Source organism: Paenibacillus prosopidis, assembly GCF_003337375.1.
GTDB lineage: Bacteria > Bacillota > Bacilli > Paenibacillales > Paenibacillaceae > Pristimantibacillus > Pristimantibacillus prosopidis.
The window spans coordinates 57,672-115,342 of the sequence record NZ_QPJD01000016.1 but is presented as its reverse complement, the minus strand read 5'-3'; the positions used below and the strand labels follow the sequence as shown (position 1 = coordinate 115,342).

Here is a 57,671-nt window from a genome sequence, read left to right as displayed (position 1 = left end):
ATTTTTTACTTCCACATGAAGTTCTGTCGAAGAGCGAATAATCTCTACTCCTATGGAATTTTTTTTCTTTTTACAATCAAGTTCAACAATAGTGGATTTCATTTTATTGAGAATCCATGTCGTTCCACGCGCTTCGCCATTATCAAGCCAGCCTTTCAATTTTCCATTTTTGAAAATTGCCATACCTTGAATAATGACCTCGGCTGCCGAACGAGTCTTTTCCACATTTGATTTTTCCATTCCTTTGTCCGGATCGCCGGTAAGTTTAACGCCGTTGATGATCGGTTCGCCTTCGTTTACCAAGCCTCTAAGCACATCATAAATCTCGATTCCAAAATTTTCAGATAAAAGGGTGGAAGACATTTTTATTTTACCGGAAACGGAATTTGCCGGGATTTTCTCCAATGAGGTAAGCGTGCTGATAATCGGTTTGGCTTCGCTTCCTCTAGCGACCAATACCAAGGTGGTAAGACGTGGTTCCTTAGACCGTTCAAAAAAATCAAATAGGTCTTGAATGCCTTGTTTCGCTAATTCCTCTCCGATCACCACCAGCTGTAAATGCGCAAAAAATAGCTGCCTCGAAACCCTCTTGGATGCATTTCGAATAGCACTAAACAACGTATTTCCTTTTCCTGTATATATTACTACAGGCGTAGTTGTCCCCCCGCCTCCGGTAATGCCTGTTGCAACAGATCCTGGAATAACGACTTGAAAGGAAACCTTATATTCATTTGTTTTGGGAGACCTATCGATACCCATTGCTAAAACAAAGGCTAATTTTGTTAATTCCCGACCATTCCAGCAACCGGTTAGCGATATCATTATTCCTAAAATCAAAAGGTATAACATTACCCGCTTAGCTTTCATATAGAATCACCTCACTTACTTTTCTTCTGGTCCAGGTGTGGGTGCCAAATGATTTTTCATTCGTTTGTTATTTTTTTTGCCAGTTAAATGGGGGCGTGTCAAACGCGCCCACAAGGGGAAATGGAGAATAGCATCGTCTTGGTCCGGTAGATTAAACGGTGCAAAGGGAGCCATATAGGGAACCCCAAAAGAACGTAAGCTGCACAAGTGACCGATGATCATAATCATGATGATCGCAATTCCATAGAAACCTGTCGAGGCAGCAAAGACCATGATTAGAAACCGGAGCAAACGAACGGAAATCGCCAAATTGAAAACCGGGACAGCAAAACTGGCGATACCTGTAATTGCGACTACGATAACCATCGCAGCAGATATGATCCCTGCTTGCACGGCGGCTTGTCCGAGAACTAACGCACCGACAATGGAAACCGCTTGACCAATCGCACGCGGCATTCGAACGCCGGCTTCGCGTAATATTTCAAACGTAATTTCCATCATAACCGCCTCCACGAAGGCGGGAAAAGGAACTCCATCCCTTTGCGCCGCCAAGCTGATCAGAAGGGCCGTCGGGATCATTTCCTGGTGAAAGGTAATGGCCGCTATATAGATAGAGGGGCCTAGCAGCGATATGAAAAAAGCTAAGTACCTTAATAATCGAATTGCAAAACCTATATCAAAGCGCTGATAATAATCCTCAACCGATTGGAAATATGAGAAAAAGGTTGTTGGTGCTACGAGAACAAACGGAGTACCGTCAATAAAAATAGCAACCCGGCCTTCTAATAAGTTACCCGCCACGGAATCCGGACGCTCCGTATTCAACATGGTGGGAAACGGGGTGAAGGTTTCATCCTGTATCAAATCCTCGATATATCCTGACTCCAAAATCGCATCAATTTCTATAGCTTGGAGCCGATCCTTCACTTCCTTCACTAGCTTATCGTTAACGATTCCTTTGATATACATGATCCCGATATCGGTTTGGGTTACATCGCCGATTTTCATGTGCTCCAACCATAAATTCGGGCTTTTAATCCGGCGACGAACGAGAGATATATTCGTGCTGATGGATTCCGTAAAACCATCCTTAGGTCCGCGGATAACCACTTGTGAGGATGACTCTGTGATGGACCGGAATTCTCCACCTCTCGTGCTGCCACTAATTCCTTGGGCCCAGCCGTCAATAAGGATAACGGTGTCCCCAGAAAAAACGGACATGATGAGTTCATTCCAGCTCGTCACAACTTGTACTTCTCGAATAGTTCTCGCATTGTCTTTAATAAAATCAAAGACCGATTTATCCGCTTCTATATTATTGTGTGATTCTTGGGCGGTATTGATCATTAACGATCCCAAAATAAACTCGTCGACTAGCTTATTGTCGATCAAAGTGTCAACAAAAACAGCAGCCGCCTGAGCTTGGAAGCTTCCAAGCTCAAAGTGGCGAATGATCAGATCGGAGCTATTCCCGAGTTCGCTCTTGATTTTATCCAGATTGGCATTCAAATCAGAGTAAAGGGGGATGTTTCCTGATTTTCTCAAGTCGGTGTTTTCATTTTGGTCATGCGATTGCTTTTTATTTTTCTTTGATTCGTTCCGAAAGAAGCTCATAGGATAACCCCCAAAAGGTATACCCATACTTTTCCTCATTTGCTTTTTTTTATTCATGGAATAAAGAACATGACTTATGCAATTCATGAGGCTAACTGGTAATTGTGAGAATCTATGATTGAATATACAGGCCGCCAAGTCATGCCTATGCGGATGCAGACATAAGATTCGCTATTTGTGTGAAATAGACCAAATAGATAAACTGTGCGGACATAATAGCAGCTGCTATAAAAACAAGAAGATCGCTTTCCCTTCTGCCGTATCGGCAGAAGAGAGCGATCTTCTTGGCATTTGCTCCTATATAGTCGTTTTCGCTTACAAAGCCAAGCGGCAAAGGGCTTCGTTTAACGCTTCAATTAGGGTAACGCGGCAGCAATATGCGGAAAGTAGTGCCTTCCCCCGGTCTGCTTTCCACTTCGATCGTACCCATATGAGCATCAACGATCGATTTGGTAATGGCTAGACCGAGACCAGCACCGCCGTTCTTACGAGTTCTCGACGATTCACTGCGGTAAAAGCGTTCGAACAAATGGGGCAGATGCTCCGCCGAAATACCTGCACCGTTATCGGCAACCGTTAGCTCGGCCTGATCACCCTTAACACCAAGAGTTACCTTAATGACGCCCGTTTCGGGATCGGTATGCTGCACAGCATTAAGAAACAGGTTCAAAATAACTTGCTTTAATTTATCGGCGTGATAGCGTCCGCTGACACTGCGGGAAAGATCCAGCTGCACGGTACGCTTGCCGGCCAGCATATGAAGCTGCGGCTCCATCTCATGCAGCACATCATTAAGACGAGTATCAGAGAGCTGCAGCTGCGGATCTTGGTCCAGCTTTGCAAGCGCGAGCAGATCCTCTACCAGCTTATTGATGCGCTTTGATTCCAGCTGCATGCTGTTCAATGCCCGGTAAAGCTGATCGGGATTGGTTGCTGCACCGCGCAGCAGTACCTCGAGAAAGCCGTGAATTGACGTGAGCGGCGTACGAAGCTCATGGGATGCGTCAGCGACAAAACGGCGCATTTTTTCCGTCGTCTTCCTTTCCGCTTCAAACGATGTATCCAGCCGCCCCAGCATTCCGTTAAAAGCGTCGGAAAGCCTGTCAATTTCCTCTTGACCCAGGGTGGCCGGCAGCCGTTCTGTCAGGTTTCCCGCATCCGTTTGCTGTGCCGCCTTCACGACCCGGGACAACGGCTTTAGCGTTCGGCGCAGCAGCGGTAAATAGAGCGCTAATCCTGCTGCCAGCGCGGCGATGGAGAGCCCGGTAAATATAGCCAGCTGAGTCATCAACAGCTGCTTCAGCGAATCGGTTTCTGTACTGGCCTGGATTATGCATTCTTTGTCGGGCGGACCGATAATCCGGTAAATGACAAGCTGCTCCGTTCCTTCGGCATTTTTAACGATTTTGTATTCGACCTGATTGTGATGGGCGTGCTCGTTTCTAATTTGCTCATATTGCTCCGCTGACAGAATGGGAGGGCTTGATTCGATATCTTTAGACACGACTTTTACAGCGCCGTTCAATTCAATAGCAACCAGCGACAAGCCCGGCTGATAAAGGATCGGCGATTTGGGATGTTTATCCTGCGGGCCAATATACGGTGCCGGTTCGTTAACTTCGCTATTCGGTCCAGAAGGTTTATAGGGACCATTGTCATCATGCTTTTCAGTAAACCAATCTTTCGGCATCGACATGACTTGCGCGTTTAACGCTTCGGCTTTATTTTTGTAAATAAAATCTTTCATCAATACATATTGAAGAACGCCGATCAACAGGAACAAGGCTGCTAAAATGAGCAGGGAGCGATTTAGCAGCTGGTAACGAAGAGAACGGGGGACAAAGAACCGTTTTACGGCTTCTAGTCGCGAAGACTTCTTCATAGGAGGTCCATCCGGTACCCGGCTCCCCGCAGCGTTCGGATCAGCCGATGCTCCTTGTCGTTCAATTTATCCCGCAGAGACCGGATGTACACCTCCACAATGTTCTCTTCCCCGCCAAAATGATAGCCCCATACCTTATCCAAAATATGCGATTTGCTAAGAACGATACCGTTGTTCATAATGATGAACCGAAGCAGATCGTATTCCGTTGGCGACAGCTCCATCACCTGCTCCATATAGACGATCTCTTTTCTCCGGTCATCCAAACGGAACGGTCCATAGACGACTTCTCCGAGCAGGTTCGGAAATTGGTTGCGAAGTCTGGCCACAATGCGGGCAAGCAGCTCGCTGAAGCTGAACGGCTTCACCACATAGTCGTCCGCACCCAGCGTCAAGCCTTTGACGCGATCCTCGACCTCGTCCTTAGCGGTTAGCATAATAATTGCGATGTTATCCCCCGTTGCCCTAAGCGCATGGCATACTTCAAAACCATTCATGCCCGGCATCATGATGTCCAAAATAACGATGTGAGGCTGGAAGGAAGCCGTTTCCAGCAGGGCAGAATCCCCATCATAAGCCACTTTAATTTCAAACCCTTCGTTTAAAAGCCCGAGTTCCAAAAATTGCACAATGTTCGGTTCGTCGTCTACCAGCAATATTTTAACTCCTTTAAAGGATGTCATCTCAAATTCCCCCTAATGATCAGTACCCTACTATTATCGGCGTTTTCACGGAAAGATGCACGCTGTTTCAGTAACTATTCAGCAAACTTTCAGCAGCGGTCGATGATTTCATAAATAGATTAAAAAAATGCACATCGTTCTAAAGAAACACGCATATGTCAAAGTGACAATCGTGCTACGATTGTTGATAATAAAGAAATCGTAAAAATTTCAACAATATAAATGAATAAATTGACAAAAATCTTATATTTCTACACTTTCGGTCCGAGATGAAATGGTTCATGATGAAAGCAGCGTTCTTTTTTTCGCATACGACGGGGATTAAGAAGCGATCAGAAAGCAAAGCAATTCAAACTTAAAGGAGAGACAGTATGCCAAACGTAAAATTTGAAGCGATTAATCGGGCTCAATTGTTTAATCAGCCTCCGGTGTGGGATCGGGCGGAGGTCGAAAAGGCGATTCAATTCGTTCTTAAGCAGATAGATCGGAATTTAGATACCTTTACAGAGAAGTTTCCTGATGCGTCAAGCGTAGGCAACATTTACCCGGCAATCGGCAACATCGAGTGGACCTCCGGTTTTTGGACGGGCATGCTGTGGCTAGCTTATGAAGTGACAGGCGACGAGAAATATCGGCGGACGGCCGAAATTCAGCTGGAAAGCTACCGGGAACGCGCGGAGCTGCGTCTATATACAGATACGCATGATCTTGGTTTCCTATATTCGCTCTCATGCGTAGCTGCTTATAAATTGACGGGAAACGAGGAAGCGAAGCGTATCGGCTTGCTTGCAGCGGACCTGCTCATGGAGCGGTATTTCGCGAAGGCGGGCATCGTGCAGGCATGGGGAGCGCTTGACGATCCCGAGCAGCAGGGCCGGATGATCATCGACTGCAATTTGAATTTGCCGCTGCTGTACTGGGCAACTGAGGTTACCGGCGAACCAAAATATGCGGATGCTGCCAAGCAGCATATTAAGCAGGCTGCCAAGTATATCGTACGCGAGGATGCTTCCACCTACCATACGTACTATATGGATGTGAATACCGGTGAACCGAGGCGCGGCAGCACGCATCAGGGCTATGCCGACGATTCCTGCTGGGCGCGCGGACAAGCCTGGGGCATTTACGGCTTTCCGCTCAGCTATATTTACACAGGAGACGAGGCGCTGCTCGAGCTGACAAAGAAGCTGTCGAACTACTACTTAAACCGGCTGCCGGATGATCTGGTTGCTTATTGGGATTTAATTTTCTTAAGCGGTACTGAGCAAGAAAGGGATACGTCGACTGGAGCGGTCGCGGCCTGCGGCTTGCTGGAGCTGGCGAAGCATCTTCCGGTGCTTGATCCGGATAGACGTCTATACGAAAATGCGGCTCTTCATACGTTAAAATCGCTTAGCGATCATTATACGACTGCTTCAGCACCTGAATCCAACGGCATTCTACTGCACGGCGTTTATAATAAGCCGCGCGGAATGGGCATCGATGAATGCAATATTTGGGGCGACTATTATTACTTTGAAGCGCTTGTTCGCATCACTAGAGACTGGAAGCTTTATTGGTAGTTTCACGAGAGAGGGAGGTTCATTCTAAATATGATAAGCAATCCGATTTTAACCGGCTTTAATCCCGATGCGTCGTTTCTGCGCGTAGGTGAAGACTACTATATTGCAACCTCTACCTTTGAATGGTTTCCAGGCGTTCAGCTGTACCATTCCAAGGATTTGGCGAATTGGGAGTTAATTCCGCATGCCCTGCAGCGTACCTCGCAGCTCGATTTGCGGGGAAATCCAAGCTCGGGCGGCGTATGGGCGCCTGCGTTATCCTATGATAACGGAACATTCTATTTGCTCTACACGGATGTGAAGGCGCGCAAAGGCGTATTTAAGGATTTGCACAACTATCTCGTTACAGCGGAAAATATAAACGGTCCATGGTCTGAGCCGGTCTATTTGAACGGCAGCGGTTTCGATCCTTATTTGTTCCATGATGAAGACGGAACTAAGTGGCTGCTCAATATGCAGTGGGATTTCCGCGATAACCATAAACGGTTCGGCGGTATTGTTATGCAGCAGTATGACCCGCAGGAGCAGCGGCTTACAGGACCGATTAAGAAAATCTATGAGGGCACGGATATCGGCGTAACGGAAGGACCGCAGGTATTCAAGCGCGGCGGCTATTATTATTTGCTTGTAGCGGAAGGCGGAACCGGGATCAATCATGCGGCTACGTTAGCTCGTTCCAGACACCTTGCGGGCCCCTATGAAACGGATCCTTCCTATCCGATTATGACGACGCGCGGCGCTTCTGATTACCCGCTGCAAAACGCAGGCCATGGCATGGTCGTCGAGACGCAAACAGGCGAATGGTATATGACGCATATTTGCAGCCGTCCTTTTGCGGGTACGAAGCTTAATCCGCTTGGCCGTGAAACCTCGCTGCAGCGCTGCACCTGGACGGAGGATGGCTGGCTCCGGCTCGCTCATGAAGGAAGGCTGCCGGCACTTACGGCGCCTGCGCCGGACCTTGCGCCGCATCCATTCCCTGAACAGCCGGCGAAGGATGATTTTGATGCTCCAGCTTTAGGTCTTCAATATCAAACGCTTCGCGTTCCGGCGGAGGAGTCTTGGCTTAGCCTTAGCGAGCGTCCGGGTTACCTGCGCCTTCGCGGCCGGGAATCGCTCCATTCCTGGCATAACCAAAGCATGGTTGTACGCAGGCTTCAGCATTTTAACTGTACCGTTGAGACGCGTATGGATTATGAGCCTGAGCATTTTATGCAAATGGCTGGAGTTGTATTCTACTATGACGAGCTGGATTATTTTTATTTAAGAGTCACCTGCGATGACGAGAATGGCCGCAAGCTGGGCGTCGTGTTCTCGAAGAGTGGGAAGTATCAGGAAGACAGAGCCGGCGAGCTTGACGTCGAAGGCTGGCCGACCTATTATTTGCGGGCAATTGTGAAGGATCGTGCGCTTCAGTTTTATGCATCACCGGATGGTGAGCAATGGCAATCAGTTGGAGAAGAGCTGGATATGGGCGTGCTGTCGGATGAATATGGCGGCAAGCTTGGCTTCACCGGCACGATGGTCGGATTGTGCGCGCAGGATATTAACGGTACGAAGAAGCATGCGGATTTTGATTATTTTTCGTATGAAATAGGTTAAGTCATTCGCAAAAAATTTGGATAACGGTGTGTAACAACTTGTGGTAAATTAGTATTTACCACAAGTGACTGCACATCGTTTTCTTTTATGGCAGTTATTTATTAATTTGCACATAAGGGGGACAGGCTTTGATATCCGGATGGCAGCAAAAGTGGCGAAGCATGTTCGTCAAATTTTCGGCGGCGTTCATTCTAGTCGGACTTATTCCATTGCTTGCACTAAGCTTCTTTTCGGTCCAGACATTTACCGGTCACGTGGAGCGGTATACTTCTAACAATTTGCAGCAAATGATTCTGTACATGAGCTACAATTTAAATTCGGTCTTCAAGGAATACGATGAAATTTCGAAGCTTATGTATACGGGGCGATACGATGAACTTTATGGAAGCGGGAATAATCAGACACACTATGTCAATGATCTTGAACAGATTAATTCTGTTCCGATTAACGGCTTTTTGAAAACGATCCTGTACAGTGATTCCTTTATTAGAAGCACTTATTTTGTGAGGGCGCTTGATAATAAGCTCTATTATCAAGCAAAGGAAAACCTGACCTTTATGTCCGATGATCTGCCAGTGGAGCAGTGGCTGGAGCAGCTTCGCAAGCAGCCTAACCGCGTCGTCTCATTTCCGATGCACCCTGAAATTTATTATTTCGGTTCAGATAAAAAGGTATTTACCATTGGACGGAATTTAATCGATATTTCCGGTACGCTGACGAGCGAGCCTAAAGTGATCGGGACGCTGTTTTTCGACGTCGACGTTGCTGTATTTGACCAGTTCTTTAAGGAGCTGAGCTTGAGTGAAAACGATGAGTTGTATGTGCTCGATCATGCGGATAATATTTATTTCAGCAATATAAATATTTTAGGCTCAAAGCATGACGTTTTAATGGATTCCAATGAGCAGACGCTTGTGCTTAAGGAGCCGCTCCCGTTCTTGGATGGGCAGGTCGTTGCTTTATTCGAGAAAAAAAATCTTTATGAGCAGCTTGGTACGACCAGGTTTGCCGTTTATTGGGCTATTGCCATATGTGCAATTGTGTTAATTGTAATGGGCGGGTGGTTCTCGCGCAAATTGGCGGAGCCCATCAGCCGCTTAATTAAACAGATGATGAAAGTGGAATCGGGAAATCTTGAAGCGCAGGTCGAAATTAAAGGCAATGATGAAATGGGACGGCTCGGTCATGGCTTCAATCGAATGGTTGAGAAGCTTCAGGTATTTATTAATGAAGCCTATGTGGCGGAAATCAAGCGGAAGCAAGTGGAACTGAATGCATTGAAGAGCCAAATACGCCCGCACTATTTGTATAATACGCTCGAAGTCATTCGGATGAACGCTGTTCATAGCGATGCGGATGAGGTGGCCGACATGATTTTGTCCTTGTCCAACCAATTGAAATACGTGATTGATTACGGGGAGGACTGGGTAACGCTTGAGCGGGAGCTGGATCATCTCAAAGATTATTTTTACATTATTCAAGTGCGCTTCGAGAACCGGTTCGAGCTTCGTTACGATATATCCGAGCAAGTCGATTTGAGCTGGCGTGTGTTGAAGCTATCCTTACAGCCAATCGTGGAGAACGCGATTCAGCATGGCGTTAGGATGAAGGGTAAAGGAACGATCGGCATTTCGATCGAGAGGCTGGATGATAAGCTGGCTATCACCGTATATGACGATGGAGTCGGCATGGAGAAGGAGCAGTTGGAACGGCTGAACGAAACGCTTTCCGATCAGCGTGCTCCCTCCAAAAATGTCGGTATTAAAAATGTACAAGATCGTATCAAATCGGTATGCGGGGATGAATTCGGTTTAACGATTAGCAGCCGCAAGCATGTCGGGACATCTGTCCTGATGATATTGCCGATCAAGGAGGATGACTAGCATGATCCGTATATTATTGGCCGATGATGAACCAATCATCATTAAGGGACTTCGTAAATTAATCGATTGGGCAGCATTCGGTATGGAAATTGTCGGACAGGCCTATGATGGCAATGAGCTAATGGCATTAATTGAAACGAATCCGCCTGATATCGTCATTAGCGACATTAGTATGCCTCATCGTACGGGAATCGATATCATTAGGGAAATCAAACAAAAGGGGATACCAACCAAAGTCATCTTCATAAGCGCCTATCAGGAGTTCTCCTATGCCCGGGACGCGGTGGCGTATGGGGCGGTTGATTATTTGGTCAAGCCGGTCGTCAAGCAGCAGCTCGAGGATGTACTCTCTAAGGCTGTCTCCTTAATATCGGAGCAAAATGAGCAAACGATCCGGAAGAGCAAGCTCCAGCTGCTTGAGCGGAAAAGTCAGAATGATCAGCTGCAGGAATCACTGATTCGGCTTACAGACGGTACGCTGCCGCTGCACTCGGAAGAGTTTCGGCTTTTAAACGAGGAGCTGCAGGGGCCGCTGTATTCGATCGCGATTGTAGAGACGGATCATCTTGTTGAAGCTTCAGATCGATGGTCGGAGAAGGAACGAAGGCTGATCGATTTTGCAATTGGAAATATATTACAGGAAATAATCGTAACATCCGGTAATGGCCATGTGTTTATGCGAAACGGCATGCATGTCATCGTCATCAGTCATGATGAGCAGGCGGGGGCAACCGTCCTTGCCCAAGAGATTCGGGAAAAAATAAAGGCGTTTCTAAAGCTGAGCGTTTCCGTTGGTGTCGGTGGAGCCGTGCAGGAAACGGCATTTCTTGCTGAGAGCTACAGGCAAGCTGAGCAAGCGCTTCAAACGAAATATTTTGTCGGACTCGGCAAGGTTCACGTCTATGAGCCTATTGGGACGAAGCCATCGTTTGACAAGGAGCTTTACGTGCTTCAAATGGAAGTCGTTCGGGAATTGATGGCAAACTCTTGGCAAGAAGCGGCTTCAGCTATCCGAAAGCTGCTTGAAACCGTTAAAACGGCCGTGTATGGCAATCGGACCCTCGCCGTATCGACTTGTTTCTCATCCGTCTTGTTCATCATTCAAGAGCTGACCAAATCTGGCGTACGTCTGCCGGTTGAAAGCATCGATATGCATGACTTGCAAAATCGGCTGGGGGCTTACGAAACGTTTGAGGCGATGCAGGACGAGATCGTGTGCATCATTGAGCAGCTGTTTTCCCAAATGGACATTGATTCCGGCAACAAGGATAAAATAATGATGGCCAAGGTGAAGCAATATATCGAAGAGCATTATGCGGAGGAAATTACGCTGGAATCGGTCGCCAGCTTGGTTTTTATGAATCCTTATTACTTCAGCAGCTTCTTTAAGAAGCATACGAAACAAAACTTCAAGCAATATGTAACCGAGGTGCGGATGCTGCAGGCTGTCCGGCTGCTCGTTCATACCGATCAGATGGTATATGAAATAGCAGAGAAAGTAGGTTATAACAACGCGCGCCATTTCAGCGATATGTTCAAGAAACAGTTCGGGAAGCTGCCGAACGATTACCGCCAGGACAGGAAAAAAAGCGATTGACCGGGCATCCGGTCTTTTTGTTTGCCCGTTTGTTTTGAACATGCAACCTTCTTAAATTACCCGCATACGGCGCTTAAAAAAGTTCATTCTATCAAATCGGGAACGATGTTACTCTATTTACAGGGAAAGCGTTATTACTCGATGCTGCGCACATCGACACTCGAATCCCGATTTTGAATATAAAAGGGGAGGCTTTTAGACACATGTTAAAAAAATCAATGACTCAATTGTTTGTTCTTGTATTGGCTTTCACGCTTGTATTGACAGCTTGCGGCGCCAACAACGTCGGAAACGGCAATACAGGCAATAAAAACGAGGGAACAACGCCAGAGAGCACAACTCCTGCCAAAGAAGAGGCCAAGCAAGTTGAATTTACGATAGGGTACGCTACAGGCGACCCGGCGACCAAGAAAGCAGTGGCAGATTCGATCAAAGCTTTTACGGATGCGAACCCTAACATTAAAATCGTGGACGTCAGCGAAGGCACATCGTCTTCCTATCTCGATTGGTTGAAAACGAAGGATGCGGTCGGCGAATTCCCGGATCTCGTGGAAATGCGCGATACAGAAATTTTTGCCAAAGCCGGCAAAATCGCAGAACTGCCTTCGGATTTGACAGATCTGTTCAGTAAAACTCCGGAGGTAAATGGCAAAGTATATAACGCACCGATTACTTTTAATGCTCCGCAAGGAATCATATACAGCAAGAAGGCTTATGCAAATGCGGGCATTACAGAGCTTCCTAAAACATATGGCGAGTTCTTAGAAGCACAAGAGAAGTTGAAAGCAACAGGGATCACTCCAATTGTTGTCGGCGGTAAAGATATTTTCCATATGGGCTTCTGGCTCAATAAGTTTCTAATCGACGAGGTTTATGTGAAAGATGGCGATTGGAACTCCAAACGTACGGCGAAAACAGTAAGCTTTACCGATGCAGGTCCTGTTCAAGCGATGACGGATTATAAAGAGCTGTTCACGAAATACGTGGATAAAGGCTGGCTCAGCACGGCTGATAACCAAACGGCATCGATTCTTGTATCCGGCAAAGCTGCTCAGCTGTTCTCCGGCCCTTGGATGTTTACGCAAATCAAAGAAGCGGATCCAAGCTTTGAATTCGGCTACTATGCGCTGCCTGACAGAGCAGGCGGCATTAATGTAATCGGATTGCCTTCCCCTGCGGGTTGGACATTATCCGCTGAAGCAGCAAAAGACGCAGATAAAACAGAAGCAATGAAATCGTTTATCCGCTTCTTCTTCAGCAAAGAGCAATATTCGCAATACCTTAAAGCAGCTAACGGCATTCCATCCACTAAAGAAGAAGTCATTTATGAAGCAACAGAGCAAATGCAGGAAGTGCTTAAAATTATGGCGGATCCAAATGTGAAGAAGTCACTGGCCATCAATAACTGGTGGGGCGAGAACCAGATTCCACCGCAATTCCGCAACTGGTTCTATAAACTGATGCAGGATCTCGTATTGAAAGACGGAAATGTTGCCGAGTACATGGGCAAAGCGGACGTTGAATACGATACGCAGGTTAAGGCTAATAAACAATAGATAAAACCGATGGATGGGAGAAGCCTCCGCTTCGGCGGAGGCTTTCTTATATCCAGGCGCACATTTGGAGGAGGGAGAGCACCATGGCATTGCCGCTTACAGACAATAAGAAAAAGAAAAAGAAAAAATGGCAAACCTACGCGGTTTTGTTCATCTTGCCGTCTTTCTTGTTATATTTATTATTCGTTATCGTACCAACCTTCAGCAGTCTTTATCTCAGCTTTACGTCCTGGGATGGCGTGAGCAGCGATATCCGGTTTATCGGCTTCAACAATTTTGTTGAGATCTGGAACAGTGAAAGGGTTCATAACGCGCTCAAAAATACGCTCTTTATGGCAGTCGTACTCGTTTTACTCGAAAATATCGTGGCACTCGCTCTCGCCATGCTCGTCGATCAAGTTCGCTGGTTCCGCAATCTGTTCCGCAGCGTATTTTATTTCCCTGTACTACTTAGCGGTATCGTAATGGGTTTTGTTTGGACGATTATTTTGAATTACAACTTCGGCGTTATTAATCAGTTGCTCGATATGATCGGTCTAAGCTCGCTTAAGGCCGATTGGCTTGGAAATCCTGATTTCGCCATGCTCTCGATTATATTGTCTACGGTTTGGAAATCTGCAGGGTACTATATGATTATCTATCTGGCAGGCCTTCAAGGCATTCCACAGGAGCTTGCGGAAGCGGCGAATATCGACGGAGCGAACCGCTGGCAGCAGTTTCTCCATATCACATTTCCGCTCCTTGCCGGCGCAATGACGGTATGTATCGTGCTGTCCATGATCGGTTCACTTAAAATTTTCGATCAAATCGCTGTTATGACCGATGGTGGACCAGGCTTTGAGACCGAGACATTAACCTATATTATTTATAAAGTCGGATTTGGGGAATTGAGGCAAGGGTTCGGTACCGCGCTTGCGCAAGTATTGTTCCTGCTCATTCTAATCGTGACCATCATCCAAGTGAAATTCCTGCGGAAACGGGAGGTGCAGCTGTAATATGCAAACACGGAAGCGTCTTAATGACTTTATCATCTTTGTATCTACGCTGCTGCTCGCCGTTGTCTTTTTCTTCCCGATCTTCTTTAACTTAATGTCCGCCTTCAAGAGCAATGCGGAGATTATGAAGGACGCGATCGCGTTTCCAAAATCAGTATACTTGGAGAGCTTCAAATATTTGTTGACGGAAACGGAATACCCTAGAGCGATATTAAACAGCTTAATATTGACGGCCGTCTCGATTGCATTCATGATTCTCGTCATCCCGATGGCCGGTTACGCCATTGAACGGCACAATAAGAGATGGACAAGATTCGTATTCGTCTTTTACTTGGCAGGGATGATGATTCCGTTCCAGGCGTATATGATCCCGCTCTTCAAGGAACTGAAGATCCTGGGCTTATACGGTAATCTGGCAGGCCCTGTAATGATCTATATTTCAGGTTCTGTAGGCTTTGGCTGCTTATTATATACAAGCTTTTTGAAAGGCATTCCGAGAGAAATCGAGGAATCGGCTGAAATTGACGGATGCTCGAAGTACGGTATTTTCTGGCGCATCGTATTCCCGCTGCTTGGTCCATGTACGGCAACGCTCGTCGTACTTAACGGGCTTGGCATTTGGAACGATTTTCTCATGCCGATGCTCGTCCTGCCGTCCGGCCACACCAAGACGATGATCGTTGAAATTTTCTACTACGTTGGCGAATTTTCGTCCCGCTGGGATATGATTTTTGCCGGAACGACGATGTCGATCATCCCTATCCTCATCATCTTTTTATCGCTGCAAAAATACTTCGTCAAAGGAATCGCGACGGGGGCTATTAAAGGGTAATACTCGTAATCGCTAGTATATATAGGACGAAAAAACAGGTGCTGATTGTCATGGAGACAGACCGCACCTGTTTTTTTGTACGTAAATGATGACTTTATTTGAAGGTAATATTTTGAGCAAATTCGTTAATATCCAAGGATGGATGCTGGGAATCAGCTACCGTTTCTCCGTTTACACGTAAATTGCTGATGGTAACGCCAACTACCGCCCGCTCTGCGTTATAGCCGTGAATGCGCGATGGATTGGCATTCTGGCCGCTATACTCGATATTTTGGAATACGATATTTTCGATCCTGTTGCCGGGAACGGGGTTGTAATCCTTATTCCAGACGACCCGGATATCAAAAAGCCGGCCGAGCTCGAAATGCTCCACGCGGATGTTGTCATAGGTGACGTCCCGTACCGTGTTGAGATCGCCGGCATTGATGGTCATAGCGCCCTGGTAATTCGGCTGCGGCTCGTGGTGCTCTAAAATGTCGATATTTTCGAAGCGGATGTCTTCAATCGTATCTCCGCCGTTATGATGGTCCCCGTGCGTGCCGATCATGAGCGGATGCGCGACATCTGCCCAGAAGGTCGAGTTGCGTACGGTCACTGAACGGGTATCGCCATAGTAATCCCAGCGGCTGCCGTAAATGGCGATGCAGTCGTCTGAGGTTCTTAAGAAAATATCATCGATATCGATGCGGCTGCTCGACATCATATCGATTCCGTCTGTCCAGCCCTTGCAGCTGAACGATTTGAAGTTGCTAATCCGAATATTCTCCGATTTGCCGATGTAAATGCTGTAATGCGGCGGATTTACAGTCGTGATGCCTTCAACTTCTATGTTATTGGAAAACAAGATTCGAACGCCGCGGAAAGCGGAAAACCGGTGGAAGTCAGCTAAATACAGCATGCCGCGCCCGCGGATAACCACATTCTCGACGCGATCACATACCATAGAGCCCGCAACTGCGGCACCTCCTGCAATATAGACCGTTTTGCCGGACGGAATGCGAAGGAGCGTTTCTTCAATAAAGTGTACGCCTGGCAAGAAGTACAATACCTCGGGCTCAGGTCCGCCTTCGGCTCGAGCAGTTGTTAACGGACGCAATAGGTGCTCGGTGCGGTGGATGCCAGGCTTCACGACAAGGACGTTAGCGTCTTCAGGACGAGGCGCGTTATGCTCTAACGGGTTGGCGAACAAATGCAAATTGTTAAACCGTTCGCCATTGATTTCGATTGACAGCTTGCGTGGGCGGTTTAGCTGGAAGCGAAGCGAGCTGCCAGATTTTTCGAATGGAATGTTGTAAGATAGCGGCCTAATAACGGCCGACTCGATGCTGCCGCCGTGATAGTCGATCTCCACATCAACGATGCCCTCCATATCGAAGGAAGCCATTGACGCTTCACGTACCTGATGCATGTCCACATTCACTTCAAATACCTGCAAGGAATGCCATTCCCCTCCGGCATTTCGCACGCGAACCGAGAAATCACTGCGAAGGGGAATGCCTTTTAGTTCCGGGTAAGTCACGATTGTCATAATAAACCTCCGAGATTCAATGATAGATAATGGATTGTTCTGTTTCCACTGTATAACAATTGCTCCGTTCTCTCGATGCCAAAATCGAAACTCCTTAATAAACCACTATAACATCTTAAAAAAATACCATTCGTACGAGTAGCACGATCCGTCAGTTACATTAATTTTTTGCACATTTATCTTAGTTTCTTCCATCGCTATGTGATGAATGCGCTTTTATAATCGGAGTTGTGGGAGGAAGCTGCTGTACTAAGAATAGGCCATACGGTATTCGGTAGGCGAGAGACTCGTTTCTTTACGAAAAAATTTAGTGAAATGATTCGTTTCTTTAAAGCCGGTTTGATCCGCGATTTCTTTAATGCTTAGCGGGGTTGCCATTAACAGCTGCTTAGCGCGGTCAGTCCGTTTGCGATTGACGTATTTTAACGGCGGAATGCCAAAATGCTTTTTGAAATAGGAAATAAAGTAGTTCGGGTGCAGATGGACGGCTTCCGCCATCTGATCGATGGTGATGCCCGTATGAAGATGATTGTCTACATACTGCTGGATAATGTTCAAACGGTTCATCTCCTCGCTGCGGTGCTGAAGCACCCGGATCGGGACCGTTTCGAGGAAACCGCTTATAATTTCAAGAAGCAGCGCTTTCTCGCGGAGCCGGGCAACGATAGAATCTTGCCGGTGCCAATCGATCATTTCCTGAAATAATTGCGTCATCTTATCGGTATCGCTGACATCTATGCATAACGGAACGCCAATCCACTGGAATAAATCGAACGGTCCTGCCGTTATGTTGTAATGGCACCAGTATTTTAAGTAGGGCCGGCCGTTAAGAGCGGAAAATGACTTTTTCACATGCGCAGGCGTAAGGAACAATTGACCGGGCTTCGGATAATAATCGTTAGTGCCGATCCGGATCCAGCCTTCCCCTTCACAAATGAAATAAAGCTTATTGTAACCGGGAACGGAATCCGTCTCTCCCCAATCATTGGAAACTTGCGTTTTATGAGCAGCCAGCAATTGAACCTGCAGCGATTGCAGCAAATCGGATAAAGCATTTTGTTCGTTATTATTAATCACTTGCGGCCACCTGCATCCGATTGATTTTGAGTGTCAGTAATATAGTAAAGGATTGTCTGGTCAAATAAAAGTTTAATCATGAAATGGAGAATGCAAAATGAACTTACAGAGTGATAATCGATTATGGTTCAAGCAGCCTGCTTCGGTGTGGGAGGAAGCGCTGCCTATCGGAAACGGAAAATTAGGGGGGATGGTTTTCGGTCACCCGGTGCGGGAGAGAATTGCTCTTAACGAGGATAGCGTATGGTATGGAGGACCCCGAAACCGAAACAATCCGGACTCGCTGCCAAATCTGAAGAAGATACGGGATCTCCTGCAGGCAGGGCGTTTGCGTGAAGCACACGAATTGTCGGCAATGGCTCTTTCAGGAATACCTGAGACCCAGCGCCACTATATGCCGCTGGGAGATTTACAGCTGTCCTTCCGCTATGAGGAGGAGGAAGAAGCACAGGATTATTCCCGTGAACTGGACTTAACTAACGGCTTGGCGAAAGTATCCTATCAAATAGGCGGAACTGTCTACGCGCGCGAGAGCTTTTCCAGCTTTCCCGATGAGGCGCTGGTTACCCGGTTAACGGCAGATAAGCCGGGAAGCATTAGCTTTACGGCGCGATTAACCCGTGGACGCAACCGCTACTACGAAGAAATGGTGAAAGCGGATGAGAGCACGATCGTGATGCGCGGCAATTGCGGCGGCGCCGGGGGCTCCGATTTCCGCGCCGCCTTGCGGGCAGTGGCGCAAGGCGGCTCCGTGTCCATTATTGGAGAGCATCTTGTCGTCGAGAGGGCCGACAGCGTGACGCTTCTGCTGACAGCTGCGACAACGTTTCGTCATTCGGATCCGGAAGAGTACTCCGTCCGTGCGGGTGTTAATGCGGCAATGAGCGATTATGAGAACTTAAAGGCTCGTCATATACAAGATTTCAGTTCGTTAGCGGATCGGGTGTCGTTCCGTTTGAAAGCCGATTCCGAAGCTTGCGGGCTGCCTACGAATGAACGGTTAAACCGGGTAAAGAATGGCGAAGAAGATTTGGGGCTGCAGGCGCTATATTATCAATATGGACGCTATTTATTGATATCCAGCAGTCGGCCGGGATCTTTGCCTGCCAATTTGCAAGGCATATGGAATGAGCACATGATGCCGCCATGGGACAGCAAGTATACGATTAATATTAATGCGCAGATGAATTATTGGCCCGCTGAGCCCGGAAATTTGGCCGAGTGTCATGAGCCTTTATTTGATCTTATTGAAAGAATGCGGGAGCCGGGTAGAGTGACCGCTAGAACGATGTATGACTGCGGCGGTTTTGTAGCCCATCATAATACCGATATTTGGGGGGATACTGCACCGCAGGATATTTGGTTGCCGGCTACTTATTGGCCGATGGGAGCCGCATGGCTTTGCCTGCATTTGTGGGAGCATTATGAATACGGACTGGACCGTGCGTTTTTGGAACGGGTATATCCTACATTGAAGGAATCGGCGCAATTTTTTGTAGACTTTCTGACCGAAACAGAAGATGGTTTGCTGGTCACGTCGCCATCCGCCTCTCCTGAAAATACTTATATATTGCCAAATGGCGAGTCGGGGACGTTATGCATTGGGCCTTCAATGGACAGCCAAATCTTATATGAGTTGTTCTCTGCTTGTGCGGAAGCGGCGGCGGTGCTCGGCGAGGACCCATCCCTACAGCAGCAATGGCAGCAGATGAGAGATCGGTTGCCTGCTCCAAAGATCGGTAAACAAGGTCAAATGCAAGAGTGGATGGAAGATTACGAAGAGGCGGAGCCGGGACACCGCCACATCTCGCATCTGTTCGCGCTTCATCCTGGCAAGCGCTTCACCGTTCGGGGGACACCTGAATGGGCTGACGCTTCAAGGGTTACGCTTAATCATCGTCTCGCGAATGGCGGCGGCCATACGGGTTGGAGCCGGGCGTGGATCATCAACTTCTGGGCAAGGCTGGAGGATGGAGAGAAGGCGTTCGAGAATGTGCAGGCGCTGCTTGGCCATTCGACGCTTCCGAATTTGCTTGATAACCACCCGCCGTTTCAAATTGACGGCAATTTCGGCGGAGCTGCCGGAATGTCCGAAATGCTGCTTCAAAGCCATACGGGCGAAATTCATTTGCTGCCGGCATTGCCGGCTGCGTGGGCGGAAGGAGAGATTACCGGCTTACGCGCCAGAGGTGGCTTTGAGGTCGATATCCGCTGGTCGGATGGGAAGCTTGCGGAGGCGCGCATTCGGTCAAACGCGGACAACAACTGCTTAATCAGAACCAGCCGCCAAGTAACTGTGACAGAGAATGGCCATGAAATCGAGAGTGTTCTTAGCGGTGATGGTGCAGTCGCATGGAAAGCACGTGCAGGCAGCGAATATATCCTAGAATGACAAAATACAAACATTTTCCCGCATTCAATTGCAACTTTAAGCGCCTGATGGCGATGAGCCGTCTGTGTGCATGCTTTATGAGGACGACTGCACGACCTTCGAACAGCGAAACGGCGTTTATAATTGGGTGAAGATAGAATGGAAAGATGGTGTGGAGTTTACGAGAAACGGTAATTATCCGGGCATCCGTTATAACATTTCAGGTTGATAGTATAAGACTGTCGAGCATGGACTCGACAGTCTTTCTTTTTGTTCAATAGTCTCAAGATTCACGTTTCCAATCCCTGAAGAATAGCCGCTAGCAAACCAGGAAAACGTACATTCAAATCATCATTTCGAAGAGATATGAAACGCTGGGTACCTTCAATTCTTGTGTGAGTAACCCCTGATTCTCTAAGAACCTTGTAGTGATGGGAGAGGGTCGAATTCGGAACGGGGATTTCTATATGACTGCATGCTTGTTCGCCGGCTTTAGCCAAGCTCTTGATTATATCAAGCCTGATCGGATCGCTAAGCGCATAAAGGACAGTTGACAGATTGATTTCATTCACATTTGGTTGATAAAGCGTTCTCATGATCGTTCACCTACCGAATAATTTATTATTTTGGATCGTTGAATTATACCATAGTATGTGCAGTATTTCCATTGTTCGAAAATATACGAAGTTTACAATTAAAGGCAGACAGGATGCGCATATGGTACGTTCCATTGTTTCACACTACATAAATATGGGATAATTATAAGAGTAAAGACGATCATGAATGGAGATTATTGATGAGTAAATTCAGTATTAAAAAGAAGGCGGACTTAGCGCTGCTCTTGTCAGCCATCGGCATATTCGCCGCCTTTCCCTTTCATCATTCATTTGCAGGAGGACTGTTCTTTTCGCTTTTTAGTGCGGCTACGATAGGCGGCTTAGCCGATTCATTCGCCGTCAGCGCATTGTTTGGCAACCCGCTTCGCATTAAATGGCCGGCATGGATGGGGACAAACATTATTTCACGTAATAGGGAACGCTTGATTGGCGAGCTTGTTATGATGGTGCAGAATGAATTGCTGACCATTCCGAACATTAAAGAAAGGCTGGACGAATATAACATTGCGGACGTGCTCGTTGTTTATTTGAAGCAGCACGGCGGTGAAGAAGGCATAAACGACATTTTGCAGCAGCTTGCTGACGACGTGATTACAACCATTGATTTGCAGGATTTGGCTAAAATGGTTCAAACCTTCGTACTCGAGCATGCCGATACGATACAAGTGGCTGATATCGCTGCCGATATCGGCGATTGGACCATCCGGAACCGGTACGATGACCGCATGATTGAATTTATGATTCCTGAGCTGGTTAAGATTGTGAGGTCGGCGCCATTTCGTAACGTCGTTGGCCAAATTGTCGACTCTGCGCTCCGTTCCTATGAAGGAGACAAGTTTAGAAGAAAATTAATGGATTATAGCGCAGGTTTAGAAACGGCCAATATTAGCGGAAAAATCCAAGAATGGCTTGTGTCGTTTCTTGAGCAATTTGCTTCAGAGGAGCATCCGCAGCGGAAGCAAATCAAGCAGTTTATCGGGAATTTTGTGATGCGGTTAAGAACGGACGATCAGCTGCGTTATCGGATCGAGTCAGGAAAAACGAAACTGCTGGAATCGGTTAAAGCTGAGATCAGGCTGGATAGCTACATACAGAAGGGCTTGGAGTCAATCCGGCAGGCTGCGGCAGCGAACGCGGAAGGAGAGCTTGAGAGATACCCCTGGATCAGAGAAAAGATTCATCAAGGCGTTGTTTATTTGGAGGGGAATGCAGAGCTGCTCACCCGCGTTGATCAATATGTGAAGTCAACCTTGCTCAAATGGCTGGAGCAAAAGCATTCCTACATCGGCAAAGCGGTAACCGATAAGCTGAATACATTCTCAGAGGATGAGCTCATTAAGCTTGCGAAAGAGAAGGCGGGACGTGATTTGCAATATATTCGTATTAATGGGATCGGAGTCGGTGCGCTTATTGGTGTCGTGCTGTATCTGGCGACCTTTTGGATTGGAGGATAAAACAAAATGGCCATGAGAAAAAAAGCAAACCGAAGTCTGTTTCTTCTAGCCATCTTGTTTGCGGGCGCTGCTTGCAGCGTATACGTTTATCCGGATAAGTGGTGGTCTCAAATGCTTCTTTATACCTCCGAGGCCGGACTTGTTGGGGCTCTTGCCGATTTATTCGCCGTTACTGTATTATTCCGGCATCCATTCGGGTGGAAATGGATCCCGCATACAGCGATCATTCCGAAAAACCGCGATAAGCTGATCGAGGGGGTCGCTAACATGGTGGAACAGCAGCTGCTAAGCCAAGACCTGCTCAAGGAAAAGGTTAAACAGATCTCTCTTGTGGAAACCGCGATCGCATGGGTGGAGCGGCGTCCGGCAGGAACGCTTTCGGAGCAGGGATGGAAGCTGTTGTCGGGATTGTTGGCAAAGATTGATTTAAAAGGCCTGTCGATCACATTGGATGAGCAAGCCCGCAAAAGCCTCGGCAAAATCAACCTCTCGCCTTATGCAGGCAAAGCTCTGAAATGGGCGATGGATAAGGGGGATTTTCAAAGCTGGCTCAGTCAGGTTGTCGAGTATGCGTCTACACGTGTATCCGATGAAAAGACTAAGCTTGTTATCCGGGAAATGTTAGCGAACGAAAAGGAAAAATTCGTGAACAAAGGGAGCGTTTTTTCCAAGTGGCTCAAAAAAATGGCTGTAGAAATTGCGGAATCAACGAACGCGCTTAATCTGGACGATGCAGCGAATACGTTATATGACGATTTGTTATCCTTAATTAAGGATTTACGAAATCCTCGGCATGAGCTTCGAGTACTGCTCGAAAGTATGGTCTATCAGCTTGCTGATAACTTGCAAAATCGCGAGGACTTATCCGCAGCTATTAATGAGTGGAGGGATGAGATGCTCGAAAAGATCTCATTGCTTCCGTCCATTGAGGCCATTCTGGAGAGCTTCAGAAAGCTGCTCACTCAGGATGCGGGGATGCAGCTTGCTGCCGTGCAGAAGCACACGGTTAACCAATCGGATATAAAACAATTGATTAACCGGTTTATTGCGACCTACTGGGATTGGTTTAAAACGAATCAAGAAACGAAGAACTGGCTGGAGCAATATGCTCAGAGGTTTGTTTATAAAATTATCGAGACCGAGCATGCTATCATCGGAATGATCGTTCGAAAAACATTGGACAGCTTTACGGAGCAAAGGCTGGTTCACTTTATCGAGAGTAAAGTCGAAACCGATCTGCAGCGGATCCGCATAAACGGGGCTTATATCGGGGCGGCGCTAGGCGCAGCGTTTTATCTTGTTTTGTATGGCGTGTATGAGCCGTTGCTTAAACTTCTATAATGACTATGAGCATCTGTTTTACTTCGGTATGAAGTGAGGCGGATGCTTTTCGTTATGGTTTTCTGTATATATGCGGCAGCATAGGAACAAGGAACTAATTTTAAGAAAAAGAACGAATTCGCTCGAAATGTTCTTTATAAAGAATCGATGCGATGCTATATTTAGAAAAGTATGTTTTGGATTTTAGAGAAAACAGGAGGATCGAAGTGAATATTTTAAAAATATGGGTGTCGTTTATTTTATTGACGCAGCTAACGCTGCTGCCAAACGAGACATTTGCAGACAGCAAACAGGATTATCTCATCGAACTATCCCGCTTCGGCATTCGTAACGACGGCACCCGTCCCGTCGAAACGACAAAAGGAATTAACGACGCGCTCAAATGGGCCAGTAAAAATGGGAAAACAAAAACGTCGCTGCCTTCCGGAACGTATTTGATCGACAAAAACAGCCGTATTAACATGGTTAGCAATATGATTTTTGAACTGCCGTCCGATGCTGTGCTCCGTAAGGAGACTAACGATAAAGAGAGATACCAAATCATATATATAGGGTATGGCGTCAAAAATGCAACGCTCAAAGGCGGAAACTATGAAGGAGACAAAGATAAGCATAATTACTCCAAAAAGGACAATAGGCATAGCTCCGGTACGCATGAAGGCGGGCACGGTATCCTTGTGGAAGGAGCGGTAAACGTGACGATCGACGGGGTAAAAGCAACCCAGTTTACGGGAGACGGGCTTGTTCTCGGCGGACACAATACGCTTGCCAAAGATTTATATGAAGGAAGCTTCATTTCGGGCGCTATTGATGATAAAGGGAAGAACATCTCCAATTCAAAGAAGATTCGAACGAAGGAGCCCTTGAACTTTTCAAATGCTATTTTCAAAAGTGAAAGGGAGTTTGAATTGACCAATGCGATCAAGCTTCCGCGAACATTCGATATCTTTTTTTATAAATCAAACGGGTCGTTTATTAAAAAACTCGCTAACGTTAAAGTGCGGGATATTCTCCAAATACCCGACGGTGCAGCTCTTTTCCATCTCGTATTTGAACAGTCGACCAAAAAAGGCGCATACATAGAGTTTTGGAACCGGGCCGTCTCCAAAAACGTTGTGGTTCAAAACTCCGAATTCTCCTTTAACCGCAGGCAGGGAATTACGGTCGGCGGAGCCGATAATGTACTGATTACTAACAATTCACTCCATGACATGAAGGGTACGATGCCGCAATCCGGCATTGATTTGGAGGGCGGCTTCGGCGAGAATGGGAATCGAAACAGCAACATCACCATTAAGAGCAATAAGTTTTACAAAAACGCATCCTATGATGTCATCCTTTACGATGGCCGCGATGCAATCGTTGAGGATAACCATTTAGCTTCAAAAGGGGCTATTGGCCTTGCTATTTCGGATCCGTTTAAAGGGGCGCTTATTAAGAACAATCATTTTGACGGTTCGCGCATTATTGCAGCTCATGACGCAACGTTTATCGGTAACCGGATGAACGATTCCTTTACCACGCTGGAGGGACCAAATATTAAGATAGACGGCATGGTATTTACGGATTCTATGTTTAACGTAAGCTCGAAGGTTCCTTTTGGGATAAGCGTGTCGAACGTGACAATCCATAACAACAAAAAAAGCGATTCAGGACTGTCCATCTGGGGCAAACCGATTCATATTAAAAACCTGACGATCATCGGCGAGCCGAAGCTTCGCTCGGTAACGGGCGGCGTTGCCGAAGGAAGTATTTTTGACAATTTGAAGGTTATCGGTTTCAATAACACATATGGACTGTCGCTTCCGCCCGGGACGTATAACAACTGTGAGTTTCAGGGTGCTGAGGGAGGAAAAATCGGGTCGATCGGGGCTGTTTTGGCAGGTAAATATGTGTTTGATAAATGCTCCTTTAAGGCTTCGCCGACAGGAAGTGTCAATCTGGTAGGCGCTCATCCGGGTTTGGATCTTACGATCAAAAATTCGACGTTTGAGGTGCTCGGAAATACGCAAGCGATTAGTATCGAGTCGGCAAAAAACGTTTTATTTGAAAACAATACGATAACCGCAAATAAGCTGACATCGGAAAAAACGGAAATCATTAAACTAAATGATTACTGGAAGCGGGATGAGAAGCACGATATATTAAATGCGGTTATACGTGGCAACACGATTACATCCAATATCGCCGCTATAGGCATTTCTACTGTATATGCCGGCGTCGGAGCGCCTCCTTACACGATTGAAAACAACACGTTATACAAGGCAAAGCTGGCGCTTAAGAAGAATGATATCGTCAAAAACAATGTTTTGAAATAATAGCAGCGCCTACCGTTTCGATATCGGAAAAACCACATCGTTTGAAGATGTGGTTTTTTCTCGTTTATAATAAGCATATAACATCTTTATGAACAGGATGAATGGCTATGCTTCAACTATTCGGAAGAAGTATCCGTGATTTTCGCGCCAGCTACAAGAAGCATCTGTTATTTGAATATTTATTTATGCTGCTGACCAGCTTTGTATTTGTTCCGATCATGTCCTATATGTTCAACCGGATCATTCGAATGGTTGGGGCTGGCTTCGTATTAAATAATGAGGTGTATAAGGTTGGGCTAAGCTACACTGGAATTATTGGTCTTATTGCCATTGGCTTGGCTGCTGTCATCGTACTCTTCATTGAATTTGGAGTCATTATTACGATTGCCCAAAAAAATTACTTCGGCAAAGAAGTTTTAATTTCCGATGCCGTAGTAACCACTCTGAGGAAAACGCCGAAAATATTCGGCTTCGGTATTATTCAGCTGCTGTTCTTTTTGCTTTTTCTTGTCCCCTTCATCGATTCGCCGCTTTCATCCTCCCTTTACGGTTTTTTTAACGTTCCTATCTTTTTCAATACCCGTATTCTGGACACATCGGTATCCAGGCTTGCTTTGTATGCGATTGCTTTCCTGGCAGCGGTCTATACGATTTTGCGATGGATCTTCGTGCTCCATTACATTATTATCGAAGGGAAATCGATCCGCGCAGCTATCAAAAGCAGCTTGGCCTTGACCAAAGGAAAGCGGTTATCGATCTTCGTTAATTTGTTTTTGCTGAATACGTTTATTGTTTCGCTTGGCTTTGTAACGCTCTCTTCCGTTGCGTACTTTCCCTCTTGGCTCGATATAAACGTGCTGAAGGCGATCTCGGATCACCATTCGCTGACGATTACAACCGTATTTACCTATATGTTTACGCTGCTGCTCGTTCCGGTTAATATCATTTTTTTGACACGGTTATTTTATCATTTCAACCAGAAGCGCGGTTTAATGCCGGAGGATAACCTGCAAATCTATCGAAGCCGATGGGTTGGTCCGCTGGAGGAGCGGGTAGGGGCAATATTTAAGCATAAAACAAATAAACGTGTGCTGTACTCTATGATTGTGACCTTCTATCTGGTCTTGGCACTGCTTGTTAGCTACGCGGCTAGCGATACTCTGGTCTATGTAAAATGGAACGTCCTGCTCTCCTCCCACCGCGGCGATACGCGCGAAGCTCCAGAAAATTCGCTCCGCGCCATTCGTGCGGCCATTGAAAACGGGGTTGATGCCGTTGAGATTGACGCGCAGCTGACGAAGGATGGGGTTGTGGTGCTCCATCATGATTACAACCTCAGGCGGATGGCGGGATTGCAGATGCGGGTGAAGGACCTTACCTTCGATGAGCTTACAATGGTGAACATTGGCAGCCGATTAAACAAGTCAGTAGAGCCGGAGCGAATTCCGATGCTTGCCGAGGCGCTTTATGAAGCGAAGGGGAAGGCAAAGCTGATTATTGACCTTAAGTCATACGGTCCTGGAGAAGAGCTCGCCCGCAAGGTGGTAGAGCTCATCGAGGAGTTCGATATGGTTGAAGAATGCTATATTCAATCCCTGGACAGAGAGTCCCTGAAGCAGGTTAGACAGCTCAATCCCGAGATAAAGATCGGGCAAATTTTGTATTTTGCTATCGGTGATTTATCGCTTCTGGATGTAGACTTCTATACGGTTGAGCAAGCGATATTGACGCGGCAGCTGATTGAGCGGGCACACAAGAACGGCCGCGAGGTCTGGGTATGGACGGTCAATAGCGAACGGGATTTAAAAGAGGTATTAAAATTCGATATTGACGGCATCATTACCGACTATCCCGCACGCGCGCAAAATATGGTAGAGCTTGATCTCTAGCCATCCAAGCAAGGAGCCTGAATGATTTGAGTCAAATTGAAAATTACAAAGACGCTATATTGTCATTAGCATCCGGAAGCTTGTCCAAGGAACATCTATTCGTCAAGGACTTCCTTTTACAGGAGAAGGGTGATTTGTCGATTTATTATGTACCCTATGATTACGTCAATGAGCAGGCGAAAGTGATGATTGTCGGCATTACCCCAGGATTTACTCAAATGCAGCTGGCGTTCAGAAGCGCAAGAGCTGACTTAATAGCAGGCGTATCACCCTGGCAGATTGATAAAAATGCGAAGAAGCTTGCCAGCTTTGCAGGCTCCATGAGAAAAAACTTAATCGAAATGCTGAATGATATCGGGCTGCCAGGCGCAATCGGAATCGACAATAGCGGGGCTTTGTTTGAAGAGCGCAGAGATTTGCTGCATACGACATCGGTTATTAGATACCCCGTTTTTCGTAAAGGAAAAAACTATACAGGGCATAACCCTGCCATTCTGAAATCGGAGACGCTTTATCATTATGCGGAGAGTATACTTTTACCGGAATTGACGGCGGTAAAGGACGCGCTTGTCATACCGTTGGGTAAATCCGTCTCTGAAGTGATCCGAGCGTTTGCCCACAAAGGTTGGGTCAATGAAGAGAGATGCTTGTTTGACATGCCCCATCCTTCGGGTGCCAACGGCCACCGGATAAAACAGTTTGAACAAAGCAAGGCGAAGCTAAAGCAGCAGATCGAAGCTTGGTTTAGTTGAATAAAGCGGTACCGTTTTTGTCTTAAAATGCTTCACTCCGCATAAATATGTTTTATGAGGAGGAGTGTGATGATGTTGGACAAGATCGTGCAAAGATATTACAAGCAAAAGCAAAAGCAAAAAGAAATAGAGCAAGAACTGACTGAGCTGCGCAACGAAATTATATCCTATTGTGCAGAGCAGGATGTTAATGAACTGGAGATCGGCAGCCACAAAGTGAAAATTGTCATCCAAGAGCGGAAAGAATACGATGATAACAAGCTTTATGAAGCACTGCCGGATCCCGATATCTGGCGCATGCTTTCCAAGCCGGATTCCTCCAAAATTGCAAGCTTGATTAAGCTGAATGTCATTACGGAAGAAAAGATAAAGGATACCTTTGCAACAAAGTCCGTAAAGCTTCTTCAAGTGGACAAAAAATAATATTGGCCTATCAAGCGGCAGGCGGATGCGGACATTAGGGCGGGATTTTCCCGTCATATTGAGAACGTTGCCCGTGATGATGGGACTTAGATCTGGAACCCGAATCAAGAGGTGTAGTAGATAAAAAATAATGATTCGCCTATCAGACGACGCGGGGTGTCATATAAGATCGATGATCTTTTATGACACCCCGCGTTTTGATTTGTAGAAAAACACTCCAACCGTGACAATCTCAAAGAAAGCGGACAGCTCATGAAAGGATGAAATAGGCGATACTCACATAATTTTCCGATAATTTGGAGATATTACTTAAGTAAGCCTTGAACGTCGTGGTTAAATCTGCGGATAAGTTCAGGGTTAGTCAAGGTTTGAATGATTCTTGACTATAGTAATGACTCACGGATTAAGGGGGAGCCTATGATTCCAACGACCGAGCAACTTGAGCAAAAAGCGCGTGAACTGGCTCTTATTCATCATCCCGGAAAAGCTGTCTTTCGTTCGTCTGCCCCAATGTGGCGGACCTTTCGCCGAAACTTGGATAAGCTGCGAGAGTTCGCGTCGGAGCTCAAGCAGGATGGCGCGCCATGTTTTCAGCCTGCTGAGCAATGGCTGTTAGATCATGCCGATTTAGTCGAATCCGAAGCATTTACGGTTCAGTCAGAATTGACAAGGAGATTTTCCAGTCAACTGCCCCGGCAGCTGAAGGGAAAGGAGCCGCGCGTCTTGTCGCTGTGCTCCGAGTATGTGGATCGGGTTGACGGAATGCTTGATGTTGACGCGTTTGTCCGCTTCTCAAATGCCTATCAGGAGGTCGCTGTGCTCACGATCGCCGAAGTGTGGTCGATGCCTTTGATGCTTCGGATTGCCATTATCGGTAAATTGGCCGAAGTGATGGGAGCGGTCAGGGAGCGGCGGCAGGCTTGTCTCGAAATAGACAAGCTGCTGGAGCCGTTCGTGGAGGGCGATACAAAGCCGGATGCCGGAAAAATAACTAACGCTCTAGAAAAGGCCGGCCAGCATATGCCGCTGTCAGCTCCGGTTATCGTGCATTTGGTCAGCCATTTGAATGAATGGGCTGAAGAAGCGGGAGAGGTACGCAGCTGGCTGCTCTGCAAGCTGGATAATGATGCTGAAAGCTTGAGCCGCATCATTCTTTATGAGCATCAGCTGCAAGCGTCGTATGAACTGACAGCCGGACACCTCATTCAATCGCTTCGCACGTTGTCCCGTACTAGATGGGACCCGCTTTTCGAACGGATGAGCGTAGTGGAACACACATTGAACGAGGAGCATGCCGGAACCTATCCGCTTATGGACGAGAAGAGCCGCGCCACCCTGCGGGGTCAAGTCGAGCGGTTAGCCCGCATATACGGCATGCCGGAAAATGTGATTGCGCAGCAAGCCATCGCTTTGGCAAACAGGCATTCCGATGCTGATACATACCGCCCGAAAGCTACCGAACCTGAAGGGACTGTGGCTCGAACGGACGCATTGCCGCCTCGTCAAGCTTTTGCTGCTTACTATTTGCTTGACCGGATAGGGAATAAGGAGCTGCTGGGCGCGGTTCGTGAATGTGTAGAGCCGAAGCGGCTTTCATGGACGATTCGTCTTCGCCCTAGGATTGGCGCCTATTTAGCCATATTGACTGTTTTTTTTGCAGCCTTTCTCGCTGTGACACTTTGGAGCGCGGCGGCCGCGAATCAAGCGGCCATCAGCATCGGAGCTTGGACGGCGGCTGCCCTTGCGCTCTCGATTCCGGTCAGCGAATGGGCGGTAACGGTCGTTCATGGGTTAATCGGAAAGCTATACGTCACACAGCCGTTGCTTAGATATGATTATGCGAGCGGCATTGCCGAGGACGCTGCGACGATAACGGTTATACCTGTAATCTGGTCAAAGCCGGAAGAAGCAGAGGAAATGGCGGACAGGCTGGAGCTTCATTATTTGGCGAACTTTGACCCGAATATGGGTTTCGCTCTGCTCGGAGATTTCGCGGATGCTTCAGCCGAGCATGAAGAGTCAGATGAGCGGATCACCAGCGCGGCGCGCAGCCGTATCGAGTCGCTTAACCGAAAGTATGGCGATCCCGATACCGGAACGGGTCCATTCTATCTTTTTCAGCGCGACCGCAAATGGAATGAATCGGAACAGGTCTGGATGGGATGGGAGCGCAAGCGGGGTAAGCTTGTCGAATTTGTCGAGCTGCTAAGCGGTGGAAGCGACACAAGCTGCAATTGCATCGTCGGCGACTGCTCGGCGATTACGCGCTACAAGTATGTCATTACGCTTGATGCGGATACGGAGCTGCCGGTTGGTGCGGCCGCCCGGATGGTCGGTACGATGCATCTGCCATATAACCGTGCGCGCTTGAATGCCAGCGGTACACGCGTTTCGGAAGGCTATGGGGTGCTTCAGCCGCGCGTCGGCATCAGCTACGACTCGGTATCGTCTTCCCGTCTGGCAAGGCTGTGGTCAGGAAAGCCCGGTATCGATCCGTATTCGTTTGCGATGTCCGATCCCTATCAGGATGCATTCGGACAAGGTATTTTTACTGGAAAAGGAATATTCGACGTTGCCGCTTTTAAGCAGGTGTTGAATGACCGGATACCGGAAAATTCCGTGCTCAGCCACGATTTGCTGGAAGGCGGTTTTCTAAGGGGCGGGCTGCTGTCGGACATTGAGGTTGTTGACGGTCACCCGGTCACCTTTCAAGCTTACCAACAGCGTCTGCACCGGTGGGTACGGGGCGATTGGCAGCTGCTTTGCTGGATTGCTTTCAGTAAGCACGACCGCTGCGGCGTTCTGAAGCCGATTGATCTGTCCTTGCTTACCCGCTGGCAGATTATCGACAATATGCGGCGAAGCCTCGTTCAACCCGCCGTATTTATCCTGCTCGCGGCCAGCATGTTTATATCCGGCGCTGCAGGAGCAGTGCTCATGTCTGCGGGGCTGGTGACGCTCGGACTGCCGCTCATTCGGGCCTTGTTTGCGCTAAGCCGGCTTAATCGCAGACCGGGTATTCTTCTGACTGCGTTCGGGCAATCGCTTGTTCAGCTTGTCACGCTTCCTTATCAGACGGTTGTGATGGTTGATGCCATTGCAAGAACGTTATACAGGCTTGCGGTCAGCAAAAGGAACCTGCTTGAATGGACAAGCTCTGCCGAAGTGGAACGGCGCAGCAGGAGCGCACCGGCATCGGCCATTTCAGGGATTTGGAGCGGTCATACGCTAAGTGTTCTGTTTGGGGCCGCCGCCTTGATGTTTGCTGGCGGTGCTTTGAGGGCTTGCGGATTGACGATCGCTGCGCTCTGGCTGCTCGCGCCCTTTGTTGTTCGCTGGCTTAACGGCTCTCCGTCCTTTACGCATAATAGGCCTTCGGAGACGGAAGGAAAAGAACTGCGGCAATTGGCGGCGCAGATGTGGGCATATTATGAAGATTTTGCTGTGGAAAGCGATAACTGGCTTCCGCCGGACAATGTGCAGCTGGAGCCGCCGAACGGCGTCGCCCACCGGACATCCCCGACCAATATCGGGCTTCTGCTCGCCTGTACCTTAGCCGCAAGGGATTTCGGTTTCATTGATACGCGAGGCATGCTTGCCCGCGTTGAACGAACGATCGGAACGATTGAGAAAATGGAGAAAAGGTTCGGCCATTTGTACAACTGGTACGATACGCAGTCGCTGCGGCCCTTACCTCCACTCTACGTATCAACCGTCGATTCCGGCAATTTTGTCGCCTATTTGATTGCGCTGAAGCAGGGCGTTCTTGAATGGGCAAAGCAGGATGGAGAGCATGATGCCGGGAGTGAGCTTCTGCATTGGGCCGAAGCGCTTGTTGACCGCATCGAAACAATCGTTACCGGCACTGATTTTCGTCCCTTGTATGATGATCGTGCCGAGCTGTTTACGCTTGGGTTTCATGCCGCTTTGGACCGCCGGGAAGAGATCTTGTACGACCTGCTTGCTTCTGAAGCCCGGCAGGCGAGTTTTCTTGCGATTGCGTTCGGGCAAGCGCCGGTATCGCATTGGTTTAGGCTCGGAAGGGCGATGGCAAAGTCGGGCAAGCACCCGACGCTATTATCATGGTCGGGCACAATGTTTGAATATTTGATGCCATCACTCCTGATGCGAACCTACCGTCATTCGATTTGGGATGCAACTTATAATGGAGTCGTCAAGCGTCAGATTGAATATGCGCGGCAGCGGGGAGTTCCATTTGGCATTTCCGAATCAGGTTATCACGCTTTCGATTATCAAATGAATTACCAGTACCGCGCATTCGGCGTACCGGGACTCGGGTTACAGCGCGGACTTGAGAACGATCTCGTTCTCGCGCCTTACGCGGCAGTTATGGCACTTCCCATTCAACTGGGGGATTCGCTTGCTTCTCTGAAACGGATGGAAGAGATGGGCGCCAAAGGCAAGTATGGCTTTTATGAAGCGATTGATTGCACCGCCCAGCGTATGCCGGAAGATACGAGCTATATTATCGTGCGCAGCTTTATGGCTCACCACATCGGAATGAGCCTTCTTACCATAAGCAATCTGCTGCTGCCCCGCACGATGATCGACCGTTTTCATGCGGATAAGCGCGTACAGGCGGCAGAGCTGCTGCTGCAGGAGCGTATACCTGAACGTCCTGCTATTATAAAAAATGCGGCCAAGCCATTGTTGGAGCGGACAAAGGAGCCTCTTACGGGCACCCGAATTCCTCTAAGGGAATTTATCAAACCTCGCGAGATTCCCGAGGTATGCGTGCTATCCAACGGGTCGTTTACAAGCGTCATATCCGATACCGGGGGAGGATTTACCCGGTACGGCGGATTGGCGGTATCCCGCTGGCATGAGGACCCTGTGGCGGAGACACCGGGAAACTGCATTTATATACGGGACGTATCGACCAATGCTGTCTGGTCACCCGCTTTTGAACCCTGCCGAATGGCTTTGGAGGAGCAAAAAGCGCAGTTTGCTTTAGATAAAGCGTGTTTTACAGGGCGGAACGGTTATATTGCTTCGACGCTGGAAATTTGTGTGCCGCCCGATCAAAACGCCGAGCTTCGCCGCTTGTCCTTGACGAATACAGGTGCGGATGCCCGGGTTGTAGAGGTAACAACCTATTTGGAAATTGCACTTGCTCCGCCCGCCGCGGACGAGGCGCATCCCGCCTTCAGCAAGCTGTTCGTCCAGACTGAATATGACGCTGAAGCGGAATGTCTGCTTGCCGTCCGTCGGCCCCGCGATATCAAGGAGAGACCGAAGTGGGCGGTACACAGTCTGTCATTAGGTTGTGATGCGCTTGGATCAGTCGAATATGAAACGGACCGTTCCTGCTTTATCGGCAGAGGTCACACCATCTCCTACCCGGTGAGCCTGGAATGCCGGCTCTCCGGTACGGTCGGCGCTGTGCTTGATCCTGCTTTTGTGATGCGCCGCCGTATTTCGATCAGGCCGGGGGAGACAGTCAAGCTGTTCTCGGCTACCGGTGTGGCGGACAGCCGTGAAGAAGCTTTGGACGTGTCGGCAAGCTTGTGCAGCGAGCAGCAGGTCGAGCGTGCGTTCCAACTGGCTTGGACACACAGCCGGATCGATCTGAGGCACCAGCATCTAAGCGCTATGGAAGCTGCCCAGTTTCATACGATGGCAGGCAGGCTTCTTTACCAGACGCCTCTTCGTAAAGAACGGGCACTCAGCATAGCCGCCAATCAAGCCGGGCAGTCAGGCTTATGGCCAATGGGCATATCGGGTGATTTGCCGGTCGCGCTTGTGAGGATACAGGATAAGTCGCAAATGCCTTTTGCGATCAAAGCGCTGACAGGCCACTCGTATTTAAGGCAAAAGGGGATAGCTTTTGATCTCGTTTTCTTAATTGAAGAGGCCGGAGGTTATTACCAGGATGTGCAGGATGCGCTTCGCCGCGCAGCTGAGCAGACTGTGAGCGGTTCGGCAACGCCTGGCGGCGTGTATCCGGTAATGGCCGACAGGCTGTCGCAGGAGCAGCTTCATTTGCTCCAGGCAGTTGCCCGCCTAACGCTTCGGGCTGATGGGCCAAGCTTCAAAGCGCAGCTTGCCGTTCGCCCTGCAAGTCGTAAGGCCGCCGGTTTATCGGGTGAGACAAATGCGCTACTTATGGCAAGGGAACTAGAGGAAAGAAATGCCATGGAGTCGCTGCCAACAATTGAAGGGCTTCCTCCGCAATTTCGGCTTCGTCCCGAATCTGCGGCAGAAGCTGTATCTGGCGTAAGCGAGCTTGCGGATTACTCCCCTGAATCGCTCGAAGTTTATAACGGTTCGGGCGGGTTTGCAAATGAAGGGCGCGAGTACCATATCTCGATGAAAAAAGGGAAATATTTGCCTGCGCCATGGAGTAATGTGATGGCCAACCCGTCTTTTGGCTGTCTTGTTACCGAGCTTGGAACGGGTTATACCTGGTGGCGCAACAGCCGGGAGTTCAAGTTGACGCCATGGTCGAATGACCCGGTGCTCGACCTGCCCGGCGAAGCGTGCTATATCCGCGATGAAGCAACCGGAGACCTCTGGTCGGGAGCGCCATCGCCGGAGCTCGGCAAGGATGCTTTCGAAACCGCCCACGGTTTCGGGTATACAAGCTTTACGCGTCAAACGCGAGGGTTTAAGCAAAGGATGACGGTATACGTAAGCAAAGATGATCCGGTCAAATTCGTGACTGTAGAGCTTGAGAATATGCGTGACGAGCCGCGCAGCCTGTCCGTCGCTTACTATTGCAACTGGGTGCTCGGCGTACGAAAACAGGCTAATGCACCGTATATCATCTCCGAATGGAATGAGGATACCCATTCCCTGCTTGCCCGCAATGCTTATCAAGAAACGTTCCGGGATTCGGTCGCTTTCCTTCATATGCACGCGGAGAAGGAAGAGGGTGGCCCGGGTGGCGAAGGCTCAAGGTTCACCTTTACAGCGGACCGTTCGGAGTTCATCGGTCGCTCTGGAACGCTCGCCTCCCCTGAAGGAATGCGGCAGGAGAGTTTCTCGAATGCTGACGGGGTGTTCGCCGATAGCTGCGGTGTAATTCGGATGCAGCTGACGATTCCTCCCCGTTCCGTTCGCAAGGTATATGTTCTTGTCGGAGCAGACGCGACTAAGGAAGCGGTGCAGAAGCATGTTCGAAGCTACGGCACGGCGGAGAGCTGCGAAGGAGCGCTGACGGATGTAAAAGAATACTGGAGTCGCACCCTTAACCAGATCGTGGTGACGACGCCAAATCGTGAGCTTGATCTGATGCTGAACGGCTGGCTGCTGTATCAAGCGCTGTCGTGCCGGATTTGGGCACGTACCGCTTTTTATCAAGCAGGCGGTGCTTACGGCTTCAGGGATCAGCTGCAGGATTCGCTAGCGCTGCTGCATACGCTGCCGGAACTGACCAGGAAGCAAATTTTGCTGCACGCTTCGCACCAATATAAGGAAGGCGATGTTCAGCACTGGTGGCATGAGGAGACGGAGCGGGGTATTCGGACCCGTTATTCGGATGATCTGCTCTGGCTGCCATATGCAGTATCGAGATACATCGTTCATACCGGCGATGTCGGCGTGCTTGATGAGACGGCGCCATTCCTAACGAGTGAAATGCTTAAGGACGAAGAGCACGAACGTTACGAAGCGACGGTCGTATCGGAAGAGTCCGCTTCGGTCTATGAGCATTGCATCAGGGCTATTGAGCGGGCATCCCGCTTTGGCGAGCATGGGATCCCGTTAATGGGAATCGGCGATTGGAATGACGGGATGAACTCGGTTGGTGACGAAGGCAGAGGCGAGAGCGTCTGGCTCGGATGGTTTTTATGTGAGGTACTGCGAAAATTCGCCGACGTGTGCGAACGGAAGGGCGATAGCGAACGTGCTGTCCTTTACCGTGCACGGAAGGATTCCATTGCGGAAGCGTTGAATAAGCATGCGTGGGATGGCGAATGGTATCGCCGGGCACGTACGGACGATGGGGCATGGCTTGGTTCGGTGCGGAACGAAGAATGCCGGATCGATGCGATCGCCCAGTCATGGTCGGTCATTTCCGGTGCTGCTCCGCAGGAGCGGGCACGGCAAGCCATGCAGTCGTTCGACCGTGAGCTTGTAGACCGCGACCTGTCAGTTGGGCGGCTGCTCACGCCGCCGTTCGACCGGACCGACCCGACCCCCGGTTATATTCAGGGCTATCCGCCGGGCATTCGGGAGAACGGCGCCCAGTATACGCATGGGGTAATCTGGAGTATTGTCGCTTGGTGCGAGCTTGGTGAAGGAGACAAAGCGGTAGAGCTGTTTCATATGCTGAACCCGGTCACTCACGCCCAAAGTCCGTCAGAAGTGCGCAAATATGCCGGTGAACCCTATGTAATGGCCGCTGATGTGTATACGCGGGATCCGGTGAAAGGCAGAGCGGGATGGACGTGGTACACCGGCGCATCGGGTTGGATGTATCAGGCGGGTATCGAATGGATACTCGGCTTGCGCCGAGAGAGTGACAAGCTGTTCGTACGCCCGAATATACCGGCGGATTGGCCTTCTTACTCGGTGCAGTATAGATACGGCAACTCTATTTACCATATAACTGTTCGAACAAACGGCGCTCTAAAGGATCATGCCGAAGGCGTTACGATCGACGGCAAGCCGGTAGAGCAAGAGCCAGCCACTGGAAAAGTCGCAGGGGAGTCTGCCTATATACAGCTCGTCGACGACGGGCAAGAACATGAGGTCGAAGTAGTTTTGCCGTTCCTGAGGTCGAAGACTTCGGCAGGAATCACATAAGCAAGGAAGAGGGATAACATAGGTATAGATGAGAGAGCGCGTTCTGGCTCTCTCTTTTTTTTCTACGACGGCCAATCAACGAACACAAATTTGTTCCCACTGATCTTCAAGTTGCTGCAGATCGTTCTGTGGAGATCGATTAAACCGTCTTCGTTGGACGCTATCTGAAAGGCGATTGTTCCACTGGGCCTTGCGTGCGGCATATGCTTTTGATAACCACCTGGAATTAGTATGAAACCGTTGAAAAAATTATGTTCCGCGGGAGCGAATAATAGGACAGGCCGATTTCGCATAGATTGTTTGGAAGATCATTAACGAACTTTTTGAACATCCTCTAACAGGAAGGAAGGGCTCTCATGACCCAATTGCGATCCTTCGGAGCTGTTTCAGACAATCCTTGGCGGAGAGCGGGGATCAAGACGGCTTTAATCGTGCAGGGCGGTTACCCGGGTCATTATCCGCGCGAGGTCGCCGAAATTTTGGCCGGGATATTGCGGCAAGAACACTTTGTTGTGGAGATATCTGATACGCTTGATGTGTTCCTGGACACAGAGAAGCTGAATCGGACGGACTTGATCGTTCCCGTATGGACGGTCGGGACGATAACCGAAGAACAGCTGAACAATTTGCTGAATGCCGTGGCTGGCGGGACGGGATTGGCAGGGCTTCACGGCGGAATTGTCGACGCGTTCCGCGGCGAGATCAGGTACCAGGGGATGGTCGGGGGACAGTTCGTGGCGCATCCCGGCGATGCAGGGGTAACTTACGTCGTTTATATGACCGATCCGCACAACCCGCTCGTCAGCGGGATCGGTAATTTTGTCGTGACGTCAGAACAATATTATTTGCTGGTTGATCCGTCGATACAGGTGCTGGCTGTGACTCGTTTTGACTGCGTTCAGCCGCCTCTCGTATGGAGACCGGTCACGATGCCGGCCGCTTGGTGGAAGATGTACGGGAGGGGCCGGGTTTATGTGCTTACGCTTGGCCATGCGCCTGAGACGGTGCTAATTCCACAGGTGACGGAGATGATCCGGCGGGGCATGGTATGGGCGGCAAGATAAGCTTAATCGAGAAGAAGGGCCTTCGATTCGAAGACCATTGGTTATCGAATTCAGTTGAGTCGACCGCGTGAATGTTCCTGGCGCAATCTCATTGAATTACTAGCAGGCAGGCATTCGCGGATGAAGATTACTTCTCATTCCCCACCCCGTACATGCACTTATAGGCCGTTGCCCACATACAATGTAGAACTATGCTACTTGTGCGCTGGAGCAATAGCGAATGCATCCAGCAATTCAGCTTGGGGGTGTCCGGTTCATGGGATTGTTTGCAGCTATCGCACTGTTCATTAAGCAATTGTCGCTTCTTGTGTCGTATGTGAAAAATAACGCATTTCCTCAGCCGCTGCATGAGGACGAGGAAACGAAGCATCTTCAGCTTATGGCTGAGGGTAACGCACGCTCGCGCAACCTGCTAATCGAGCATAATCTCCGATTGGTCGCGCACATCGTCAAAAAATTCGACAATACGGGCGAAGATCTCGAGGATCTGATCTCGATCGGCACGATTGGATTGATTAAGGCAATAGAGAGCTTTCAGACAGGTAAAGGCACGAAGCTTGCGACGTTCGCCGCCCGCTGTATCGAGAATGAAATACTTATGCATCTGCGGTCTTTGAAGAAGACGCGGAAGGACGTTTCGCTTCACGATCCGATCGGCACGGATAAGGAAGGCAACGAAATTACGCTTATAGATATCCTCGGCACGGAGGCCGATGATATTGTCGATAAGGTGCAGCTGAAGATTGAGAAATCGAAGATATATAAGAATCTGGATATACTCGATGATCGCGAGAAGGAAGTTGTAATCGGTCGCTTCGGGCTGGAGCACGGCGGGGATGAGCGGACGCAGCGGGAGATTGCGAAGGAGCTGGGGATTAGCCGCAGCTATGTATCGCGGATTGAGAAGCGGGCGTTGATGAAGTTGTATCATGAGTTTTATAAGGCGAAGAAGTAGGAAAAGCTTGAGAATGCTAATGTCAGAGCATTCTCAAGCTTTTTTGGTGTCGACAATCATCGTCTGAACAAGGTATGAGGCAGTAATGAAAGGACTGGCGTTTTTTAACTTAAGCAGCGATCCATGTAGTAAAGGATTTGCTTCCTCCACCAGTACCAGTCATGATTGACATCGTACCCCCAAAATTCAACGCTTGCCGGGATGTGTTTCTCCTGCAGCACTTCCTTGAGCTTCTGCGTCTCCGATCGCATTAAATCTTCATGAGCGCCTTGTCCTGTGCAAATGATGATTTTGCTGTTCCTGTATTGATTCAGATAAAAAGCGTCCTCCAAGTTTCTTAAATAGTGAAGCGGTGAATGGAAATAAGCTGAAGGAGGGACCTCTTCTCCAAAAAATCGATTGGTCGAATACAAACCGCTTAAAGCAATTAAACTGTCAAAATATTGCGGGTGCCGGAAAAACATATTGGTACTGTGATAAGCCCCGAGCGAACATCCCGTCGCCAAGATCTTCTGCGTGCCTCCACCGTTGTTCTCTTTGCTTTGACGGAGAATGGAAGAAATGAGTTCATCTTTCACATAGGCATCATATTGGTCATGGAGTTTCATCTTCTCATCGGTCGTCGAGTTCTTGGCATAAAAAGTCTCTTCATCAATACTGTCGCATGTCCAAACTTGAATTTTTCCTTGTTCAATATAACTTTCCAACGTGCTGATCATGCCGGATTCCTCATACTGATAAAACCGTCCGCAGGAGGTCGGAAAAACAAGTAAGGGCTTCCCTTGATGTCCGTATATTTTGTATTCCATGTCCCGATGCAAGTTGCCGCTATATACTTTGTGATAGGTTACTTTCATGAGAACACCTTGATTCTATTTTCCACTGCATGAATATAAGCTGTAATTTGTTTCACTTTATCAAAGTCCTTTGAACGAAATTGATACGCATAATTTCCTCTAGATTGGCTTTGCACATCCGTAATGCTGTCGTGTTTGACAATTTCATGATGATATCGCTGCATGATCTCTTCGTGCTCATGAGCGTAGGTGAGGTGGTTTTTTTTACTGGCAAACCCGGTATAATACTTACCGGCAAAAGGTCCTTCCACCTGATTGTTAACAATCATATTCGCCCATAGCTTGTAAATATCGATATCGTAAGTGAAGTTGATCGCATCCGTCATCCACGTACCCGGCGGCCTCATATTGACTTCTAACGCAATAATATTTCCATCTGCATTGGATTTAAAAAACTCGAGATGAAAAAAGCTTTCTTTGATCCCATAGGTTCGAATGATCCTTCTTCCGGATTCCTCGATTTCCTTACTTACTTCCTTTAAACCATAATAGCTGAAATGATTTCCAGAATTTACGGTATCCATGATGCTATGCGGAAATTCGTGGCTTGCTGCGAATACGATTTCTCCATCTTTGTTGACAAGACCGTCGTAGGTTAGCAAGACGCCGTCTATAAACTCTTGCATAATAAATTCGACTTCCGATGGTTTGGTATGCAAGAAATGCTCCAGCTCCGACTCGCTCGCGAGTTTGTAAGTCATGTTCGCTCCCACGCCTTGATTTGGCTTTACGACGACGGGATAGCCGATCTTCTCGATAAATTTTTTTGCCTTCACCCGATGGAATTTCGTTATGGAACGTATGGACTCGACCTCGCTTTTATTGAAAAACTTTTCCATTTTCGATTTTTGTTTTAAATTGGATATAAAATCGAGCTTCGTACCGAAAATGTTGAAATCCGTTCGAATGCGCGCGTCAAGATCCAGCCAATGCTCGTTAAGTGATTCAAAACGATCGATTTTACCATATTTATGGGTATAATAACCGACCGCGCGCAGAACCTCGTCGTAATTTTCCAGACGATTAATTTTGATGTACTCCGTAAGGGAATTTTTCAGTTTTTCGTTGAGATCGTTATAATCTGCATCGCCGATGCCAAGCACATTCACTCCGCAGTTTTTCAAGTGAAAGCAGAATTCGGTGCAGTACTTTGGGAAATTCGGCGAGAAAAAAATAAAGTTCATCCTTTTTGTCCCCCTCAGACTCCAGTTTTGCAATTTTATCCTAAAGATTCCATGATTTCAAGAAAATATATTGTAAAGATCATATGATGAGCTCCCGTTTTTATTGAATTAATGTTAAGGGCAGGAGTGTTTAACTACTGGGCGAATAATTCTTTATAGAGAAAGAGAGAACGCACCAAGAGATGCTGCAAATGTACCATAGATACAATAGATACAATAGTGAGGTGTGACTATGGAAGTTGCGACGATAAACGAATCATTAAAAATTTTGGAGATTGACCAGTGGCTGGCACCGTTTGAGGGAGACTTGCGGCTACGGATGTCGGAATTTGAGCGGACGAAAAATCGGCTGTTGAGTGGTGAAAATCAGACACTTTCGGATTTTGCGAATGGCTACAAATATTTCGGTTTTCATCAGGACGGCGACAGCTGGACTTTCCGTGAATGGGCGCCGAATGCGGAGATGATGTATCTGGTCGGCGATTTCAACGGCTGGAATGGGCTTTCGCACGAGATGACGCGGCTGAATGGCGGTGTTTGGGAGCTGCGCATGCCGGGCAGCCTACCAATCGGCTCGAAGGTTAAGGTTCAACTGATCGTGGATGGTGAGCCGCTCTATCGCGTGCCGAGTTACATCAGCTACGCCATACAAAATGATAATTATCAATTTGATGGTGTGATTATGCAGCCAACCTATCAGTTCAAAAATGCCGCGCCCGACCTGTCAACTGAAGCGCCGCTGATTTATGAGGCGCACATTGGTATCTCTTCAGAGGAGCATAAGATCAATAGCTACGAGGAATTTACGCGCGACGTGCTGCCGCGGATCAAGGCGGCTGGCTACAACACCATCCAGCTGATGGCGATTATGGAGCATCCGCTCTACGCGAGCTTCGGCTATCAGGTATCAAATTTTTATGCAATCAGCTCCCGTTTTGGAACGCCTGACGAACTGATGGAATTGATCGACACAGCGCACGGGCTGGGGCTGCGTGTCCTATTAGACGTCGTCCATTCGCACGCGGTGAAAAATGTGGGCGAAGGACTGAATTTATTTGACGGCACGACGTCGCAATATTTCCACGAGGGCGATCGCGGAGAGCACGAGGCTTGGAACACAAAGCTTTTTAACTATGGCAAGGACGAGGTCATTCATTTTCTGCTATCGAATCTGAAATTTTGGCTCGAAGTTTATCATTTTGACGGCTTCCGCTTTGACGGCGTGACGAGTATGCTTTACCACCATCATGGGCTCGGGACGGGCTTTGACAGCTATGAGAAATATTTCTCAATGGATAAGGACATCGAGGCAATCGTCTATCTGATGCTCGCAAATGAGCTGATCCGCGAGGTCAATCCATCAGCGCTGACGATTGCTGAAGATATGTCTGCGATGCCAGGTATGGCGCTCCCGCTGGCTGATGGTGGCATTGGATTTGACTATCGTCTGTCCATGGGCATTCCTGACTACTGGATAAAGCAGCTCAAGACGAAATCGGATGATCAGCTGAACCTGATGGGGCTTTGGTGGGAGCTGACGACGCGGCGGCCAGGAGAGAAAAATATCGGCTATGCGGAAAGTCACGATCAGGCGCTTGTCGGCGACAAGACGCTCATGATGTGGCTCGCGGATGCTGAGCTCTACTATTCGATGGATGTTCATTCGCAGTCGCTGATTATTGACCGTGCGATCGCGCTGCATAAAGTTTTGCGGCTTGTCACTTTTTCGCTTGCAGGCGAGGGCTATTTGAACTTTATGGGCAATGAATTTGGCCATCCTGAATGGCTCGATTTTCCGCGCGAGGGTAATGGCGACTCGTTTGACCATGCGCGGCGGCAATGGTCGCTTGCGACCAATCCAGAGCTTCGCTTTCAGTATTTGCTCGATTTTGACAATGCGATGATTGCGCTGGAGCACGATTCAAAATTTTTACAGAAGACCGCAAGCCTGCAACAGAAGTGGATTCAAAACGACGATAAATTGCTAGCCTACCAGAAGGGCGATTTGCTCTTTGCTTTCAATTTCCATCCGACGGACACGAAATTTGTCAGTTTTGACTCAACGCCTGTTGAACTGATTTTTGATACGGACGACGCGCGTTTTGGCGGTTTTGGACCGCGCTCGCAGTTCAAATGGGCGGCTGGTAAGCTCGAATTACAGCTCGCTAGCCGTACGGCGATGGTGTTTAGGGTGATGTATCAGTTGTAAAACTCAAATTACATTGGGTTGTGTTCATAACGTCAAAAAATTCGACAATACGGGTGAGGATTTAGAGGATTTGATCTCGATTGGGACGATTGGATTGATCAAAGCAATTGAGAGCTTTCAGACCGGCAAGGGTACGAAGCTCGCTACTTTCGCCGCGCGCTGTATTGAAAACGAAATACTGATGCATTTGAGATCCTTGAAGAAGACTCGGAAGGACGTTTCCCTTCATGATCCTATCGGAACAGATAAGGAAGGCAATGAAATTACGCTAATAGATATCCTTGGCACGGAGGCCGATGATATTGTCGATAAGGTGCAGTTGAAGATTGAGAAGAGCAAAATATATAAGAACCTCGATATATTGGATGACCGCGAGAAAGAAGTAGTCATTGGCCGGTTCGGGCTGGAGCACGGTGGAGATGAGCGGACGCAGCGGGAGATTGCGAAGGAACTTGGGATCTCGCGGAGTTATGTGTCGCGGATTGAGAAAAGGGCGCTCATGAAGCTTTATCATGAGTTTTATAAATCCAAACGTTAGATAATGTGCAGTTACACTTGAATAAGTACCTTACTGAGCAAGCTGACGGTAAGGTGCTATTTTGCATTTGAAATCGTGGGGTACAATATGATTTGAATACTAATCACCAGTTACAAATAGTGCGTGACAGGTTTTTTCGAGAGGAGCATTTTTTGCGATTAAATGAAAATAAAGATAAGCTAGAAGCGGATTGGGTAAGAGGGAAGACTTTACGTACTAGCGGCATTCTCATACTCGAGAAATGTAATAATCTGCTCATCATTGATTTGAACAACTCAGAGGCATTTTTTGATGACCATTATCCGATTTACTTCTCAAGACGGACGTGAATTGGAGCTTTTTTAACTATTCGATGATTGACCCGGAACACTTAATAAAAATCTTTATCCATATTCAGGATCGATTTGTGTTAATGAATTACAACTGATTTCAGATGGATCAATAAGAATAAAATACGGCGATTGTGAATTATGAAAAAACTTCACAGAGGAAACTCCGCGGAGGTTTTCCTCGTCTTAAATGGTACTGCATGCAGCTCTTTTAAAATTTCAAATATCCGCTTTCGTTTGGGATAGATTAACCTATCCCAAGAATTACGAAGGACGTTTAGCTCGACTTCTTGCACATGTTATACAGTTCGCTAAAGGCAAGTTGTTAAGCAACGAGAGACGAAACCTATTAACGATACTCGTTTAATAGGTTTCGCGTAATAAGGTGTCCTTATTATGCTATTTTATGACCAAAAAATCGAGGTATGTTTGTTATTCTTGAACTAGAATGTTAGATGAATGCGTACAGCAGAGGAGTAATAGGGATTGTCAGTCACACCTTTGGAGCACGTTAGTTATTCAAAGAAAAATCGGGCAAATGCCGACAAGCAGCGGCCAGTATCCGGCTTATAAGTCCAACAAGCGAATTGAACTAGTTTGTAGACGCAGGATGGCCACGGAAATGGCGGGCGGGACTACGAGGGTTTTATTTCCATGTATGCGAAAGGGAACGGCGTCCGCTCCGCATCACCTGCACAATTTGACTGGATCGGGTAGCAAGTATCCGAGCAGGTCGCAGAGGTATAAGTGTAATTTATAGTAAGTCTGAGGAGCGTGAGAAAATGACAAACGAAAAAACCTATCTTTATTGGAATCCCAATTTGCCTCTCGAGGACCGTGTGAACGACCTGATCGCCCAATTGACACTGGATGAGAAAATCGGGCTTATGCCACAGTACCAGATTGCTATAGAGCGTCTGGGTGTGCAGGCGTACAAGCATGGCACGGAGGCGGCACACGGTATGGCTTGGCTCGGGGAGGCGACGAGTTATCCTCAGCCGATCGGTCTCGCTTGTACCTGGGATAGCGAGTTGCTTAAGAGAATCGGCGGCGCAATAGGGGACGAAGCTCGCGGCTTTTACAAGCGGAATCCGAATCTTAACGGCTTGACGCTATGGGCGCCGACGGTCGACATGGAGCGAGACCCTCGGTGGGGCCGGACGGAAGAAGCATATGGCGAGGATCCGGTTTTGGCCGGCAAACTTACCGCCGCGCTCACGCAAGGCATTCAGGGGGATCATCCTTTTTACTTGAAGGCCGTTGCCACGCTAAAGCATTTTATCGGTAACAATAATGAGGCAGGAAGAGGAGACTCATCTGTCAGCCTCGATCCGCGCAACCTGCGCGAGTATTACTTGAAGGCGTTCGAGATCCCGTTCAAAGAAGGCGGAGCCTTGTCGATGATGACGGCATACAATGCGATTAACGGAGTGCCGGCGAACCTCAGCCAGCTCGTTATCGACATCGTTAAACGCGAATGGGGAATGAACGGCTTTGTCGTTAGCGATGCTTTCGACGTAACGGGTACGGTGCGGGATCATCATTATGTAGAGACGCTGAAGGAAGCGGTGGCCCGTTCGATTCGGGACGGCGGAATCGACAGTATTACGGACGAAGCAGCAGTAGTGACGGAAGCGATCCGCGAGGCGTTAAAGGGCGGGCTATTGACAGAAAATGATCTGGATACCGCGCTTCGGAACACATTTCGCGTCCGTTTCCGGCTTGGGGAGTTCGACCCGCCTGAGCGGAATCCGTATGCTGTGATCGACGAATCGGCGATCCTCCACCCAGAGCACGCGGAGCTCGCGAGGGAGGCGGTGCAGAAAGCTGTCGTACTGCTCAAGAACGATGGGCAGACGCTGCCGCTGCAGGCTGCCAAGCTAAGCAAGGTTGCCGTCATCGGCCCGCTTGCCGATGTCGTTTATCGCGATTGGTACAGCGGCACATTGCCTTATGCGGTTACCCCGCTGCAGGGAATCCGCGAGAGGCTGGCGGCGGAAGGGAAAGGCGCCGAAACGTTATACTCCGCCGGCACTGATCGCGTGCGCATTAAGGCTGTTCGTAGCGGGCGGTATGTCCGGCTCAGCGACGAATCAAAGGCCCCTCTCGTCGCTCGCGCGGAGAGGCCGGAAGAAGGCGACATTTTCGAGATTTCGGACTGGGGTTGTGGTAGCCATACATTAATTTCGTTGCGCAATAACCTCTATGTGACAACGGACGACAAGAACCTGCAAGCGTCGGCTCAGCAGATTTGGGAGTGGTTTACGAAAGAAGTGTTCCAGATACAACCAGTGGATCAGGTTAGTTCGCTAGTTACCGCCTCGACCTGGAACGGAACGCCTATAACGGTTGATGATGAGACAGGTGTACTGCTTGTCGGAGACGGTCTGGCGGCTGAAACCGCGAACGATATTAACGTCGGAGGCGCTGTGGAGGTAGGCGGTTCGGTTGTTGGAACGCATGCCGACACGTTCGAGTTTGAACGCGTGTCGAGCGGCGTGGACGAGGCTGTCGAATCGGCCCGCGGCGCCGATGCGGCGATCGTGTTTGTCGGCAATCATCCATTGATTAACGGCAAAGAGACGATGGACCGGCCCGACATCACGCTGGCGGAATCGCAGGAAAAGCTGGCGCTTGCGGTAATTGAAGAGAACCCAAACACGATTGTAGTGGTCGTCGGCAGCTACCCGTTCGCCTTGAACGCTTTACAGGAGAAGGCGAAGGCGATTATCTACACGTCCCATGCGGGTCAGGAGCTCGGCCGTGCTGTTGCGGATGTTCTGTTCGGCGATGTCAATCCCGCAGGCCGAGTGAACATGACCTGGTACAAGTCCGTCGATCAGCTTCCGCCATTCATGGACTACGACATCATCCGTGGCGGCCGAACGTATCAATATTTTGAAGGCGAAGCGCTATATCCGTTTGGACACGGCCTTTCGTACAGCGAATTCCGTTACGAAGCCTTGCAATTGTCGCCGAACCGCGTTGTGGCCGGGACAGATACGGCAGCCCAGGTTTCCTGCCGTGTGACGAACATAAGCGACTGTGAGGGTGAAGAGGTCGTGCAGCTTTATGTTCGTGCAGACAAATCCCGGGTCAAGCGCCCGCGCCTTCAGCTGGCGGACTTCAAACGTATCGCTCTGGCTCCGGGAGAGTCTGCGGAGGTGACGTTCCAACTGCAGCTCGAATCGCTGGCCATCTGGGACGTAACACGCGACCGATTCTGCTTGGAAAGCGGAACGTACACGGTGATGCTCGGCGCTTCCTCCGCCGATTTGCGGCTTGAAGGCCGCCTTACAGTCGCCGGGGAGACGATTCCGCCGCGTGACCTTACGAGGGTGACTCGGGCCGCAAACTACGATGCGTATCAAGGCATTCATCTCGGTGAATGTATCGAAGGCGGGAGCGCCGCAGCCGTACATGGCGATAGGGGCTGGCTTGCATTCCATGACGCAGAGCTCGGTGCAGGGATCTCCGCGGTCGAGCTGCGGGCTGCTGCCACTGAGGATGCAGTGGTTGAAATTCGGTTGGATGGACCGGACGGTCCAATTGCAGGTATGTGCAAGATCCCGGCTGGCGGAGAACAGGACTGGCGGAGCCTCACTTGTGGTCTGACAGGCGCCTCAGGTCGTCACGACGTATACCTAGTCTTGGATGGGCCAGTGTCTCTCGGTTGGTTCCGAATGATAAACGATTAAGTTGAATAACCATTCACCAATAAATCAAGCACCCCTAGTTATGGGTGTACTTGATTAGGTTTGATGCAAACATAGTGTAACCGGAAAACCTGTTCGGGGCAGTCATGATGCAGGTGTTGGGTTTTGATTCGGCCACCCGCAGCCCCTTACAGTAAGTTCCTAATAGAAGGAACTTACTGTAAGGGGAGCTCCAAAACTGATTAAACCCTTGCTGCAGTCTCTCGATCACATGCTTAGCGTGCTTATAATAATCAGGGCTATTATTTACCTGCTTCTTAGCAAGTCCACTATGGAGCAGCCCCCAGGAGCATTCCCGTAACATATTCATATACTTCATATCTTGTAAGATCGCATTTTGCTCCTCTTCATAGTAGCCGAAGTACGATTGCAACCAATCTTTCTCTTGCTGTACGGTAAATCGATTTGAGAATGGTATCGCTGCGAGATCGAAAAAGATGTCGCCTATCCCGCATAACTCCCAATCTACGACATACAATTCCTTGCATGGGGGGACCAGATGAGGTTAAAAGGGTAGTAGTCATAGCGATATACCGTCTTAGAGGTCGGCGTGATGTATGGTTTCGAACATGAGCAATCGTATATACGCGCATTAAAAAAATATCTTGGATTGACCTCGGGGGAATTTCTGAGAAGACCAGTCGATGTCCCATTAACCGAACGTTTCGAATTGTCAACGATCACGGCTGTACAAAACGGACTTCTATTCAGACCGGTTATCCGATACAAAAAAGTGCTGCTGCTTGCCAGCAAACTTTATCCGATGAATCTTAAGGAGAATTAGGAGCAGTTTACGGCCAATCGGGTAGGAAGATTGCCACCTGACCTGACGGCAGATATGATACCACGGCATAAATATCTGGTATACACATACATCGGCGATTTTCACCCCCGGCACTTGACGATTAAGCACTTGGGCCAGATTTGGACGTGTATTGGGAGCGGTAGGGGGAGCGTTTTTACACAATCAGAGCCCTTCTACTTTGAATTAATAAAGGAAGATATTGCAACAGAATGGTATTGTGAGGTCGATATTTATATTCCTGTGTCTTAAACTAAATATTCCCGTTGGGCTCTAAATGGGCGCCCCGGTATATGTTTTTATTGACAACATATACCGGGGCGCCTTGTATTTTTGTAACATAAACCTAATATAAAAATCACTGATTCAGTCTAAAGGCCTTGGGGGATAGTCCGTAGGTCTTGGAAAACTGACGAGTGAAATAATTGCTATCGTTAAATCCGCAATCGTATGAGATTTTTGTGATGGGGTGTCCGCTTTGCCTGAGCAGCATACGCGCGCGCTCCAAACGAAGTCGCTGCAGGTATGAAATAGGAGTCGTTTGATAATAAGATTGAAAAATCCGATTCAGAGTCCGAACCGAAATATTGGATCTGGCCGCGATATCCTCCAAAGTAATAGGCTCAAGATAATGATCTTCAATATAGGAGATCGCATTCGCCAAATGCATCAGATTGCTGTCCGTTCCATTCTCCTGATTGTCATACTGTCTGGACAAATAGACGACAAGCTCCATAAACTTGGAAATGAGCATCGTCTGATAACCCTGATGCTTGTTGTTATATTCGTTGATCATGTCGAAGATAATCGATGCGACGTGTTCCATGCTTGGAATCGATAAACAAAGCCCGCTTTGAAAAGAATGAATATTGCGATAAAACGGCTCCAAAACAAAAAGTGCCTGAAAGCCGTTGGAGGTGCATAAATCCGGACCGGCGCTCCGAATTATTTCAGACCGGAACATAATATTGCAAATTTTAAATTCATGGGGATTTTGGTAAGCATGGTAGGTAGGACCGTTAATGACAAATACGTTTCCCTTCTTAATGAAATAAGTTTCAGAATTGACGATATGCGTAGCGTTCCCGTTCAATACAATCACGAGTTCGGTGAAGTCATCATGCTTATGAAGAGGCGTATCCTCTTTGTGCCCGCCATATTGAATATAAAACGGAAATTGCTCGTCATTAGTAAACCATTTCAAATAAACGTTATCCACGATATCGCCTTTAATTGACGGCAACTTATTTATGCATTTCGATTTCATAGTACTTCCTCGCCCGTTTGACATCAAACAACACCCCTTTTTCTGTGATAGTTGTATGCGGTATCATTTTTATTTTAACCGTGTGAAATTGCTGATCATATAACCAAAAATGTACTAAAAAACATATTAAAAATCGTTATTTAAGACTTCCGGTTCAGATTTTCATGTACTAATGGATGCATAGGATTAGTTTCTGCAGACTGCGGCTGATGAAACGTGAGCCAGTTATGCTCACGGTATTTGATTTTCACGAAAGCTCTTTCCTAGTCCATTACTTCTTCAAAGCCGCACCAACCGTTTTTTCGTAATTCTCGACCTGGAACTTAATCACATCGTCATAGCCTAGGCCTTTGGCTTTCGATACCATAGCCTCTTTTAAGCAGGCAAACTCATTATCGTTCTTCGCGAACATCAATTTCCAGGAATATTCCTTGATGACTTTGCCCACTTCAGCTTTCTTCTGCTTATCACATCGGGAAACTTCTGCGTCAAAGATTCTGGATCGAGCGCCTTCAGTTTAAGGAAAAGTATAAATTATTCCTCATGGCTTTTCCTTTTCTGGTACTCGTCTTTTTGTTCTCCTATTTGCCGCTATATGGCTGGATTTATGCCTTTTTCGACTACAGGCCCGGCATTCCGCTGTCCCAGACAGAGTTTTAGTCCGAAGAGTGATTCCGGCAAGCCTGTGCATGGGTTCTAGCTGTGGTCGGACTGGGATGGCGTTATGTCAGTAAACGCGAAGGCTATGGGCCAATTTTATGGCTATAATGAAGGGGATGGCTTCAATACCGCCGAACTGATGATGACGAAGGCCGATGAATCGAAATGGCAAGACGTGCTCGACGAAGACAGCTACTCATGAGAGGTTTGAAATTCTTTTTTGAAGCGAATAAGATGGGGCTGTCATCGCAACGGTAACAATTTTATTGTAAGCGCGTACAATTTCTAATCATACAACCAAAAACGTACTAAAAAACATACTAAAAATCGTTATTCTAGAAACTACGGGCTTGCGGACCGTTATGCTCGTGGACGACCAATCGTTGGCAATTGAAATATTATTTTTAATAGAGTATTTTTACGGTATAATTTTGACAGGGATTATAGTTTTGTCTCATTCTTAAGATTTGTGTTGTAAGCGCCGCCAAGGATTTACTCAAGCATCCGAAAGGAGACCTGAAATGGGAAGCAAGCTCCTCGCCGTGGTTAGGAAGACGAACAATATCCGGTTAAAGAACAAGATGATCATTTCCATCGTGATAGTGGTGTTCATCCCGGTTTTACTAGTGGGCATTATATTGACGGCTTCCTACCGACAGAACGTACTAGACCAAGCTACACAGCAAACCATGAACAACGTGGATAAAATCAAGAAGCATGTAACGGACAATCTTCGGATGCCGATTGAAATCTCGAATAAAATGCAAGTCGACGACAGGTTATCTAAATTGGTCAATTCCCGCTATGAGACCAAATTCGACATGGTTACAGCATATTGGGATTTTCGCTATTTCCGGGATTCCGTGCAGTTATATAAGGAAATTCATAACATCCGCTTCTATACAGATCTGCCGATGAAGATGAGCAACTGGGACTTTCTAAGCGCGGATGAGTCTGTCAAGAACTCGGACTGGTATCAGGAAGCGTTGGATAGATCCAGTTCATCCATCAGTTGGCATTACATCACGGACGAGACGAAGGAAAATCGCCCTTATCTCAGCCTCATTCGCAGGATTGATTTTCCGCTGCATCGTTCCTACGGAGTACTGGTCATCAATATGGACCAGAATGAACTTAATGGGATTTTAAGCGAGGAACCGTTCGATACGATGATTTTTGATGCGAAGGGCTTAATTGTCGCTGCCAAACAGCCGCAATGGGTCGGCCAGAATATCGACAGCATGAATTTCGCCAAGGATCTAAGCGATAAACCGGCTGGCGCTTATGAGTTTAATTATGAGGGGAAGCCCTCGAAGATTGTGGTGGAGGAGGTGGTTCCTCCATATAGTCGGAACGGGCTCAAAGTCGTTTCAGTCTTTACGATCGACAGCATCGTGAACGACGCAAATCGGGTCAGCAGGCTGGGGTTCACTATCATTGCGGCCAGTTTGACCATCGCATTCGTTCTAATTTACTTCACCTCATCCTTTTTGTCCCGCAGACTGCTTCTGCTTAATAAAGTGTTGAACAAAGTATCCATGGGTAATCTGCACGTGAAGTCGGATGTGGATGGAAACGATGAAATAGGCGCGTTATCCAAACAGTTCAACCATATGCTTGCCAGCATCCGGAGCTTGATGGAAGAAGTGAGAGAGTCCCATATACAGAAAAACTTGCTGGAGCTTCGGCAGCGAGACATCAAACTGAAGATGATGGCGAGTCAAATCAACCCTCACTTTCTGTTCAATGCGCTGGAGTCCATCCGAATGAAAGCGTTTGTGAAGGGAGATACAGAAATTTCCAATGTCGTGCATCTCTTGGGGAAACTGATGAGGCGCAGCATTGAAATCGGTGACCGCAAGATCACGCTCAAGGAAGAGCTTGATATTGTGCGCTGCTATTTGGAACTTCAGAAATTCCGTTTCGATGACGAACGTTTGACCTACAAGCTCCATCTGGATCATTTGGCAAAGAGAGTGGAGATTCCTCCGCTCATTATTCAACCTCTAGTAGAAAATGCTGTGATACACGGGCTGGAGGAGGTTGAAGAAAGGGGCAATGTCATCATCGATACTCGTGTGGAATTGGATCGGGTAGTGATTACGGTAGAGGATAACGGGTGCGGCATACCGGAAAACAAATTGCGGGAAATTGAGCATTCATTTCAGGACATGGAAGATGCCGAGGAGCATCGGATAGGACTCCGCAACGTGCATCAGCGCCTTATTCTGACTTACGGAGAGGGATTCGGGTTAAAGCTGGAATGCCCGCCGGGATCCGGTACGCGCATAACATTTTCCATACCGTTGGGAGGGAATTTACATGTATAAAGTGCTAGTGGTCGACGACGAACCGGCAATCCGACAGGGGCTTCTGAAAATTGTCGATTGGGGAACGCTTGGCTTCTGCGTGGTGGGAGACGTCTCAAACGGAAGAAAAGCGGTTGACCTCCATCAAGAGCTTTCTCCTGAATTGATCGTCATTGATATCCGGATGCCGCGCATGGATGGTCTTCAAGCGATCCGCGAAATTCGCAAGACGGATGGGGATTGCCAATTTCTTATTCTGAGCGGATACGCCGATTTTGCCTACGCCAAGCAAGCCATTGCGATGAATGTGAGCGGTTATGTGCTCAAACCGATTGATGTAGAGGAGCTAAGGGAGGAACTGCTGCGCATCCGAGCCAAACTGGATCAGTTGTCAGGTCGCGCAAAATTATCCGAATTTCATGCCGACGCGCTGCGGGAGGAACTTATTCTCAAGTTGATCGCAGCTGATCCGGCAGACGCTCAGGAGCTGGAAAGCGAACTGGTGACCTTAACCAGCTTTGCAGGGAGATCCAAGCAGATTCTGTTAGTTGAAGCAGAGGGCAACTCTCATGCAGGACCTGCGTATCTGGAATCAGTCAAGAAGAAATGGCTGGATGCCGCGGAGAAGGAGAACCTCGGGTACGGGTTTCAGACCGGACCGTATATCGGATTCCTGTTGAAGGAAGATCTGAACGGGCCCGACACCAAAAGCGAATGGGACCGGCTTCTGCAAGACTCGTGCGGACCTCAACTGGGCTTCACTGCCGCCGCTGGACGAATTGTCAATGAACTTGCGGATATCCGTCAATCGTACGAAGGTGCCTTGGCATTGTTGAAAAACCGTTTCCTGCTTGCTGAAGGGCAGATCCACATAGTGACGGAACCAGACTTGAGACAATATGCGACGGAGCCGAACAATCATGCTCCGCCGAATTTGGAGGCGCTCGCAACCAAGCTTTTATATATGCTGGATCTCGGCAGACGCGAAGGGGTGGCGGAGACGCTTGATGAAGCGGGAAGGGCGCTTGCGGCTTACGATTCTTCCGAAACCGCGATCAAGTCTGGCCTGACCAAAGTGTTGTCCGTTGCGCTAAGCAAATTGTCAGCTCTCCATCAAAGCGTCAATATACAGGACTATGCGCCTCTGCTTGCTGAGCTCAATCAGCACACCCACTACGATAGGGTGATGAGCGCCGCTCATTCCCAGCTCGCCGAACTGGCGGGAAGGCTTGGGGTGAACGGTAGTCTGCCAGTGGTCAAGCAAGTGATGGATTTTATCCAGCGGCATTATTATGAAAATCTAAAGCTGGAGACGATGGCTGAGATGTATAATTACAACAAAGGATATTTTGGCAGAATATTCAAACAGCATACGGGAGACTCGTTCCATACCTTCTTGGACAAGGTCCGAATTCAGCAAGCGAGCCGCCTTCTTAAGGAAGGACACAAGGTCTATGAGGTTTCGGAGCTCGTCGGTTATCCCAATGTGGGTTATTTCCATAGCAAATTCAAGAAATATGTAGGAGCTTCCCCATCTTCAATCAAGGGGGCTCCTCCCAAAGCCGAGACATATTCGCTGGAAACATCATAGATTTTTTAGAGCGGGGGGGGGGGCGGCATTTCATGAAAGCCAGAAATATAAAAGCGGCATGTCTTATAATGTTCGGAGTACTTTTTGCAGCCACCGGCTGCAGCAACAGCTTGGACTCCGATAGCTCCATCAGTCCTGACGCATCGTCGAGCAAAGAACTCACACCCATGACAATCACTTTAGCATTTGGTGACCTCAACACTTTATGGGACGACATGCAAAGCGAGGTCGGCAAGCTCATAACGGAAAAAACCGGCATCTCGATCAAAGCGCAATTCCCGATTAACATCAATGACACGGATATGTTCGAGTTAATGGTGGCAAGCAACGAGTATCCGGATATGGTTTGGGCCAAAGTCAGCGTGGGCAAGCTGAAGGACGCCGGCGCATTGATCGATTTGACGCCGCTCATTGAAGCGCATGCTCCGAACATCAAGAAGGTCTATGGCGAATACATGAAACGTTTGCGCTGGAGCAATGACGACCATGGTATATATGTCCTGCCGACAGCACCTGTAAACCAAACCTACTTCAAGGCGGGAAGCGGCTTCTCGCTGCAGCACGCCGTGCTGAAGGAGCTGAACTATCCACAGATCAAGACGGTGCAGGATTACGAGAATGCTCTCAAAGCTTATTATGATAAACACAAGACCACGGCCGACGGTCAACCGATCATTCCCTTGTCCCTGAACGGAGGGGAATGGCAATTTTTGATTAGCGTAACAAACCCGGCTGTCGCAACGACTGGCGCGCAGGATGAAGGAGAATTTTATATCGACCCGGATACTTATGAGGCGAAGCTCCATTACCTGCGCCCAGAAGAGAAGGAATACTTCCGATGGCTGAACCATATGCACGACATCGGCTTGCTGGAAACGGAGAGCTTCGTCCAGAAGTATGATCAGTACAAGGCGAAGATTACCAGCGGACGCGTTCTGGGACTCATCGATATGGATTGGGACTTCGCCGGTGAAGTAGCTGTATTGAGGAAGAAAGGCAAGTTCGATCAAACCTACGCCAACTTCCCGGTTACCTTGAATGAAACCTACAAGAGACATGACTTCCAGAGCTACGGATATTTGGCGGGGATCGGCATCTCGATCACGAAGAGCGCCAAAGACCCGGTTCGCATCATCAAGTTTCTCGATTTTCTGGCGTCCGATGAAGGACAAGTACTACTCAACTGGGGAATCGAAGGCAAACATTACAAGGTGGAAAACGGCAAACGCGTCATTCCGGAAGATATTCTGAATAGGAAAGTCAATGACAACTGGAACTTTAGAAAAACGACAGGCATAGATATGTACCGATTTGGACCGAGCTACGGTGACGGCGTGAAGGATTCAACGGGCAACTATTACACTACTGTCTTCCCGGAACAAATCGATAAGGAATACACCCAGGCGGATAGGAAGACACTGGCTGCTTACAATATCAAAAGTTACAAGGATCTGTGGCCGTCCGAGGAAGAATTCCCGGTTAAACCGTGGGGAGCGGCATGGAACATCAACATGGAGACCGGCTCTGAAGCGAATGTCATCTTCCAGAAGTGTCAGGATATTATGAAGAGGCGCGTTACCCAAGCGATTGTGGCAGAGCCGGAACAATTCGACGCCATATGGGACGACTTCATGAAGGAGCTGGAGAAAGCAGGCGTCGAGAAGCTGAACGAAGAGTTTACCAAGCTGGTGAAGGACCGCGTGAAGCTTTGGAATGAATAAGCTGCATCCATTTAGCCATGGGCATCATGAAGATTCGAACAACTATGAATTGCGTCGCTCCTCCATTTAAGTGGCCAAGCTGGAGGTTGTGGACGGAGTACTGATCTGTGACCGCGACAAGGAGTTTGAGTTGAATCTTTGAGCGGATGATCAATAGTAAGACGGTTTTCCTTGCGCCCCCTGTATTTTCGTGCAGGGGGCGATATTTATCCATGGTTTGAAAATTGCGTAGATGGAGGTCTGCATCATGCTACTATATGTCCTGAAATTACAGGTTTAGTGTTATGACATCGTCTAGCGATCTGGGCTATCTGCTTGGATTAACCGCCAAGGCTTATAAGCTTGTTCAGAAGTTTGATACCTCCGGCCGTTATGGTTCGGAGGTATTTTAATTGAAATGACTATATAATGCTATTTCATGTCTTTAAAATCCAGGTCTACTATCAGTAGTGGTGTTATTATCAATTTCACCGGGTGCAATGGAATGGTCTCTATCGTTTATGATAAGTACAGATAAGAGAGAGTAAACTATCACCAGTAAAGAGAAAGCTTACGAGGCTAGGAGGAGCACAGATGAAACCGCTAACAGAAGGTCCGCCGAAAGCAGGGGTAACGCTCAAAAGGAACAGGTTCTGGTTCAAAGCATTCCAGCAGCGTTACCTGTACATGATGTCACTTCCATTCGTAGTATGGATTTTTATTTTCAGTTATGTACCTGTATGGGGCTGGCTTACCGCATTTCAAAATTACAAGCCGAAAGATTCAATTTTCGATCAGAAATGGGTCGGCTTTGAGAATTTCATTGAATTATTCCAAGATGAAAGATTTTATATCGTTTTGCGAAATACGCTGGCCAT

39 protein-coding genes (2 of these 39 cut by a window edge) are annotated in these 57,671 nt (G+C 48.2%); 28 read left to right on the top strand and 11 right to left on the bottom strand.

The annotated features are described in order from the left end of the window. The 4 genes from DFP97_RS22920 to DFP97_RS22905 all read right to left on the bottom strand — a co-directional run. On the bottom strand, nucleotides 1-867 hold the 5' portion of the coding sequence (locus tag DFP97_RS22920; RefSeq protein WP_114382703.1) for a Ger(x)C family spore germination protein. The gene continues 360 nt to the left of window position 1, outside the view; 867 of the gene's 1,227 nt are visible here — the first part of the coding sequence; it begins with the start codon at nucleotides 865-867; its stop codon lies off the left edge, out of view. A 15-nt stretch (nucleotides 868-882) separates the two neighbouring features. Next, nucleotides 883-2,481 (bottom strand): spore germination protein, encoded by a 1,599-nt coding sequence (locus DFP97_RS22915; RefSeq protein ID WP_114382701.1) that lies wholly within the window; start codon nucleotides 2,479-2,481, stop codon nucleotides 883-885. 352 nt (nucleotides 2,482-2,833) lie between these two features. Further along, on the bottom strand, nucleotides 2,834-4,363 hold the full coding sequence (locus DFP97_RS22910; protein ID WP_114382699.1) for a sensor histidine kinase: 1,530 nt from the start codon (nucleotides 4,361-4,363) through the stop codon (nucleotides 2,834-2,836). Then, complete coding sequence (locus DFP97_RS22905; protein ID WP_114382697.1) at nucleotides 4,360-5,046, bottom strand: response regulator transcription factor; 687 nt, start codon at nucleotides 5,044-5,046, stop codon at nucleotides 4,360-4,362. Before DFP97_RS22905 ends, DFP97_RS22910 begins: the two co-directional genes overlap by 4 nt. A gap of 371 nt (nucleotides 5,047-5,417) precedes the next feature. Here DFP97_RS22905 and DFP97_RS22900 point away from each other — a divergent pair, with 371 nt between their 5' ends. The 7 genes from DFP97_RS22900 to DFP97_RS22870 all read left to right on the top strand — a co-directional run bounded on the left by DFP97_RS22900 (nucleotide 5,418) and on the right by DFP97_RS22870 (nucleotide 15,073). Then, complete coding sequence (locus DFP97_RS22900; RefSeq protein WP_114382696.1) at nucleotides 5,418-6,608, top strand: glycoside hydrolase family 88 protein; 1,191 nt, start codon at nucleotides 5,418-5,420, stop codon at nucleotides 6,606-6,608. A 30-nt stretch (nucleotides 6,609-6,638) separates the two neighbouring features. Next, on the top strand, nucleotides 6,639-8,210 hold the full coding sequence (locus DFP97_RS22895) for a glycoside hydrolase family 43 protein (protein ID WP_114382694.1): 1,572 nt from the start codon (nucleotides 6,639-6,641) through the stop codon (nucleotides 8,208-8,210). A gap of 128 nt (nucleotides 8,211-8,338) precedes the next feature. Then, the gene (locus DFP97_RS22890; protein ID WP_245976551.1) at nucleotides 8,339-10,093 is read left to right on the top strand and encodes a sensor histidine kinase; all 1,755 of its coding nucleotides are present in this window, start codon (nucleotides 8,339-8,341) and stop codon (nucleotides 10,091-10,093) included. Between the two features lies 1 nt (nucleotide 10,094). Further along, on the top strand, nucleotides 10,095-11,690 hold the full coding sequence (locus DFP97_RS22885; protein WP_181873641.1) for a response regulator: 1,596 nt from the start codon (nucleotides 10,095-10,097) through the stop codon (nucleotides 11,688-11,690). A 203-nt stretch (nucleotides 11,691-11,893) separates the two neighbouring features. Beyond that, a complete protein-coding gene (locus DFP97_RS22880) occupies nucleotides 11,894-13,246 on the top strand; it encodes an ABC transporter substrate-binding protein (RefSeq protein WP_114382691.1) in 1,353 nt (450 codons plus the stop codon). A gap of 83 nt (nucleotides 13,247-13,329) precedes the next feature. Continuing rightward, on the top strand, nucleotides 13,330-14,241 hold the full coding sequence (locus tag DFP97_RS22875) for a carbohydrate ABC transporter permease (RefSeq protein ID WP_114382689.1): 912 nt from the start codon (nucleotides 13,330-13,332) through the stop codon (nucleotides 14,239-14,241). A gap of 1 nt (nucleotide 14,242) precedes the next feature. Further along, entirely contained in the window at nucleotides 14,243-15,073 is an 831-nt protein-coding gene (locus DFP97_RS22870) for a carbohydrate ABC transporter permease (protein WP_114382687.1), read from the top strand. Between the two features lie 94 nt (nucleotides 15,074-15,167). Here the strand turns inward: DFP97_RS22870 and DFP97_RS22865 are convergent, their stop codons facing one another. Next, entirely contained in the window at nucleotides 15,168-16,601 is a 1,434-nt protein-coding gene (locus tag DFP97_RS22865; protein ID WP_114382685.1) for a glycosyl hydrolase family 28 protein, read from the bottom strand. 249 nt (nucleotides 16,602-16,850) lie between these two features. Continuing rightward, the gene (locus DFP97_RS22860; protein ID WP_114382683.1) at nucleotides 16,851-17,678 is read right to left on the bottom strand and encodes an AraC family transcriptional regulator; all 828 of its coding nucleotides are present in this window, start codon (nucleotides 17,676-17,678) and stop codon (nucleotides 16,851-16,853) included. Between the two features lie 97 nt (nucleotides 17,679-17,775). Here DFP97_RS22860 and DFP97_RS22855 point away from each other — a divergent pair, with 97 nt between their 5' ends. Together DFP97_RS22855 and DFP97_RS32345 are read left to right on the top strand one after the other, a co-directional pair. Beyond that, complete coding sequence (locus DFP97_RS22855) at nucleotides 17,776-20,070, top strand: glycoside hydrolase family 95 protein (RefSeq protein WP_114382681.1); 2,295 nt, start codon at nucleotides 17,776-17,778, stop codon at nucleotides 20,068-20,070. A gap of 70 nt (nucleotides 20,071-20,140) precedes the next feature. After that, entirely contained in the window at nucleotides 20,141-20,278 is a 138-nt protein-coding gene (locus tag DFP97_RS32345; protein ID WP_114382679.1) for a DUF5110 domain-containing protein, read from the top strand. Between the two features lie 61 nt (nucleotides 20,279-20,339). Here the strand turns inward: DFP97_RS32345 and DFP97_RS22845 are convergent, their stop codons facing one another. Then, nucleotides 20,340-20,645, bottom strand: a complete 306-nt coding sequence (locus tag DFP97_RS22845; RefSeq protein WP_114382677.1) for an ArsR/SmtB family transcription factor — start codon at nucleotides 20,643-20,645, stop codon at nucleotides 20,340-20,342. Nucleotides 20,646-20,845: 200 nt separating this feature from the next. Here DFP97_RS22845 and DFP97_RS22840 point away from each other — a divergent pair, with 200 nt between their 5' ends. The 9 genes from DFP97_RS22840 (at nucleotide 20,846) to sigK (DFP97_RS22800) (ending at nucleotide 39,631) form a co-directional block, all read left to right on the top strand. After that, nucleotides 20,846-22,120 carry a DUF445 domain-containing protein gene (locus tag DFP97_RS22840; RefSeq protein ID WP_114382675.1) on the top strand — a complete coding sequence of 425 codons (1,275 nt, stop codon included), beginning with the start codon at nucleotides 20,846-20,848 and terminating at the stop codon, nucleotides 22,118-22,120. A 6-nt stretch (nucleotides 22,121-22,126) separates the two neighbouring features. After that, entirely contained in the window at nucleotides 22,127-23,461 is a 1,335-nt protein-coding gene (locus DFP97_RS22835; protein ID WP_114382674.1) for a DUF445 domain-containing protein, read from the top strand. 206 nt (nucleotides 23,462-23,667) lie between these two features. Further along, a complete protein-coding gene (locus DFP97_RS22830; RefSeq protein ID WP_181873640.1) occupies nucleotides 23,668-25,779 on the top strand; it encodes a right-handed parallel beta-helix repeat-containing protein in 2,112 nt (703 codons plus the stop codon). A gap of 107 nt (nucleotides 25,780-25,886) precedes the next feature. Continuing rightward, the gene (locus DFP97_RS22825) at nucleotides 25,887-27,668 is read left to right on the top strand and encodes a glycerophosphodiester phosphodiesterase (protein ID WP_114382670.1); all 1,782 of its coding nucleotides are present in this window, start codon (nucleotides 25,887-25,889) and stop codon (nucleotides 27,666-27,668) included. A 26-nt stretch (nucleotides 27,669-27,694) separates the two neighbouring features. Beyond that, the gene (locus DFP97_RS22820) at nucleotides 27,695-28,420 is read left to right on the top strand and encodes a uracil-DNA glycosylase family protein (RefSeq protein WP_114382668.1); all 726 of its coding nucleotides are present in this window, start codon (nucleotides 27,695-27,697) and stop codon (nucleotides 28,418-28,420) included. 69 nt (nucleotides 28,421-28,489) lie between these two features. Then, complete coding sequence (locus DFP97_RS22815; RefSeq protein ID WP_114382666.1) at nucleotides 28,490-28,843, top strand: hypothetical protein; 354 nt, start codon at nucleotides 28,490-28,492, stop codon at nucleotides 28,841-28,843. Nucleotides 28,844-29,260: 417 nt separating this feature from the next. Next, nucleotides 29,261-37,612, top strand: a complete 8,352-nt coding sequence (locus DFP97_RS22810; RefSeq protein ID WP_114382665.1) for a glycoside hydrolase family 94 protein — start codon at nucleotides 29,261-29,263, stop codon at nucleotides 37,610-37,612. Nucleotides 37,613-37,968: 356 nt separating this feature from the next. Further along, complete coding sequence (locus DFP97_RS22805) at nucleotides 37,969-38,676, top strand: ThuA domain-containing protein (protein WP_114382663.1); 708 nt, start codon at nucleotides 37,969-37,971, stop codon at nucleotides 38,674-38,676. A 256-nt stretch (nucleotides 38,677-38,932) separates the two neighbouring features. Beyond that, a complete protein-coding gene (gene sigK / locus DFP97_RS22800; protein WP_110771802.1) occupies nucleotides 38,933-39,631 on the top strand; it encodes an RNA polymerase sporulation sigma factor SigK in 699 nt (232 codons plus the stop codon). A 104-nt stretch (nucleotides 39,632-39,735) separates the two neighbouring features. On the opposite strand, the gene DFP97_RS22795 is transcribed toward sigK (DFP97_RS22800), so the two are convergent. Next, the gene (locus DFP97_RS22795) at nucleotides 39,736-40,488 is read right to left on the bottom strand and encodes an esterase family protein (RefSeq protein WP_056632229.1); all 753 of its coding nucleotides are present in this window, start codon (nucleotides 40,486-40,488) and stop codon (nucleotides 39,736-39,738) included. After that, nucleotides 40,485-41,672, bottom strand: coding sequence for an ATP-grasp domain-containing protein (locus DFP97_RS22790; RefSeq protein WP_056632231.1), 1,188 nt, complete (start codon nucleotides 41,670-41,672; stop codon nucleotides 40,485-40,487). The genes DFP97_RS22795 and DFP97_RS22790 overlap by 4 nt, the downstream gene beginning before the upstream one ends. 232 nt (nucleotides 41,673-41,904) lie before the next feature. Here DFP97_RS22790 and DFP97_RS22785 point away from each other — a divergent pair, with 232 nt between their 5' ends. The 5 genes from DFP97_RS22785 (at nucleotide 41,905) to DFP97_RS22760 (ending at nucleotide 49,248) form a co-directional block, all read left to right on the top strand. Beyond that, nucleotides 41,905-43,881 carry an alpha-amylase family glycosyl hydrolase gene (locus DFP97_RS22785; RefSeq protein ID WP_114382661.1) on the top strand — a complete coding sequence of 659 codons (1,977 nt, stop codon included), beginning with the start codon at nucleotides 41,905-41,907 and terminating at the stop codon, nucleotides 43,879-43,881. Then, on the top strand, nucleotides 43,871-44,419 hold the full coding sequence (gene sigK, locus DFP97_RS22780) for an RNA polymerase sporulation sigma factor SigK (RefSeq protein WP_114382659.1): 549 nt from the start codon (nucleotides 43,871-43,873) through the stop codon (nucleotides 44,417-44,419). Before DFP97_RS22785 ends, sigK (DFP97_RS22780) begins: the two co-directional genes overlap by 11 nt. Nucleotides 44,420-44,571: 152 nt before the next feature. Further along, nucleotides 44,572-44,748 carry a hypothetical protein gene (locus DFP97_RS30905; RefSeq protein WP_181873639.1) on the top strand — a complete coding sequence of 59 codons (177 nt, stop codon included), beginning with the start codon at nucleotides 44,572-44,574 and terminating at the stop codon, nucleotides 44,746-44,748. Nucleotides 44,749-45,530: 782 nt separating this feature from the next. Then, nucleotides 45,531-48,446, top strand: coding sequence for a glycoside hydrolase family 3 protein (locus tag DFP97_RS22770; protein WP_114382655.1), 2,916 nt, complete (start codon nucleotides 45,531-45,533; stop codon nucleotides 48,444-48,446). Nucleotides 48,447-49,017: 571 nt separating this feature from the next. Continuing rightward, entirely contained in the window at nucleotides 49,018-49,248 is a 231-nt protein-coding gene (locus tag DFP97_RS22760) for a hypothetical protein (protein ID WP_114382651.1), read from the top strand. A gap of 376 nt (nucleotides 49,249-49,624) precedes the next feature. Here DFP97_RS22760 and DFP97_RS22755 read toward each other — a convergent pair whose 3' ends face one another. Together DFP97_RS22755 and DFP97_RS30900 are read right to left on the bottom strand one after the other, a co-directional pair. Beyond that, entirely contained in the window at nucleotides 49,625-50,485 is an 861-nt protein-coding gene (locus tag DFP97_RS22755; RefSeq protein WP_114382794.1) for a helix-turn-helix domain-containing protein, read from the bottom strand. Nucleotides 50,486-50,804: 319 nt separating this feature from the next. Beyond that, the gene (locus DFP97_RS30900; protein WP_181873637.1) at nucleotides 50,805-50,981 is read right to left on the bottom strand and encodes a hypothetical protein; all 177 of its coding nucleotides are present in this window, start codon (nucleotides 50,979-50,981) and stop codon (nucleotides 50,805-50,807) included. A gap of 276 nt (nucleotides 50,982-51,257) precedes the next feature. On the opposite strand from DFP97_RS30900, the gene DFP97_RS30895 reads away from it, so the two are divergent. The 5 genes from DFP97_RS30895 to DFP97_RS22730 all read left to right on the top strand — a co-directional run. Continuing rightward, on the top strand, nucleotides 51,258-51,395 hold the full coding sequence (locus DFP97_RS30895; RefSeq protein ID WP_181873636.1) for a hypothetical protein: 138 nt from the start codon (nucleotides 51,258-51,260) through the stop codon (nucleotides 51,393-51,395). 319 nt (nucleotides 51,396-51,714) lie between these two features. Then, complete coding sequence (locus DFP97_RS22745; protein WP_114382649.1) at nucleotides 51,715-53,523, top strand: sensor histidine kinase; 1,809 nt, start codon at nucleotides 51,715-51,717, stop codon at nucleotides 53,521-53,523. Further along, complete coding sequence (locus DFP97_RS22740) at nucleotides 53,516-55,093, top strand: response regulator transcription factor (RefSeq protein ID WP_114382647.1); 1,578 nt, start codon at nucleotides 53,516-53,518, stop codon at nucleotides 55,091-55,093. The genes DFP97_RS22745 and DFP97_RS22740 overlap by 8 nt, the downstream gene beginning before the upstream one ends. 32 nt (nucleotides 55,094-55,125) lie before the next feature. Next, entirely contained in the window at nucleotides 55,126-56,814 is a 1,689-nt protein-coding gene (locus DFP97_RS22735; RefSeq protein WP_114382645.1) for an ABC transporter substrate-binding protein, read from the top strand. Nucleotides 56,815-57,387: 573 nt separating this feature from the next. Beyond that, nucleotides 57,388-57,671, top strand: the 5' portion of a protein-coding gene (locus tag DFP97_RS22730) for an ABC transporter permease (protein ID WP_114382643.1). It continues 676 nt past the right edge of the window; 284 of the gene's 960 nt are visible here — the first part of the coding sequence; it begins with the start codon at nucleotides 57,388-57,390; its stop codon lies beyond the right edge, outside the window.

Coding starts and splice junctions, on each gene's coding strand:
- DFP97_RS22855 (WP_114382681.1), top strand. CDS start 17,776: ATGAACTTACAGAGTGATAATCGATTATGGTTCAAGCAGCCTGCTTCG.
- DFP97_RS22735 (WP_114382645.1), top strand. CDS start 55,126: ATGAAAGCCAGAAATATAAAAGCGGCATGTCTTATAATGTTCGGAGTA.
- DFP97_RS22825 (WP_114382670.1), top strand. CDS start 25,887: ATGCTTCAACTATTCGGAAGAAGTATCCGTGATTTTCGCGCCAGCTAC.
- DFP97_RS30895 (WP_181873636.1), top strand. CDS start 51,258: ATGTCAGTAAACGCGAAGGCTATGGGCCAATTTTATGGCTATAATGAA.
- DFP97_RS22810 (WP_114382665.1), top strand. CDS start 29,261: ATGATTCCAACGACCGAGCAACTTGAGCAAAAAGCGCGTGAACTGGCT.
- DFP97_RS22805 (WP_114382663.1), top strand. CDS start 37,969: ATGACCCAATTGCGATCCTTCGGAGCTGTTTCAGACAATCCTTGGCGG.
- DFP97_RS22790 (WP_056632231.1), bottom strand. CDS start 41,672: ATGAACTTTATTTTTTTCTCGCCGAATTTCCCAAAGTACTGCACCGAA.
- DFP97_RS22815 (WP_114382666.1), top strand. CDS start 28,490: ATGATGTTGGACAAGATCGTGCAAAGATATTACAAGCAAAAGCAAAAG.
- DFP97_RS22895 (WP_114382694.1), top strand. CDS start 6,639: ATGATAAGCAATCCGATTTTAACCGGCTTTAATCCCGATGCGTCGTTT.
- DFP97_RS22835 (WP_114382674.1), top strand. CDS start 22,127: ATGGCCATGAGAAAAAAAGCAAACCGAAGTCTGTTTCTTCTAGCCATC.
- DFP97_RS22905 (WP_114382697.1), bottom strand. CDS start 5,046: ATGACATCCTTTAAAGGAGTTAAAATATTGCTGGTAGACGACGAACCG.
- DFP97_RS22910 (WP_114382699.1), bottom strand. CDS start 4,363: ATGAAGAAGTCTTCGCGACTAGAAGCCGTAAAACGGTTCTTTGTCCCC.
- DFP97_RS22745 (WP_114382649.1), top strand. CDS start 51,715: ATGGGAAGCAAGCTCCTCGCCGTGGTTAGGAAGACGAACAATATCCGG.
- DFP97_RS22795 (WP_056632229.1), bottom strand. CDS start 40,488: ATGAAAGTAACCTATCACAAAGTATATAGCGGCAACTTGCATCGGGAC.
- DFP97_RS22740 (WP_114382647.1), top strand. CDS start 53,516: ATGTATAAAGTGCTAGTGGTCGACGACGAACCGGCAATCCGACAGGGG.
- DFP97_RS22785 (WP_114382661.1), top strand. CDS start 41,905: ATGGAAGTTGCGACGATAAACGAATCATTAAAAATTTTGGAGATTGAC.
- DFP97_RS22770 (WP_114382655.1), top strand. CDS start 45,531: ATGACAAACGAAAAAACCTATCTTTATTGGAATCCCAATTTGCCTCTC.
- DFP97_RS22870 (WP_114382687.1), top strand. CDS start 14,243: ATGCAAACACGGAAGCGTCTTAATGACTTTATCATCTTTGTATCTACG.
- DFP97_RS22875 (WP_114382689.1), top strand. CDS start 13,330: ATGGCATTGCCGCTTACAGACAATAAGAAAAAGAAAAAGAAAAAATGG.
- DFP97_RS22915 (WP_114382701.1), bottom strand. CDS start 2,481: ATGAGCTTCTTTCGGAACGAATCAAAGAAAAATAAAAAGCAATCGCAT.
- DFP97_RS22900 (WP_114382696.1), top strand. CDS start 5,418: ATGCCAAACGTAAAATTTGAAGCGATTAATCGGGCTCAATTGTTTAAT.
- DFP97_RS22865 (WP_114382685.1), bottom strand. CDS start 16,601: ATGACAATCGTGACTTACCCGGAACTAAAAGGCATTCCCCTTCGCAGT.
- DFP97_RS22840 (WP_114382675.1), top strand. CDS start 20,846: ATGAGTAAATTCAGTATTAAAAAGAAGGCGGACTTAGCGCTGCTCTTG.
- DFP97_RS32345 (WP_114382679.1), top strand. CDS start 20,141: ATGCTTTATGAGGACGACTGCACGACCTTCGAACAGCGAAACGGCGTT.
- sigK (WP_110771802.1), top strand. CDS start 38,933: ATGGGATTGTTTGCAGCTATCGCACTGTTCATTAAGCAATTGTCGCTT.
- DFP97_RS22760 (WP_114382651.1), top strand. CDS start 49,018: ATGTATGGTTTCGAACATGAGCAATCGTATATACGCGCATTAAAAAAA.
- DFP97_RS22880 (WP_114382691.1), top strand. CDS start 11,894: ATGTTAAAAAAATCAATGACTCAATTGTTTGTTCTTGTATTGGCTTTC.
- DFP97_RS22845 (WP_114382677.1), bottom strand. CDS start 20,645: ATGAGAACGCTTTATCAACCAAATGTGAATGAAATCAATCTGTCAACT.
- DFP97_RS22885 (WP_181873641.1), top strand. CDS start 10,095: ATGATCCGTATATTATTGGCCGATGATGAACCAATCATCATTAAGGGA.